Genomic DNA, 57,534 nt, shown 5'->3' on the forward strand with positions numbered 1-57,534 from the left:
TGCGGACAATGTGCGAAGCGTCGGCGAGGCGTACAGCTCCCGTGGGGCGATACGCACCCCGTGCTCCTTGCCGAGCCAGGCGACCATGCGGGCGAAGGCCAGTGAGTCACCGCCGGCCCGGAAGAAGTCCGCGTCCGGCCCGGAGGGCAGCCGCCCCAGCGCGTGGGTCCAGGCGGCGCGGGCCAGTTCGGTGGCGGGGTCGGGGGCGGGAGCCGGGGCGGGCGTGGCGGCGCCCGGCCCGGAGTCCGGGCGCGGCTCCTCGAAGGGCTCGCCGCCCCCCGCGTCACCGGCGTCCTCCTCGTCCAACGGCCGAGCCCCCGCCGCCACGACCGCCGCGTCCACCTTCCCGTTGGCGGTCAGCGGGACCTCGTCCAGCACCGACCACAGCGCCGGGACGCAGTGGCCGGGCAGGGTTCGGGCGAGGCGGGCGGCCAGTTCGGGGAGGAACAGGGTGACCGAGCCGTCGGGTACGACCCCCGCGGCCAGGCGGCGCTCCGAGGCGTCCGCACCGACAGCGACGACCGCCGCGTCGCGTACGCCGGGCAGCGCGGTCAACGCCTGGCGGATCTCGTCCGGTTCCACGCGGAAACCCCGGATCTTCACCTGGCGGTCCGCCCGGCCGAGGAAGCACAGCTGCCCGGCACCGGTCAGCCGGACCAGGTCACCGGTGCGGTAGGCGCGCTCCGAGGCGGCCGGGAGCACACGGAACGCCTCCGCGGTGCGTTCGGGGTCGCCGGCGTAGTCCAGGGCGAGGCCGAGACCGGTGACGTACAACTCGCCCACGCCGCCGGGCGGTACGGGCCGCCCCGCCGTGTCGAGCACCAGCGCGCCGCTGCCCGGTATCGGCGTGCCGATGGGCAGCGGTCCCGTCCCCTCGCAGGGGTCGTCGAAGTGGGCCACGGTGCTGAACGTGGTGTTCTCCGTGGGGCCGTAGCCGTTGGTGACCCGCAGGGCGGGGTAGCGGGTGAGCAGGGCGCGCACCTGCTCGGGGGCCACCACGTCGCCGCCCGCGAGGACATGGCAGGCCCGGGCGAATCCGTGCGGTGCGAAGTCGGCCATGAGCCGGAACAGCCCCGCTGTCAGCCACAGCACGTCGACCTCCCGCTCCAGCAGGAACCGGGCCAGTTCGGCGGGGGCGACCAGACCCGGCGGATGGACCTCGACACAGCCGCCGCCGACGAGCGGGGCGAACACCTCCAGGGTGGAGGCGTCGAAGGCGAGCGGGGCGAGACGCAGCATGCGCCGCCCGGGGCCGCAGGAGACGACCTGACCGGGCGACGGCCAGACCAGCCGGGCCACGGCCCGGTGCGGGACACGCACCGCCTTGGGCACTCCGGTCGAACCGGACGTGAAGGCGACGTACGCGACCCGGTCGCCGCGCGGGGCGGGCGGTTCGACGGCCGGTTGCCGGGTCCGGGAGGCGGCACCGGCGTCGACGGCCGCGACCCGGCGGACCGGCCTCGGGCACGCGGTCTCGACGCGCCCGGCGAAGGCGCTGCCCGCCGGGTCGGCGGTGGCGAGGACGGCCGCCGGCGGCAGGACCGCCAGGAGCGTGCGCAACCGCTCGTCGGGGGTCGCGGGGTCGATGGCGACGTAGTGGGCGCCGAGGGCGAGGACGGCCAGAACGGCGACGATCTCGGACACGCCGCGCTCCACGGCCGGCAGCACCGCGTCGCCGTCCGTGATGCCGGCGTCGGTCAGCGCGGCGGCCTGGGCCGTGACCGCGCACACCAGTTCGGCGTAGGTCAGGGCGGTGTCCCGGTCGCGGACGGCCGGGGCGCCGGGATGCGCCCGGGCGGTGGCCAGCACCAGGGACCACAGGTCGCTGTCGGCGGCCTCCGGGGGCAGCCGGGGGCCTTCGCGCAGCGCGTCCAGGCGGGCCTGCTGGGCCGGGGTTGTGGTTCTGACCTCGGCCAGCGGCGCGGTGGGCCGGCCGGACAGTTCCTCGATGGTGTGCTCGACGGCGTTCAGGAGGTCCAACGCCTCCTCGGGCAGCAGCGCGCCGTGCGCGTATTCGAGGACCAGCCGCGGCTCGTCGCCCGTGCGCTGCACGTACAGGGTGGCGTCGAAGGGCGCGCCGCGGCAGTGCCCTTCGTGCAGATGCAGGGTGACGTCGCCGTGTCGTACGCGGTGCGGTATCAGCTCGTCGTGCACGCCGAGGACGAACTGCACGAGCGGGTTGCGCCGCCGGTCGTGCCGGGCGCCGAGGGCCGGTACGAGGTCCTCCATGGGTACGTCGGAGGCGGCCACGGCGTCGCCGAGCGCGCGGGAGACGGCGACGACGTACTCGGTGACGGTGGCGGTGTCGTCCAGGACGCAGTGCACGGGGACGAGTGGCGAGCAGGGGGCGAGCACATCGCGGGCGGCCGGGTCCTGACGGCCTGCGACGGGCATGCCGACGAGGAGCTCGCCGGCGCCGCTGCGGCGGCCCAGGGCCAGCGCGTAGGCCGCGAGCAGGACGACGGTCGTGGTGGTCCCGGTCGTGCGGGCGAGGTCGCGCCAGGCCCGGGTCGCGGCCGGGCCGAGGGCGGCGGGCAGCCGCTCGCCGACGGCCTCCCAGTGTGCCGGGCGCCGTGCGTCGGTGGGCAGTTCGAGCACCTGGGGCACCTGGCGCAGCCGCTCGGCCCGGTCACGGAGCGTCTCTTGCCGGCCGGGGGCGGCGGTGCGCGCCCGGTGTGCCGCGAGCACGCTCTCCGGGCTCGGCGCGGGCGTCGGCAGGGGCCGGCCGGCGAGGAGGGCGGCCAGTTCGTCGAAGAGCACGCCGAACGACCAGCCGTCCAGCAGCGCGTGGTGCGCCAGGACGGACACCAGCACACGGTCGGCGGCGCCGGACCGGGTGACGGTGGTGACCGTGCAGTGCACCGGGGGGCGTTCGTACGGCCGCAGGAGCGCCTCGCTCGCTCCGGCCAGCTGGGTGTGCACCGTGGTGACCGGGTCCGTGCCGTGGGCCGCCCGCAGCGTCTGGTGCCGGATGACGGGCCTGGCGTGCCGGAGGACCCGGCGGCCGATCCTGCCGGTGTCGGGGTCGGCCGGGACGAAGACGGTGCGCAGCCCCTCGTGCCGCTCGGCCAGGGCGGTCAGCGCGGGGGCCACCGCGGCGGCGGGAGCGCCCTCGACCTCGGCAGTGAACAGCAGGTGGTAGGCGGAGCCGTGGGCGAGATCCGCCACACTCAGCATGCCGGTCTGGCCCGGCAGCGCCGCCCGCACGGCCGTGGGTTCGGCCACCGGGGCCGAAGGCGCGGCGGGCGGCAGCGGGGTGGCGGCGCGCAGCACCGTGCCCACGGGTTCTGGGCCGAGGACCCGGTGCAGGGGCAGGTCGACGCCCGCCCGGGCGGCCTCGCCGACCAGCCGTACGGCCTGCAGGGAGGAACCGCCCAGCGCGGCGAAGGACCTGCGGTCGCCGCGCCCGCGCAGCTCGGCGGGCCGCAGCCCCAGGGCGTCCGCGGCCAGCGGCAGCAGGGTGTCGAGGCCGGTGGTGGCGGGGGTCACCGGGGATTCCCTGCGTCGGCGGCCAGCTGGGTCAGCAGGGCCATCGCCCGCTCCAGCAGCCGCTGTACCGTCTCCTCGGCGTAGTGGTCGGTGCTGTACCGGACGGTCAGCAGCAGCCGGTCGGCGACCACGTCGCCCTCCACGTTCAGCACCCACGGTTCCCGCTGCCGTGCCGAACGGCGGCTGCCGCCCGCCGCGTCGGCGGGGCGCAGCCAGCGGCCCACCCGGTCGTTGACCTGGTTCATTCGGCTGCGGAAGTTCAGCCGGATCCCGCTGCCGCGCGCGGCGCCGGTCAGCCGGCCGTCCCCGGCGTACCGCAGGGCGTCGAAGCCGAACTTGGCCTGCGGTACGGCGGCCAGGTCGTCGAGGGCGTCCTGCGGCCAGGAGCCGGGCGGACCGGCGTGGATCACCACGGGGTAGGTCGCCTGCAGATAGCCGAGCGCGGTGGTGATGTCGTGCCCGCCGGGGACTGTGTCCCGGCCGTGGTGGTAGGTGTCCACGCTCACCGCCGGCAGGTCGAACCGCTCGGCCACGGACCGGGCGACGGCGGCCAGCGCGAGGAGGCCCACGGGGTGGCCGAGGTGCCCGGCCGCGGTCTGCAGCGCGGCGGTGCGCTGCTCGTCCAGGCCGGCCGTGGCGGCGGTGGAGGTCGACAGCGGGCCGGGCCCCGAGCGGTCGGTGGGCACCGGGGGGACGCCGGGCAGGCCGAGGGCGGTCCAGCGCGCCGCGTCCTCGTCGGCCTGCGGGGACGCGAGCCATCCGGCCAGGTCGGTGGCGAGGTCACGGGGCTGGGCGGCGGGATCAGCGGGGTCCCGGCCGGTGAGCGCGTCCTCCAGTTCGTCGGCCAGCATGGTCAGGGAGTAGCCGTCGAGGGTGAGGTGATGCACGGCGATCTGGAGGTAGCGCTGCCGGGGCAGCCAGAGGGCGTTGAAGACCCGGCCCTCGGCGAGCCGGTGGCCCCGCACCGCCTGCTCGAACGCGTCGGCGAGTCCGGCGTCGTCGGTGTCGACGGTGGCGAACAGCCCGTCCGGCGCCTGGGGAAGGACCTCCGCGACCGGGCCGTCGGCTCCGTCCGTCAGGTAGCGGGTGCGCAGCGCCTCGTGCCGGTCGGTGAGGCGGCGCACGGCCGCCTCGATCCAGGGGGCGTCGGCCTTGTCGCCGTCCGGGGTGGTCTCGGGGACCTCGAAGACCCAGACGAAGCCGAAGTGGTCGGGGTCGGTGAAGTCCTGGGAGATCCAGCGCGACTGACAGGGCAGCAGCGGTACGGAGCCGGCCGAGTGCCGGGCAGCCGGCTGGTGCGCCTCGGTGTTGTCGGCGCGCAGGCGGGCGAGGATCCCGGCGAAGGTGCGGCCGTAGAGGAAGTCGGCCGGTCCGGTGGTGACCCCCGCTTTGCGCAACTGGGTGACGCCGCGCACCATCAGCAGCGAGTCTCCCCCGGCGGCGAAGAAGTCGGAGTCGGGGCCGGAGGGCGGCTTGCCCAGGGCCGCTGCCCATACATCGGTGAGCAGCGCGGACAGGGTGTCCGGGCCGAGGTCGGTGGATTCCGTCACGGTGACTGGGTCCTTTCGTCACGGTCTCGGGGAAGGCGATGTGGTCAACTCGCGGGCGGGACCGCGCTGCCGGACGAAGGAGCCGGCTCGGCGGCGGCGTCCGGCCCGGCCGCCGTGCGCACCAGCCGTGCCGACAGAAGGCAGCCGAGGGCGAGCAGTGCGGCCAGGGCGAACCAGGCCAGGTCCGCGTCGGCGGCGATCAGGCCGGTGACCAGGGCCGGGCCGATCGCCTCCTGGGCGGACAGGCTCAGCCCGAACAGCGACAGATAGCGGCCGCGCAGCCGCTCCGGTGCGAGGGTCATGGACACCGTCCACTCGCCGACCGCGCCGAAGAGTTCGGTCAGGGTGTGGGCGAGGACCGCCACGGCCAGCAGGCCGATCGCCACGGCCGTGGCATGGCCGAAGCGGTGGGCCGCCCAGTAGCCCGCCGCGGCCAGGACGAACAGGGCGGCGGCCAGACGGTAGACGCGCGGCGCCCGGTCGAGGGAGTTGCAGCTCCTGGCCGCGCGCATCTGGAGCAGCACGACCAGCACGGTGTTGAAGGTGAACAGCAGGCCGACGAGGGAGGCCGGAGCGCTGGTGTACTCGTACACCCACAGCGGCATGCCGATGGTGAACGTGGTCGAGTACATCAGCACGAGGATGTTGAGCAGGGCGAGGCCGACGTAGCGCCGGTCGGCGAGGACCTGCCGGTAGCCGGCGCGCGGTCCGTCCGCTTCCCGGGGCCGTGCCGACGGGACGGGGCGGATGACGGGGATGGTGAGGACGAGGGCGATGGCGCCGGCGTAGGAGACGGCGTTGACGAGGAGCACCGCGTGGTAGCCGGTGTGCGAGCCGATGGCCAAGACGGCCGCGGTGGCCAGTCCGCCGAGCCCGAACCCGACGTTGAGGACGGCCCGTTGGAAGGCCATGAGGGGCACCTGGTCCTCGGCGTCGGCGATGGTGGTGAGGAACACCTTCCGGGCCGGGTTGACCATGCGGTCGGCCACGTGCGCGACGCTCGCCACGGCGACGAGCCCGCCCCAGCCGTGCACGCCGAGATAGCCGACGTACGCCAGGGCGCCCGCGGCCCAGCAGCAGACCACGACCTTGCGTGCGCCGAACCGGTCGATCAGGGTGCCGGACAGCGGGGTGGCGACGCTCCCGACGAGCCCGGCGATGCCGAGGCCCGCGCCGACGGCGCCGGCGCTCAGGCCGACCACGACGGTGAAGTAGAGGACGGATATCGGCAGGAACATGCCGGTGCCGACGGCGTCCACGACCGCGACCAGGGCCCAGCGCTTCGCCGCGGGCGCGTCGGGCACGCCGGCGCGGCTCAGGGCGGCACGGCGCAGCGCTCCCCACTTGCTCATGGAGTCCTTCCCTGGGTCATGGAGTCGGGGTACGCAGGTCCAGCAGCGTCTGCCACAGCCGGGTGATGTGTGCGGGCAGCGGTTCGTGCTCCGGTTCACCGGTGCGCTCGGCCAGCAGGCCGGCGTACGGGAGCAGGTCGAGACCGATCGCCGTGGACAGGCGGTGCAGGTCCTCGCCGGCGCACAGGGCGGCGTACTCCAGGACGGTGCAGCGGGCGGGGTCGCGCGTGGCGGGGTGCGCCAGCCAGGGCCGGTGCCAGGCGGCCCACTTCTCCAGCGCGGCCTGCCGGTTGCCGGGCCGCCAGGGGCGGTCGCCGGTCCAGCGCAGCATGGAGCGGGCGACCGCGGCCGGATGGCGGACGAGCAGGACCCAGTGGGCGTCGGGCAGCGTGTCGGCGAGCTGATCGAGTTCCAGCAGGTACTCGTTGTACTTGTCGCCGTAGCGGGTGGCGCCCGCGTAGGCCGCCCGGACCAGTTGTCCGCGCAGCGCGGCCGCGTCGGTGACCCTGCCGTCGGCCACCTCGGCGGCGGCGGCGCGCAGGACCTTCTCGACGGTCTCCAGCCACACCTGACTGTGCCTGCCGTAGGGCGGCTTGCGGTGCAGGGCGTGCAGGATCTCGTCCACGCGCAGATGACGGCCGTGCACGTCCGCCTGGGTGCACCAGCGGTGCAGGAGGTAGGGCAGTTTGCCGTTGACGGTGAAGACGCCGCCGGCGTCGGCGAAGGCGTGGTCGAGCACGCCGGCGAGGGCGGTGGTGCCCGAGCGCTGCGCGCCGAGCAGCACGAGGGGGGCGGGCGCCGGACTCATGACGTCTCCAGCGGGAGCTTGTCGCACCAGTCGCGCAGCCGTTGCATGCACTCGACGCTGGCCGCGAAGCCGTCCCGGGAGAAGTCCTCGCCGAAGGGCCGGTCGCGGTTGGCAGGCGACAGGACCCGGCCGTGGCGCCAGTGGGTCTCCAGGCTCAGGAAACCGGTGTAGCCGTCCTCGGCCAGCCGGGCGAGCATCGTCGGCCAGTCCAGGTCCCCGTCGCCCAGCCTGACGTAGCCGTTGGTGCCGTCCGGGTCCTTGACGTGCACGTGCTGGATGAGGTGGCGGCCGAGCAGGTAGTCGGAGGGGTAGCGCACCGGCCCCCAGCCACCGCGGACGGCGTTGGCGGGGTCCCAGAGCACGCCGACGTCGTCGCGGCCCAGCGCGTCCAGGAAGTCCAGGACCTCCCGCATGTGCGGGGTGTTGCTGCGGGACTCGGTCTCCAGGATCAGCGGGATCCCGGGGTCCACGCCCTCCAGCAGGCCGGCGACGACCGTGGCCGCGCGCAGCGGCTCGGGGGCGTGGTCGGTGTCGGCGAAGAAACTGAAGATGCGCGCATGGGGCGCGCCGAGCCGCACCGCACGCCGGCAGGACTCCACGAGCACCTCGCGGGCTTCGGCGAGCTGCTCGTCCGTCGTGGGCAGTGCGCCCTTGAAGACGGGCGGCGCGAAGCCGGCGACGGCCAGCCCGCGTTCGTCCAGGAGGCCGCGCATGCGGGCGACCTGGTCGTCCGTCAGCTCATGGGGAGGTGTTTCGTCGTACGACCGCACTTCGACCCCGGCGAATCCGAGCTGGGCTGCGGTGTCGGCGACCAGCTCGGGGTTCTGGGACAGCTCGTCACCGATGACGGCGAGTTTCATGGGTGTGCGACTCCTGGCTCGGGCTTCATGGATGTGCGGCTCCCGGCTCGGGCGGATACGGCGGGCCGTGGCCTTGCCGGGCCGGCCGGCGCGCTCGGTCGGGCCGGGTGGCTATGCGGCGGGCGAGGCCAGCGCCGCGGCGAGCACGGCGAGATCGGCGTCGGGCGTCCCGGCCCGGGATTCGACGGTGACCGCTCTGAGCGGGCCGAGTTCCAGCAGGTACGACAGGTCGGTGAGGTCGTGCGGGGTGAGCGGGCGGTGCCGGGTGCCCTGCGCGGTGCGCCGGACGCCCTTGACCTGTGCGGCGCGTACGAACGGGGACAGGGCGCGCAGTTGGGCCCGGTGCGCGCCGCCGATCTCGGCCAGGCCGAGCAGGTCGACCAGCACGCCGACACCGGTGCGCTCGGCGAGGTCGATCAGTCCGGCCACGTCGGGGCCGCCGGCGTGGGTCTCCACCCATGGTTCGACGCCGGCCTCGGCGGCGGCGGCGAGTTGCTCGGCGACCAGGGCCGGGTCGGGGCGTTCGGTGCAGAACACCTTGACCGGGTACGGGGCCGGTACCGGCTCCTCGGCGACGGGCCAGTGCGCGGGGTCGCCCAGGCGCCAGCCCACGCCGACGAAGAAGACCTCGGCCCCGGTGCGCCGTATCCGGTCGATACCGGGTTGTACGCCGTCCCGTTCCCAGCCGTGTCCCTTGCCGATGCGCAGGTCGACTCCGGTGCCTTCGGCGTGCAGCACGGCCCGGGCCAGTTCCTCGGGGCCGGCCTGTGGCAGGGTGCCGGAGGAGTAACCGAGGTGCGGGCGGGGTCGGGTCATACGGCTCTGCCTTCTTCCTGGCTCCGCCCGGGCATGCGGACCGTGCTGCTGCTTCAGCATGGGGACGCCGCCCGGGTGGTGCCGACCGGCGTATTCAGCAGGCCGTCGAGCAGCGCGACGACGCCGGTGCTGCGGGACAGCAGGGACAGGTCGGGGGCCGGGCCGCCGCGGAGGGCGCCGGCGAGTTCGCGGTAGACGTCCTGGCGCAGCTCGGCCGCCGGGCGGGCGGGTGCGGTGACGGGCCGGCCGTCGAGTTCGCCGGTGGTCGCGCCCGCGCGGACTTCGGCCCAGTCCTGGTGCCCGAGCACGGTGAGCTGTTCGAAGCGAGCGGCCGCCCGGCAGGTCACGGTGACGGTGAGCCGGGCACCCGAGCGGAAGGTGACGTGGCCGAGCAGCTCGGTGTCGATGCCCGCGGCGGCGTCGGTCCTGGACAGGGGGGTCATCTCGACGGGTTCGCCGAGCAGTTGGCAGGCCAGGTCGAGGTAGTGCGCCCCGAGGTGGACGCTCACCCCGCCGACGGCCGCCTCCGGTTCGGCACGCCAGCCCTCCCGGTAGTGGGCGGCGTTGCGCGGGCGGGAGATGATCAGGTTGGCGACCGCGTCCGCGAACCGCTCCGGCGCCTTGGCCCGCAGTTCCCCGGGCAGGGCGAAGCGGTGCTGGAACATCACCGTGCTGAACAGGCTCGCGTCCGCCGCGGAGTCGAGGATCCCGCGCAGTTCCGCGGGCGACCGCGCCGGCAGCTTCTCCACCACCAGGTGTTTGCCGGCGGCGACGGCGTCCGCGAGGACGGGCGGGCGGTGTCCCGGCGGCAGGCAGACGGCCAGCGCCGCCACCGCCGGGTCGGCCAGCACCTGTGGCAGCGGGCGCACGGGCAGACCCGCCTCGACGGCCCGGCGGGCGGCGGCCGGGTCGGTTTCCACGACGGCGGCGAGCCGCAGGCCGTCCAGCGCGCCGATGGCGGCGACATGCTGCCGGCCCGCGTTGCCGAAGCCGACGACGGCGATCCCCGTCTCGCCCATGTCAGCGGCCGGCCGGGGTCTCGTGGGGCGGACACCACAGGCTCGCGGCGGTCCGGCCGAGGTAGTCCGCCGCGCCGTCGCCCGGGAGGGACCGGGCCACTTCCCGGGCGTAGTCGACGAGTTGGGCGTAGCCGCGGTCGTGGGTGTGCGGGAAGTCGGATCCCCAGACCAGGTGGTCGGCGCCGAAGCACCGGCCCAGCTCGCCCAGCAGGGTCTCGGGGGCGATGCCGTCACCCGTGCTGTACAGGTTCATGGTGGAGACCTTCACGTACAGGTTGTCGTGCGCTCCGACGTCGAACAGCGGCGCCACGGCTCTGCCTTCGGGTCCGTCGGCGAAGTCGACGAATCCGCAGTGGTCGAGGATCAGCCTGACCCCGGGGAACCGCTTGACCAGGTCCGGCAGTTGGGGCAGCTGCTCGGGGGTGACCCGCACCAGGACCGGGATCCCGAGTTCCTCCGCGCACTCCAGCAGGGGGTGGCAGCGCGGGTCGAGTGAGTCCGATCCGGTCGCCAGGTTCAGCCGGACACCGGCCAGCCCCTGGTCCCGGACCAGCCGGCGCAGGGCGGCGCACGAGGCGTCCGGTTCGCCGACGTCCACCACGCCCACGCCGCGCAGCCGGTCGGGGTGGGCCGAGCAGCCGGCGGCGAGACAGCTGTTGTCGCTGCCGTAGACCTGGATCGGCTGGACGAGGATCGTCCATTCGACGCCGCCCTCGTCCATGAGGGCGATCAATTCCTCCGCCGTCACGGGATGGGTTCTGTACCAGGCGGTTTCGTCGCCCTGACGGCTAATCGACGGATAGCGGGATCCGACCTCAGCGACCACATGCACATGCGAATCGACAATCACCGTGTACTGCCCCCGTGGAATCGTGGCGTGCCTGGCCGATTATTTGCTATCACGGCATTTTCGTAGCGTCAACGCAATAATTATTGCGACGATCCTCTCGTTCCGCCCATAACGCCGCCGGTGCGCTCGCGGCCCCGACACAGTTGATCACACCCCTTGACATCGGCTCGCTCACGGCCGGACGATTCCGTGGTGGCTGATTCGCAGAGCAACTCATCCATAGCTCGTGCCCGCGTCGCCGCAGGCGTCCTCTTCTTCGATGAGCAGGGTCGCATCATGCTCGTCGAACCGACGAACAGAGAAGACAAGTTTCTGGGCATTCCAGGCGGTTATGTCCCGCCGGGAGAATCCCCTTACGAAACCGCCGTACGCAAGGTCAAGGAGGAACTCGGCGTCGACTTTCCGGTCGGCCGGCCCCTGGTGGTCGACTGGGCCCCCTCCGGTGACGACGAGAAGATGGTCTTCGTCTTCGAAGGGGCGGTTCTCGGCGCCGAGGACCAGCAGAAGATCAGGCTGAACCCGGATTCCGCGTCCGGTTTCACGTTCTACGAGCCGGAGCGGACGTCGGATCCCGAGATGCTCATGACCAGGCTGATCAAGCGGATCGAGGCGGCGGTGCCGGCGCGTGCCGTGCAGGCGACCGTCTATCTGGAGCACGGCGAACCGCTGGCCTAGCCGAGGTCATCCCATCCCCCACAGCCCCTTGCCCAGGACGGAGAGGCCGCCGGTCAGCGCCAGGGTGAGAATGAGCCGCCGGACCCACTGCTCCGGAGTCCTCGGCGCGGCCGCTCTGCCGATGAGGGCACCCGTCACCAGCGCGACCGCGGTCACCGTCCACGCGGTCCCGCTCAGTCTCGGCACACCGTTGGCGGCGACCGAGAAGACGTTCACCATGATTCCATAAAATTGTGCGTTGGGTACGAATTCCCGTACCGGCCAGCCCGCGTTGACCGCGTACAGGGAATACGGCGGCCCGCCCACACCGGCCGCGGAATTCATGAATCCGCCCACCGCGCCGGCGGTCACCGCTCCTTTGGTTCCGCTCAGCGCGGAAATACGCGCGCCACCGATGACGAATATCACCGCCGCGGTCACCAGAATGCCGACGCCTGCCAGCAGTACGGGTTCGGGCAGCCGGGCCGCGACCCAGGAACCGGCGGGTACCGTACATGCGGAAGCAATGACCAGGGGCACCATTGCGCCGAGCCGCACCTGTCTCCAGCCCGCGGTAAGTCCTACGACGCTGATGACGCCTGCCGCGCAATTCGCGAGTACGACTCCCTGGGCGGGCCCGAGCACCAGAACGAGCGCGGGCACCGCGATGAGCGCGAACCCCATTCCCGTGAGCCACTGCACGGATGCGCCCAACACGACTATGCCGCCCAGCAGCAGCTCTGCCGCCCCAGCGCTCGCCACAGAAGACTCCTCCGGGTAACCGGGATGATCTCCGCCATCCTCCCCACAGAGCACGAGGAAAATCAATGGTCCGGCAGCGTCCGGATCTCCGGATCGGAGATTCGCGACTATGTCGGACCTCGTGCACGAGGATTACCTGAGGAGCTCACCCCGGCATCCGGGCGTCGCGCCGCGTCCTCACCGCTGCCAGCTGGTCGGCGACCGATAGGGCGCCCGGCGTTCGGGGCGCGTCCAGCGCACGGCCGGCGGCAGGCTGCCGGGGCCGGTGCCGGGCGGCTCGGCGGCGGCGAGGCCGGTCCGGGCCAGGAGCACGGTGGTCAGTGCGACCAGTTCCTCCTGGTCCGGGTTGCCGGACTCGATGCGGATGAGCGGGGCCTGGGCGGGTGTGCCGACCGTCATGTACGGGTCTCCTCGTCTTTCGGACGGTTTCTACTGTGGCGGATTGCCGTGCTTGCGCAGCGGCAGTTCGGCGTGTTTCCCACGGAGCATGCGCAGGGCCCGGACGAGCACCGCTCGAGTGTCCGCCGGGTCGATGACGTCGTCGATCAGGCCGCGTTCGGCCGTGTAATAGGGATGCATGAGTTCGGCCCGGTACTCCTTGACCATGCGCTGACGCACGGCCTCCGGGTCGTCGGCCTGCTGGATCCGGCGGCGGAAGATCACGTTCGCCGCGCCTTCCGCGCCCATCACCACGACTTCGTTGGTGGGCCAGGCGTAGGCGAGATCGGCGCCCACGGAGCGGGAGTCCATGACGATGCAGGCGCCGCCGTAGGCCTTGCGCAGGATCAACTGGACACGCGGGACGGTGGCGTTGCAGTACGCGTAGAGCAGTTTCGCCCCGTGCCGGATGATGCCGCCGTGTTCCTGGTCCACCCCGGGCAGGAAGCCCGGCACGTCGAGCAGGGTCACCAGCGGGATGTTGAAGGCGTCGCACGTCTGCACGAAGCGGGCCGCCTTTTCCGAGGCGTCGATGTCAAGGGCGCCGGCCATGGACCGGGGCTGGCTGGCGACGATGCCCACCGTGTTCCCGTCCATGCGCGCGAGGGCGACGATGATGTTGGTCGCCCATCGCTCGTGGACCTCCATGTACTCGCCGTCGTCGGTGATCTCCTCGATGACCCGGTGCATGTCGTAGGAACGGCTGCCGTCTGCGGGCACCAGGTCGGCCAGGGACGGCGCAGCGGCGGTCCGCCGGATCCGCCGTGGCCTGAGCCGAAGGAGACGTCCTGTTGTTGTCCGGGAGCAGGGAGAGCAGGTACCGGACCTCCTCGAGACAGGCCGCCTCGTCGTCGTAGGCGAAGTGGCACACACCCGAGGTCTGAGCGTGCACATCGGCACCGCCCAGCCCGTTCTGGGAGATCTTCTCGCCGGTGACGGCCTCGACGACGTCCGGTCCGGTGATGAACATCTGTGAGGTCTCGCGGACCATGAACACGAAGTCCGTCAGCGCGGGACTGTAGGCGGCCCCGCCGGCGCAGGGACCGAGCATCACACTGATCTGCGGGACGACTCCGCTTGCGCGCGTGTTGCGGACGAAGATCCCGCCGTAGCCCGCCAGCGCGGTCACGCCTTCCTGGATGCGCGCGCCCGCCCCGTCGTTGAGCGAGATCAGCGGGGCACCGGCCGCGATGGCCAGGTCCATCACCTTGTGGATCTTCGCCGCGTGTGCCTCCCCCAGGGCGCCGCCGAAGATCCGGAAGTCGTGGGCGTAGACGAACACGGTACGACCGTGGATCGTGCCCCAGCCGGTGATGACACCGTCGGTGTACGGCTTGCGCCCCTCCAGGCCGAATCCGCTCGCCCGGTGCCTGCGCAGCGCCTCGATCTCCTGGAACGAACCGTCGTCCAGCAGCAGCTCCAGCCGCTCCCGCGCGGTGAGTTTCCCCTTGGCGTGCTGCGCCCGGGTGGCGGCCTCGCCGGGGCCCAGCAGGGCCTCCTGCTTGATGCGGTGCAGCTCCGCCACCCGGGTTCCGGTGGACGGTGCGGCCTCGGTACCGGGGTCGGTGGTCATGTGCGGACTGCTCCTCGTTCAGGCGGAGTTGGTCTGGACGGGTATGAACCGCCGGGCGTCCTGGAGGTACCGGCGGACGGCGAACGCGGTGTACGCCAGGCCGACGAACCAGCCGATCGGAACCGCCCAGATGATGCCGTCCAGGCCCAGCGGTGCCTTCAGCAGCGAGGCGGTGGGGATGCGGACGACCAGGAACGACAGCATCGTGCACACCAGGGGGAAGACGGTCCGGCCGATGCCGTTGAGGAAGCCGTGGACGACCGCCATCGCCGCGTACAGGAGAAAGAACGGGTACGTCATGAGGATGTACGACCCGACGATCCCCCGGACCGACTCGGCCGTGGTGAACGCGGCGGCGATGTCGTGCCGTACCAGGATCACCAGCGCGGACTCCGCGAGGGTCACCCCCAGGCAGATGCGCAGTGCGTCGAGGAGGACCCGGCGGGCCCGTTCGGCCTCCCCGGCACCGGTGGCCTGGGCCACGAACACCGTCACCGCGCCGGACAGGTCCAGATAGAAGCGGCCGGCGAGGGTCTCCAGCCGGGCGGCGATGCTGAACGCGGCGATCGCGGCTGTTCCGAAGGGCGCGATCAGCGAGGTCAGGACCATGGTACCGAGGGAGAGCATGACGTGCTGGATGCCGACGGGGAAGCCCAGCCGCAGTGACTGGCCGGCCTGCCGGGCCAGTTCGGGCAGGGTGCTGCGGTAGCGGTGGATGCCGTGCCGGCGGGCCACGAGCACCAGACCGGCCAGGAAGGCGGCGGAGGCGGCCGTCACCGTGCCCAGGGCCGCCCCGCGCACTCCCCACCCCAGCAGGGCCACGAAGCTCCAGGCGAGGGCGATGTTGAGGAGGCTGCTGAAGACCATGATGTACATGACCGTGCGGGAGTCGCCCAGCCCCCGCAGAAAGCCGCCCAGCGCACCGATGCCGAACACCCCGACGAACCCGAGGGACAGGGTGCGCAGATAGGTCGTGCTGCTGTGCGCGACGGCGCCGTGGATCCCCATGATGTGCAGGAAGAAGCCCGTGGCAGCGAAGACCAGTGTGATGCACAGCGCGGCCCAGACGACGGCGAATGCCGCCAGGCCGATGACCGTGTCCTGTTGGCGCTCGGCACGGCCGGAGCCGGTCATGCGCGCGAACCGTATGGCGAACCCGCTCACCAACCCGAGGAAGACGGCGTTGACCAGGTAGAAGATCGGCTGAGCGGCGCCGACGGCGGCCAGTCCGCCGACGCCGACGTAGTGGCCCACGATGATGCTGTCGGCCACCAGGTAGGACTGCTGGACGTAGTTGGCGACCGACATCGGGAGGCTGAACCCGAGGAGCGACCGCCGTTCGGAGGGCTGTTCGTTCTCGTTCTCTGGTCGGCGTTTCAGTGCGTCTTCGGTCATGTGACCCCACCCATTGCGTGCCCATGGGCCGGACCGGGCCCTTGCGAGCCCGGTCCGGCCGGTGCGATGCCCCACTACACGGGGCTTTCCTCCGCGCTCTCCTGCTGCATCAGCTCGACCGTGTCCGCGACGGCGGAGACGGTGCGCTCCATCAGCAGGTCGGCGGCGTCGAACTCGATCCGCAGGCAGGTGGCGATGTTGGACGCCACGGAGGTGGCCATGAGGGAGTCACCGCCGATGCTGAAGAAGTCGGCGTCGACATCGAGCGTCGGATAGCCCAGGGCATCCGCGAAGCAGCGGGCGACGGTGATCTCCGCGTCGCGGTAGACGCCGTCCGGGCGCCCGGTCAGTTCCACGGTGACCGCGTCGATCTGCTTGCGCTTCTGTTCCGACGCGATGCGCAGACGGTCCCTCAGCTCGCTCTCGGCCTGCTTCATCTTCGTGTTCACGGTGTCACCGAGCACCATGTCGAACGACTTGAAGATGTGCACCAGGTTGCCGTCGTAGTTCACCTCCCCGGCGAACGCACGGCGCCGGCGGGACCGCAGCATCTTGTCGATGATGCCCATGCCGGTGTTGGTGTAGACCGCTTTGAAGGTCGTGTCGAGCTTACTCCCGTAGTCGACGGCCATGCCGACTTCTCGCCAGGCGACCCAGTCGACGGCGACGACATGGCAGTCGTCGTTGCGGCCCATGCGGGCGAGGGTGTCCAGGTAGTAGTTGCCGGCGGCGTAGTCGCCCTGCCCGGAGGACGGGAAGACGACGGCGACCGACGAGAAGTGCAGGATGAAGTCGGGACTCACGTCCGCGGTCGCGCTGCCCAGGACGAACGCGCCGTGGATCTTCGGCCGGACCACGTCGGCGAAGTCCTGCGGATCACGCAGGGAGATCAGGTTCCGGCCCGGGATGCCGGCCGCGTGGACGATGCCGTCGATCCGGCCGAACGTCCGCTGTACGTCCTCGACGACGCCCCTGAGCGCGTCCGGGTCGCCGGCGTCGGCCGCGTGGACGTGGACGCGTGCGCCCATGCCCTCGATCTCGGTCAGCGTGCGGGCCACCCGGGCCGGCTTCCCGTCGGGGTGGTTCGCGATCAACTGCTCCCAGTCCGCCCGGTCGGGGGCGCCCGACCGGCTGACCAGCACCAGGTCGATGTCGGGCTGGAGGGTCGCGAACATCTCGCTGACGGCCAGCCCGATGCCGCCGGTACCGCCGGTGACGAGGTAGGTGCCGCCCGCCTTGAGGTAGTCCTCCTCCTCGCCGGTGCCCAGCTCGGGGAGTTCCTCGAAGACCTCGTGGTACGACTTCCCGTCCCGCAGGAGGTGCAGACCGGGCTCCGGCCGGGTCATCTCGCGCCACAGCAGGCCGGGCGTGACGTGCTCGTCCACGTCCTGGACACGGGTCTTGAGGTAGGGGAACTCGCGCCCGATCACCTTGGCGAGGCCGGCCAGTGCGGAGTTCTCCGGGGCGGCCACGAACGCCCCGTCCGCCAAGGCGCAGGCCTTGCGGGTGAGGGCCACGATCCGGCCCCGTACACCGGCGTTCATCAGGGACTTGCTCAGCAGGAACAGGCTGTAGAGGTTCTTGGTGACCCGGTGGTCCAGGGTCTGGATGTCGGGCGCCTCGGTGTCCTCCAGGGCGAGGGCGTGGACGATGTGGGTGTATCCGCCCTTGAGGATGTGGTCGCAGACCTCCTGGAGGCTCTCGTCCGTGGCGGAGAAGGTGCCCGCCCCGACGTCTGCGCCGTCCGCGACGAGCCGCAGGACGTGGAGTTCCCCGGACGGGGGCGTGCCCAGCAGGGCCTCGGCGTCGGTCGCCGGATCCACGAGGGCCAGCGCCCGCACCCCGCCGGGCCAGTCGGCCGCGAGGGGCTCTTCCAGGAAGACGATGTCGTGGGTGACGGGGTTGTTCTGCTCGCTGGGTCCGGGGCCGAGGGAGGTCCGCTCGGCCCAGTTGTCGGGAAACGGCGACCAGCAGCGGCTCTCGTCGAAGGCGTAGAGCGGGAGCTTGACGATACGTCCGCTCGCGGTGCCCTCGTGCTCGCTCCAGTCGACGTCCTCGCCGCGCACATAGCGGGCGAGCGGCGACTCGTCGGGCTGGGCCGGGCCGGACCAGTCGTCCAGGTTCGAGTGAACGGCCGGCAGATCGTCGTGCCTGCCCTGGGACAACGCCGTGAGCGCGTCCCGGAGTTCGCCGATGCCGGCCACCGCCAGGGCGAGGCGGTGGCGGTGGGCGGAGCGGGAGACGCGCGCGGTGTGGCAGACGTCGCGCAGGCTCAGCCGCTCTGCGGCTTCCGTGCCGAAGAAGCGGGCGTAGGCCTCGACGAGGAGCCGCAGCGAACGTTCGCTGTGGGCGCTGAGTGTGAAGATCTGCGGGCCGTCCACGGCCTGCGGGGCTCTGGCTTCGGCCTGCTGCGGGGCCTCGCCCAGGACGACATGGCAGTTGGTGCCGCCGATACCGAAGGCGCTGACGCCGCAGTGGCGTTCCCCTCCGGCGGGGTTCCAGGGCTCGGCGGTGGTGGGCACGTGGATCGGGCCGTCGGCGAAGTCGATCTTCGGGTTGGGCTTCTCGAAGTTGGCCATGGGCGGCACCGTCTTGTTCTTCACGGTCAGCGCGGCCTTGATCACCCCGATCACCCCGGACCCCTCGAAGAGGTGCCCCACGTTGGCCTTGGCCGTGCCGACGGCGCAGAACTCCTTGTCGTCGGTGTGCCGGCCGAACGCCTGCCGCAGCCCCTCGAATTCGATGGGGTCGCCGATGCGCGTCGCCGTGCCGTGCACCTCCACGTACTCCACGGTGCGCGGGTCGATGCCGGCGTCGGCCCAGGCGTCGGTCAGCAGCCGGGTCTGGGCCGCCTGGTCGGGAGAGGTGATCATCTCCGAGTGGCCGTCGTGGTTGACGGCGCTGCCCTTGATCGTGGCGTAGATCTGGTCGCCTCGTTCGCGGGCCCGGTCGAGCCGGGTCAGTACGATCGCGCCGGAGCCCTCGCCGAAGCCGGTGCCGTCGGCGCGTTCGTCGAACGGCCGGGTCAGACCGTCGGAGGACTCGATGCCGATGTTGCGGTCGGCGCTCTTGAGGGGGGCCATGATGATGCGGGCACCGGCGACGACGGCCAGGTCGCAGTCGCCCGCCAGCAGGGCGTTCTTGGCCTGGTGCAGGGCGACCAGGGTGGCCGAGCAGGCCGAGTTGATGACCATGCTCGGTCCGTGCAGGTCCAGGTGGTAGGAGATCCGGTTGGCCAGCATCGTGCCCATGTTCCCCGTCAGGCTGAGCGGGGTCAGGGACGGGTCGGCGCGGGTCAGGAAGTCGACGTAGGTCTGTCCCGGGTTGACGGAGTAGCCGACGAAGACAGCGGTGTTCTGGTCCTGGATCCGGGGGCCGGTGTATCCCGCGTCCTCGAGGGAGAGGTAGGCGTTCTTCATGAGCATCCGCTGGACCGGGTCGGCCATCGCGCCCTGCCGGGGTGTCATGCCGAAGAACTCGTAGTCGAAGTCCGCGATGTCGTCCAGGAAGTATCCGTCGTGGAATTCGACGGAGGTGTCGGTCGGCGGCTTCACGGCGACGCTGCGCACGTACCGCACATAGTCGATGATGTCCTTCTTCCGGCTTTCCGGGAAGGGCTTGCTCACGCTGCGGCCGGTGACGACCAGATCCCAGAACTCGTCGGTGTTCTTCGCCTCGGGAAGCTCGACCGACATACCGATGATGGCGATATCACGTGTCATTCCTGCTCCTTGTCCGCAGGGGAACGGATCGGTGTGCGGGTGGGGGGACGGATTCAGCGGATCTCGCTGTCGAGTTTGGTCAGGGTGGTGCCGTTCACTTCGCTGAACCCCGTCACCCCGAGTTCCCGCAGGGTCCGGACCGTCCTGACCCACTGCACCGGGGTGCTGATCTGGGTGCTCAGCAGGTCGCGGACGTGCGTGGGGTCGACGATCTCCCCGGTGGTGGACGACACGACCGGTACGTCACCCGGTTTGAAGACGCACTCGGCGAGCGCGTCGTCGAAGCGCAGGCGGGCGGGGTTCATGAGCGGGGTGTGGAAGGGGCCGCTGACGTGGAGGGGGGTGACCTTGGTGGCGCCGCTCTTCGCCGCGGCCTTGCCGAAGGCGCGCACTCCGGCGCGGTCTCCGGCCACCACGATCTGCCGGTCGGAGTTCCAGTTGGCGAGGTAGACGGCCGCGACGCCTTCGGCGAGCAGCAGGGATTCGACCTGTTCCCGGGTGAGACCGATGACGGCCAGCATCGCGCCGTCGGTGATGCCGGCCATCGCCTCGGCCCGCCGCCGGACGAGCTCCAGTCCGTCGATGAGCTCCAGCATTCCGGCCGCGACCAGGGCGTTGTACTCGCCGAGGCTGTGTCCGGCGAAGTAGTCGAATCCGGCGGGCTCACCGCCGTCCCGCAGATGCAGAAGGGCGTTGACGAAGTAGATGGCGGGCTGCGCGTACCGCGTCTGCCGGAGCTTTCCCTCCGGGTCCTCCAGGCACAGTTCGGCCACGGAGTAGCCGAGTAACTCGTCGGCCTGGGCGGTGAGTTCGGGGAATTCCTCGAAGGAGTCCTCCCCCATGCCCCGGCGTTGGGCTCCCTGTCCGGGAAATATCCTTGCGCGCATGTGTTCTCCTCAGTGCGTGGACGGCTCGGGGAAACGCACCGCTTCGGCGCCGGCGTCCTGGAATGTCTCGGCCTCGTGCCTGAGCAGCCGGAGCGCGTTCGTCTCCCGCCGTTTGAGGGCGTGCAGGCCGCGCTTGATCCGGGCGTCCGCGGAGGGCGTTGGTTCGACGTGGCCGAGGGTCGCCTCGTCGAGCACGGCGCACAGGGACTTCATGTTGCGCCGGTAGGTTTCCTTCAGCTGGTCCGAGTGCCGGGTGTGCCGCAGGAAGCGGCAGAACTGGATGCGGGCTCCGGCCAGCATGGAGAGGCAGTTGAGGCCGGGGGCGGCGAAGATCTCCCAGCCCTCGCGTTCCTCGGCGAGCCGGTCGTGCAGGAGGTCGTATATCTCGAACTCGTCCTCCAGGCCGAGGATGTGCTGCGTGTAAGCGGTGCCGAAGTGGCCGGGGCCGACTGCGTCGTCGCCTGTTCCGCGCAGCACCAGGATGTCGGTGAACCACTGCTCGGGGTCGGCCTCCCAGCCTGCCCGCACGGTCTGCCACGGCACGACGAAGTCGGTGAACTCGTGGTTGTCGGTGGCATCGTCCCTGATGAGCAGTTCGGTGACCGGTTCGTTCACCCCGCAGGCGAGAAAGGAGTGCGGGAGGAATCCCGACCGGGGCAGCCCCATACGGTCCAGGTACTCGGCCTGGTACTCGAACTCCGCTCGGGGTGCGAAGAAGGAGACCGGTTCGTCCCGGGCGACCCCCTCCGAGACCAGCTCAAGGAATTCCTCGAGGCCGACGCGGTCCCGGTTCTCGATGGTGAATCCCACATTCCGCAGGTCGTCTCCTTCGGTGTAGGGATAGGGATACGACCAGCGCAATTCCTTCCTGAGGTAGCAGTGCTCGAATACGCGGTGCGAGTCGTAAAGGGAACGGTAATAGAGCAGGTCGACTGCGGATGTCTTGGCCGCCACCAGCGCCAGCGTCTGATGCACCCGGCAATTGAGGTGGACAGCCGGGTCCTGGCTCACGATCCCGCTCAGACTCTTGATGGTGTGCATACCCATCGGATGCGGCATGGAGGTCCAATACTCTGTCCGGCAAGGGAATACGACTGGATCACCTCCGATCCTCAGGGAGCGGATGCGGCTGAGCAAGTGATTTCAACTCACCACAGTCCGTATTTCTTTCCTTTCGGAGCGACCGCCACCCGAACGGCTTTTTATGGGGAACTCTTTGCTCTGCGCGCCGCCCGAGGTCCGTTGCATCCCCTCCTCAGCGGGTTTGATGCATGGCACACTCACCCGCGCGGTGCCGTCGGTGCCCGTCCGAGCAGAGGAGGCCGCAACATGCCAGGTCCCATCCAGTCCCTGTCCCGTGCCGCGGCGGTCCTGCGGCTGTTCGCCACGGGTGAGCGCCAGTACGGCCTGTCCGACACCGCCGCATCCCTCGGGCTTGCGAAGGGCACCGTCCACGGCATCCTGCACACGCTCCGGCAAGAGGGCCTGGTCGAGCACGACCCGGAGTCCGGCACCTATCGGCTGGGCCCCGAACTGGTGCGCCTCGGCGGCGGTTGTCTCCGTACGCACGAGTTACGCGCGCGGGCCCTGGCCTGGGCCGACGACCTGGCCCGGGCCACGGGGGAGGCGGTGCACGTGGGTGTGCCGCACCCTTCGGGTGTGCTGATCGTCCATCACGTCTTCCGGTGCGACGACACGCGGCAGGTGCTGGACACGGGACGCGTGGTGCCCGTCGAGGGGACCGCGCTGGGCACGGTGCTGGCGGCCCACCGCCCCGGGGCGGTCGAGGCTGCGGCGACTGCGCCGGATCTGCTGCGGGCCGCCCGGGAGCAGGGCTGGGCCTGCACACCCGACCCGCTGAGGGAGGGCATGGTGTCCATCGCCGCACCGGTCCGCGACCGGCACCGGGCGACCGTGGCCGCCGTGAGCGTGACCGGGGTCGCCGCACGCGTTGGCGAGAACGCGACGGTGCTCGACCACCTGATCTCCTCGCTCCGGACCTGCGCCCGCGCCATCTCGCAGGACCTGGGCGCCAACCGTCCGTGAGGCGGCCGTGGTTCGTCGGCTCGCCAGCCGGGACGCTGCGGCGCCGGCCGGTCAGGTACGGCGCTCCAGCTGCTCGGCGAATTCCAGCAACCGCTGGGCACAGCCCCGGGCCGCCTGCACGACCGACGCGGTGCGATGTCCGGGCACGGCCTCGACGAACTGCTGGGCCTTGTCCCCCTGGAGCAGCAGCGGAACGCTCAGCATCTGCAGCAGTGCCCGGCCCGATTCCGTCAGCCGCAGCGAGGGATCCTTCCGGAGCTGTGTCACGAGCAGGTCCATGCCCGCGTCCCCGGCCCCGGGCGCGGTCTCCGCTGCCGTCCGCGGCGCGAGGCCACTGGTGTCGGTGGCCGCGTCGGGTCCGCGGAACCGGCGCGGGACGGGGTCCTCGCCTCGCCGTATGCGCTCTCGGACGTCGCGGGCCGTGGCCAGGGCGATACCGGCGTCGACCGCGATCTGCCGCAGCGTGGCGTCGGGCCGTTCGGCCAGCAGCAGCCCGGCCCGTCTGCGGCCCTCGGCCGGGTCCACCGGGCGCAGCCTGCCGTCGCGTCCCCGGCGCGTGTTCGACTGTTCGTCCTGGTCAGTTGAACGCTTCCGCACCGCCGCGACGGTGCCCGCGGTCACCCCGGCCGCCGAGGCGATCAGACGGTCCGACCACTGGGGATGTGTACCGAGTATCCGCTCGACGGCGGCCGCGCGGTCGGCCCGGGTCAGCGGCAGCCCACGGGACGTGTTCAGCCGTACCGCCTCGACGAAGGCGTCCTCGGCGCTGCCCTCGAAATAGCGGACGCCGATCCGGTCGTCCCCGCGGAGCCGGGCCGCGTGCACCCGGTGCACTCCGTCGATGACGCGGAGCGTGGGCCAGTGGACCAGGACGGGTGGCAGTGGCGTGGCGGTCCGGGCGAGCTTGTGCACATGTCCCGCGTCCACGCCTGTGGTCCGTGGCGAGTCGGCCAGCCGCAGGTCCTCGAGCGGCAGCGTCGTCGGCGCGGACCGGCCGTCCGGGCACATCCGTTCCTGGTGCGCAGCCTGGCTCGTGTTGTCCGCCCCTCGAACTAAGCCCACCGACACGACTCTTCCTTCCACTGAAGTGAAGGGGCCGAAAGGTTCCGCTGAAGTGAAGGGACCGAAAGGTCTGTTGCACACCGTGCCCCCGCCGGAAACGACGCTAGACAGCGGACGGCGGAGCGTCAACGTGTCCGCCACAGCGGACGGCCCTGCTCCGGCCACTGCGGCGCGGCGGCTTTCGGGGCATGCGGATCCGGAGGACGGATCGCCACCGCCGACGCCTCCTGCCTGGTCATCGTCCTCGACCGACGCCCCCGAGGGGCAGGGTCCGCATTCCCTTGCGAACGAAATATTCACGACGTCAACTGAGCTGATGTTGTCCTGAATACGCTCACCGCCTGTCCCAAGACGGTCCACACTGAAGGCGGGTGGGCTCCGTCCACTCCAGCGGACACGGCAGCCGGCCCCGGAGCCACGCACGGCCACGGCTTCGTTGCTCGAAAGGCGACCTATGGACAGTGGTGAGTCAGCGCCCGGTGAGACGAGCCGCCCCCTGCTGCACGACCTGGGTGAACGGCTCAGCGGTCTGATCACCGCCCTGTACCCCGACGAGCGCAGGCGCCCCGGCTATGCCCGGCTCGCCCGGATGATCCGGGAGACGACGGGCGGCACGATCTCGGCGACCTATCTGTGGGAGCTCGCGACCGGCCGGAAGCGCAATGTGACGCTGGAACAGCTCGGCGTCCTGGCCGCGTTCTTCGGCGTCCCGCTGGAGTACTTCATCAACGACGAGGTGTCGCGCCGGGTCAACGCACAGCTGGCGCTCGCCGTCGCCCTGCGCGACGCCAAGGTGCGCAGCCTCGCGCTCCGCGCCGAGGGCCTGTCCCCCGCGAGCCTGGACGCCCTGCTCACCATCGTCAACGAAGCCCGCCGCGTGGAGAACCTGGACCGGGTCGGAGAGGAGGCGCACGACACCGGCGAGCAGCCGGACCGCCCCGAAGCCCAGAGATCCTGACCCCCCACCTCGAAGAGACCCCCCACTCGAAGAAAGGCCCCCCACGCGGACACTCATGTCGAACGGATCCCTCAGGCTGCGCCGACGCTGTGAAGCGGTGATCGACCGGCTCGACCTCCCCCACGCCCTGTCCGTCGAGACCCTCTGCCGCCACCTTGCCGACCGCCGCTCACGACCGTTGCGCCTTCATCCGCTACCGCCCGAGGCGGCCGCCCACGGTGCCTGCGGGCTGTGGCTGGCCACCGACGCCGAGGACCACATCTTCTACGAACGCCGCACCGCGCCCCTCCACCAGGAGCACATCGTCCTCCACGAGATCGGGCACCTGCTGTTCAACCACCGCACGATGGCCCTGGACGGTGCGGCCGGCTGGAGCGCCCTGCTGCCCGACCTCGACATGCACACGGTGCAGCGGCTGCTGCGCCGTACGAACTACGCCACGGACGAGGAACAGGAAGCGGAGCTGTTCGCCAGTCTCCTCGGCAGCCGTATCAACAACCCCAACCCTCAGCGTCCGGGCGGCGTCCTCGGCCGGCTGGAAGTGGCCATGGGGGTCGACCGGCCGCACGACACACCGTGACCCACGACGCGGCCGCCCTCGGCACGGGCCTCGAACTGCCCAGTGTGCTGCTGCTGTGGATCGCTGTACTGCTGCGCGGCCCGGCCGGCCTGCGCCCGGGACCCCATCGTGCCGTGTGGCTGGCCGTGGCCACCGCGACCGCGGCCATGACGCTCGGCCTGCCGTCCGTGATCGCCGCGGCCACCCGGCACAGCGAGGCGAACGTGGTCGCCGTGGTCCGCAACGTCCTGGGGGTGCTGTCCGCGGGAGCGGTGCTGTACTTCGTCGCCCAGGCCACCGCCGACGTCCGCCGGCTCAGAACGGCCCTCGCCCTCGCGGTCGGCGCCGTGCTGGCCGTCCTGCTCTCGCTGGACCTCGCGGCCGCACCGCATCTGCGCATCGCCGTCCCCGCCACCGGACCACCAGCCCCCTCCTCGTTCTACTGGCTCGTCCTCATCGGCACGCATCTGGTGGCCAACGCCCTCTGCGTCCTGCTGTGCCTGCGTTACGGCACGACCTCCGGGAGCCGGTCCCTGACCGTGAGCCTGCGTCTGTTCGGCCTCGGTACGGGCCTGGTGGGCGCGTACTGGCTGGGCTGTCTCGTCCGAGTGACCACCGGCGGACGCTGGCCGCTGCCCTGGCTCGCGCTGCTGATGGATCTGCACGGTGTGCTGCGCGCCCTGGCCCTCCTGGTGCCGACCTTCTCCGTGCTCCGGCGCGCCCTGTCGAACATCGCCGTCGCCTGGCGCCTGTGGCCGATGTGGAACGACCTGGTCACCGCCGTACCGCAGGTGGCCCTGGCCAAGCCGCGGCACCGCATCCGGGAGGTCCTGTGGCCCCAGGTCCCCTACAGCGTGCTCTCCTATCGCAGGGTCATCGAGACGAGGGACGCGATTCTGGCCCTCACCGACTATGCCGCCCCGGCCCGCGCGCCCTCGACACCCGGCGGGGCACCGCGGCAGGACGCGGTCGCGGACCTGGACGCCGAGGCCCTGGCCGACCTCGTCAAGGGCGCCCGGAACGCGAAACTCCAGGGCTCCGCCCCCGCGCGGCACCGGGTGAGTCTCAGCTCGTCCGGCAGCAGGGATCTCGCGGGCGAGACGGCCTTTCTGCTGCGGATGGCCAAGGCGTACCGCTCGGCCTCCCCGTGCGCCGGGGCCGAGCGTCGGTGACCTCCCTCGCGCCTTGTGAGTGCCCGCTCTGACCAGGCAGTTCACCGATTCCCTTCCGCCGGACGGAAGAGGTGTAGCGGCCCCATGACGCCCTTTTGGACGATGTCGCCACCACCGACAGACGGGAGCCGCATCCATGCCTCACGTGACCGCGTTCGCCAGGAACCAGTGGTACGTCGCCGCCTACAGCGAGGAGGTCGGACGCGAACTGCTCGGCCGGACGATCCTCGGTGAGCCGCTCGTGTTCTACCGCGCCGAACAGGACGGCACCCCGGTCGCCCTGCACGACCGCTGCGTCCACCGCCGCTACCCGCTCTCCGAGAGCGGTCTGGACGGCGACCGGATCGTGTGCGGGTACCACGGGTTCACCTACGACCGCACCGGCGCCTGCGTGTACGTACCCGGCCAGAAACGCGTGCCGCGCACCGCCCGCGTCGCCTCCTATCCGGTCGTGGAGCAGGACGCGCTGGTCTGGGTGTGGATCGGTGACCCGGCCCTCGCAGACCCGCAGACGATCCCCAGGGCCCGGCACCTCGACGCTCCCGGCTGGGTGACGGTCCGGGGCATGGAGCCGATCGACGCCGACTACGGCCTGCTCGTGGACAACCTCCTCGACCTCTCCCACGAGACCTATCTGCACGGCGGCTACATCGGCACCCCGGAGGTCGCCGAGACGCCCATCACCACCGAGGTCGACGAGGGCGCGGGCGTCGTGCGGGTCAGCCGGCGCATGGACGACGCCGAGTGCCCGCCGTTCTACGCCCGTTCGACCGGTATCCAGGGCCGCATCACGCGCTGGCAGGACATCGAGTACCACGCGCCCTGCCTGTATCTGCTGCACAGCCGCATCGCCCCGGTGGGCGTCGTGCCCGAGCCGGACGGCAGCGACCCGAACGGCTTCCACACCGAGATCACCTACGCGATCACGCCGTCGTCCGACGGCAAGGTGTACGACTTCTGGGCGGTCTCCCGGGACTGGGCCACGGACGACGACGAGGTCACCGCGTTCCTGCGGGGCAACAACCACACCGTGGTGATGCAGGACGTCACCGCGCTCAACCTGCTCCAGCGCACACTCGGCACCGAGCGCACCGGCTACCAGGAGCTGAGCATCAACATCGACACCGGCGGCCTGGCCGCCCGGCGCATCCTGACCCGGCTGGTCGAGGAGGGCGCCAAGCCCGTGGAGCAGGTCCGGTGAGCAGGCCCGCCGACGAGGTCTACCGGATCGACTGGCTGCCGGGCACCGACCTGCTGCACGGGACCTGCCACTGCGGGGCCGAGCACCGCGCGCAGGATCCGGTCCGGATGTGGGAGTGGATGCTCGGGCATCCGGAAGGACACCGGCCAGGGGAGGCGTCCCGATGAGTGTCCACGAGGCAGAACTGGTCGTATCCGTAAGGGAGTTTTCCGCTGACGGAGTCCTCGCGCTCACCCTGCGCCATCCGCTCGGGCAGGAGCTGCCCTCCTGGGAGCCCGGCGCCCATGTGGACCTGCTGCTCGGGCCGGAGCTGGAGCGGCAGTACTCACTGTGCTCGGACCCGGCGGACCGCTCCGCGTGGCGGATCGCGGTGCTGCGGGAGCCGGGTGGGCGCGGAGGATCCGCCTACGTGCACGACGCGTTGGGGGAGGGCGACAAGGTACGGGTGCGCGGGCCGCGCAACCACTTCCGGCTGGAGCCCGCGCCCCGCTACCGCTTCGTCGCGGGCGGCATCGGCATCACGCCGATCCTGCCGATGCTCGCGGCGGCCGAGGCCGCGGGCGCCGACTGGTCCCTGCTGTACGGCGGCCGCAGCCGCAGCTCCCTGGCCTTCACCGGGGAACTGTCCCGCTACGGCGACCGGGTCACCCTCGCCCCGCAGGACGAGACCGGGCTCCTGGACCTGGGCCCGGTCCTGGACGAGGTCCCCGACGGCACCCTGGTCTACTGCTGCGGACCGGCGCCCTTGCTGGACGCGGTCGAGGAGCGCTGCCCGGCCGGGGTGCTGCGGGTCGAGCGGTTCCGGCCGAAGACCCGACACGGCTCGGACGACCGGGAGTTCGAACTGGTGCTGGCGCGCAGCGGCCGCAGCCTCACCGTCCCGCCGGACGTCTCCGTACTCGATACGGTCCGGGCCGCGGGGGTCGAGGTGCTGTACTCCTGCACCGAGGGCACGTGCGGCACCTGTGAGACGGACGTGGTCGAAGGCGCCCCGGATCACCGGGACTCGGTCCTCACCGAGGAGGAGCGGGCAGCGGGCGACACGATGATGATCTGCGTGTCCCGCTGCCGGGGCGCCCGGCTGGTGCTGGATCTGTGAGTGCGTACGGGTGGCCCGGCCCCGTCGGCGACCTGAACGCCGACGGAGCCGGGTCAGTCCTCGGGCGCCGGGACGACCGTCAGATGCGCCCCCGTGCCGCGCGGTCGGCGCGGGCGGCGGGCGGCCGGGGCCGGGCGGCGGGCGTCGCGCAGGACCATGGTCAGGCGCGTGCAGCCGATCTCCTCCAGGGTGCGGGTCGTCTCGTCGACGATCCGGCACTCGGTCGGCCCCCGGCGCGGGTCGGGGTGGAGCAGGAGGCGTACGGCGCCGTCGAGCTGCGTCGCGGCCTCGCCGACGGCGTGGATCCAGTGCGGCAGGCCCTGCCGGTAGGCGGCCTCCATGATCGGGTCCTGGGCGACGTCCCGGCGGATCGCCTGGAGTTCGTGGTCGTGGCCGTAGCGCTCCAGGGCGGTCCTGAGGTGAGCCAGCATCGGCAGGCACCAGGCCGCCTCGTGCTCGCCGAGGACGTCGCCGGCATCCGGGTGGAACAGGACGAACCGGAGGAAGTTGTCCCCGGGCATGGCCGTCGGGTGGGGGCGCACGCCGCGGAAGAGCGTCTCGAACGCGCCGTTGACCATGACCACGTTCCAGCGGTGGTCGACGACCAGGGACGGGAAGGGGACGGCCTCCAGCAGCGTGGCGTAGTCCTGGAGATACGCCTGGGCCTCGCAGCCCGCGGCGACGAGCCGCGGCGCCGGCCGCTGCCCTCCTGCCTGATGTGCCATCGGGGGGTCCCCTCTTGCCTCTGCGGCCTTCACGCGGCGATGCGATCCTGCTGCCCCGACAAGAGCGATGTCAACTATCGTGGCATTCCACGCCGGTTGACGGCTGAAATTCGCCACAGTTGTGGCGAGACCTGGATGTGAGTTCGAAGCACCCGATACGCTCCGGGAAGTTCACGACAACCGCTGTGAGAAGCACGGACACACCTGAAGCCCTCGAGAGACGTAGGAGTTCTGTCGGTGACGGATGGCTACGAGGATCCGGGCGCCACGGAGACCGCTCAGCTGCCGGCCGTCGTCGCCCGCGTCACCGGGCTCGCCGACCGGCTCGGTGTGCCGCACTCCGAGGTCTTCGACGTCGGGCGGCTCTCCGTCGCCTGCGGGGTCCCGGAGCCGGTGGTCAAGGCCCTGCTCAGCGGCCGCCCGGCGGGCGAGCCGGATGTCCAGGCGCGCTTCCTGCAGCGCCTGGACCTGCTGCGCCGCACCCGGCTGAAACCGAACGGCCGCAAGTACACCCAGCAGGAGATCGCCGACGGCGCGGGCATGTCCCGGCAGCAGGCAGGCGCGCTCATCAACGGCGACCGGCGGCCCACCATGGAGCACTGCGACGCGCTGCAGCGGTTCTTCCGCGTGCACGCCGGCTTCCTCACTGCCAAGGACCCCGAGGCGCTGGCGGGCGCGCTGCAGCGCACCGAGCAGGAGCTGCTGCAGAAGCTCGCCGACCGGGAGCGGGCCGCGGCCGCGGTCGCGGACGATCCGCTGGAGCGGCTGCTGCAGGACCACGGGGTGCGCGGGATCGCCTGGCGGGCCGCACAACTGCCCACGGACCAGCACCGGGACAAGGTCGCGGAGTGGCTCGACATGCTCCTGGAGAGCGTCAAGCGGCCCGAGTCGTGAGCCGGGGGAGGACAGTGGGCATCGGCAGGGACATGCGGCGGCTGTGCACCGAGCTGGTCGGGGAACTCGCCCTGCCCGGACCGGTCCCGCCGCAGGAGCTGTACCGCGCGCTGTGCGCGACGATGAGCCGCCGCCGCGGCCGCCCCGTGCACTTCCGTACGGCGGTCTTCCCGCCCGGTACGGCCAGCGGGCTGTGGCTGGACCTGACCGACCGCGACCTGGTCGTCGTCGAGGAACGCACCGCGCCGGACCACCAGTTGGTGATCCTCGGTCACGAGCTGTGGCACATGCAGGCCGGGCACTGCGGTCACCCCGCCGACGGGGCCGGCGTCGGCGTCGCCACGCGGCTGCTGAGCGAGGCCGCCGACCCGGCCGCGCTCGCGGCGGCGGTGCACCGGGTCGCCGCCCGCACCCGCTTCGAGCAGTCCGAGGAGCGCGAGGCCGAGACGTTCGGACTGCTGCTCGCCAGCAAGTGCCGTACCTGGCTGGCCGGTTCAGCCCTGCGCGGCCCGGTCCAGCGGGACCACGTGGCGGGCCGCATCGAGGCGTCGCTCGGATACCTGGGTCCGCAGGGCTGAACGAGGGCTGACCGGGCCCCCTCGATCGGTGTCGAGGGCGGGAGAGCAACGGCGTTGTCAGTGCTGGACGGCAAGCTGGATACGTGCGCCGCAGGGCGCCTGAACGTGACGCCGAACCGGGGAGAGCCGACCGATGCCCACCGCCGTACTGACCGACCGCGAGCGCACCGCCGTACAGGCCTACCTCCGGCTGCTGCACACCGTGCGCGCCGCCTTCGACAGAGCGCCGGACGGCGGCCGTCCCGTGGTCGTGCCGCCCGCCGTGCTCGCCGAGGCGGAACAGGCCCTGACGCGGGCGGGACTGGCGGGCAACGAGGAGGAGTTCTTCCGGCTGGTGCGCCACTGGTGCCCGCAGGAGTGAGCGGGCACCCGGTGACCGTTCCGCAGGCCCGTTCAGTGGTGCGGGACGGTCACCGCCGTCAGCACCAGCCCGTCCTCGGCCAGCCAGCGGCCCTCGAACCCGCTCAGGCGGGTGCCGCCCACCAGGGGGCCGGGGACGAGGAGCCGGGCGTGGAAGCGTCCGCGGGTGTCCCGGCCCGGTGCGGTGAGCAGCTCGATGTCGGCCTCGGCGAAGTCGAGCCAGGCACGGGTGAGGGGGAACCACGCCTTGTAGACGGACTCCTTGGCGCTGAACAGCAGCCGGTCCCAGTGGACGGCGGGCCGGGCGGCGCACAGCTCGCGGTGCCGGTCCTGTTCGGCGGGCAGCGAGATGGCCTCGAAGACACCCTCCGGCACCGGTCCGTGCGGTTCGGCGTCGATGCCGAGGGAGGCCAGGTCCGTGTCGCGGACCAGGGCGGCGGCGCGGTAGCCGTCGCAGTGGGTCATGCTGCCGGCCAGCCCTTCGGGCCACACCGGGGCGCCACGCTCGCCGGTCAGGACGGGCTGCGGTGGCACGCCGAGCTTCTCCATGGCGCGCCGGGCGCAGACCCGCACGGACGTGAACTCGCGGCGGCGCTTGTCCACCGCCCGCGCCACGATCTGCTGTTCCTCGGGATACAGCGGAGTGTCCTGGGCCCCTTCGTCACCGTACGCTTCCACGGCCACCACCGACTCCGGGAGCAGCTCCTCGATCACCGGGTCCGACCTCCATCGGCAGGATGCGGCGCAGCCGTCCCGGGGGTACCGGACGCTTGCGCCATTCGCGGGGGTATCCCACGGACACCTCTTCGAAGCGGACGCCCTCGTGCCAGGTGGTCCGCGGGATGTGCAGATGACCGTAGACCATGGTCTGGACGCGGAAGCGGCGGTGCCAGTCGGCGGTGAGCTCGGTGCCGCACCACATCGCGAACTCCGGGTGCCACAGCACGTCCATCGGATGCCGGTCCAGCGGATAGTGGTTGGCGAGGACGGTGGGCAGGTCCTCGGGCAGCTCGGCCAGTCTGCGCGCCGTCTCGGCGACCCGGGCGCGGCACCAGGCCTCGCGGGTCGGGTAGGGGTCGGGGTGCAGCAGGTACTCGTCGTTGCAGACGACGCCGGTGCTCTTCGCGTAGGCCAGGCCCTGCGCCTTGGTGACACAGCCGGCCGGCAGGAACGAGTAGTCGTACAGCAGGAACAGCGGGGCGACGACGACCGGTCCGCCGGGGCCGTGCCACACCGGGTAAGGGTCCTCGGGCGTGGTCACGCCCAGGTCGCGGCAGAGGGCGACGAGATGCTCGTAGCGGGCGACGCCGCGCAGGTCGACGGTGTCCTTCGGGTGGGTCCACAGCTCGTGGTTGCCCGGCGACCACAGGACCTTGCGGAAGCGGTCCGTGAGCGTGGCGAGGGTCCAGCGGATGTCCTCCACGGTCTCCGCGATGTCCCCGGCGACGATCAGCCAGTCGTCCGGCGTGTGGGGGCGCAGCTGCTCGACCAGCGCGCGGTTCTCCGGATAGCTGATGTGCAGGTCGCTGATGGCCAGCAGCTGTCCGGCCCCGGCCGTCGACTCCACCCCGCACCCCTTCCGATCATGCCGTAGGGACCACGACAACATATTCACCGGCCGGACACAAGGGGATCCGGGCGCGGCGCTCCCGGACAGCGCCGGGGAATCCGTAACACTCGCGTTGCACGCGCGGCCTCTTGAAAGCCGTATGATCGCCCCAACACCAACGCCCCTAACCTCCCTTCGCACAGGGCCGTTTGGTGTCCCTTCCTTCCTCCTGCCCGGGCACGGGCCGCTGAGCCCTGCCCGAAAACCCCGAAAGGCGGCCTGCATGCTCTCTCGCGTACGCGTCTGGCTCAACCGCACGTACGCGGAGAACGTGTTCTTCATGGATCAGCTGCGGAGAAATCCCAGCGACCGGGCGGTCGAGATCCATGCCACGCACGGCGACGCCGACTCCCCCGTGCTGGCCGCCGCCGACACCGCCGACCTGGAGCCGGAGGGCCTGTCCCCGGCCGGGTACGTCGAGTACGCCCTGGACCAGTGCGTGCGGCGCGGAATCGACGTGTTCGTGCCCCGGCTGCACCAGAGGGCGATCGTGGCGCACCGCGCCGAGTTCGCGGCGGCCGGCACGGCGCTGCTGGCGCCGACGCCCGAGGCGTTGGCCGTGTTCGAGGACAAGGCGACCGCGTACGAGGCGGTCCGCTCGGTCGGCGTGCCGGTGCCGCCGTGGTGGCGGGTGCGCACGGCGGACGAACTGGTCGCCGCGGTCGAGGAGTTGGAGGCGGGCGGACACAAGGCGTGCTTCAAGCCCGCGGCGGGCGCGGGCGGGGTCGGCTTCCGTGTGATCACCCGCACACCCTTCTCGCTGATGCACTTGAACGGCTTTCCCGGGCCCCACGTCCAGCTGGACCTGGTCGTCGAGGCGCTGGAGCGGGCCGAGGAGCCGGTGGACTGGCTGGTGATGCCGCGCCTGGAGCAGCCGGAGGTGTCCGTGGACTGCCTGACCGGGCCGGACAACCACGTCCGGCTGGCCGTGGGCCGCACCAAGAACGGCCGCCGCCGGGGCTTCACCCTGCACGAGCAGTGGCTGGAGCCGGCCCGGCTGATCGCGGAGGGCTTCGGACTGCACTACCTGTCCAACATCCAGTTCCGGATGCTCGGTGACCGCCCGGTCCTGCTCGACGTCAACACGCGCCCTGCGGGCGGCCTGCACCAGCTGTCGCTCTGCGGGGTGAACGTCCCCTGGGCGGCCGTGCAGCTGGCGCTGGGCGAGGACCCCGGTGTGATCGAGCCGCCGTTCCTGGGCCAGGACTACACGGTGGTGTCGGGGCCGCGCCCGTTGCGGCCGGTGTCGCTGCCGCAGCAGCGGGTGGAGGAGGCGGAGGTGTTGCTGCCGGCGGTGGCGGTGCCTGTGCAGGCGGCTTCGGCGGCTTCGGCGGCTGAGGTATTGCCGCTTTAGGTTGTCGGCCGGGTGCGGGTTCGTTGTGGTTGCTCGCGCAGTTCCCCGCGCCCCTTCGGGGCGCGCTTCGACTCACCGGTATGGACCAATTCCGGCATGACTCCTTGACACTTGGATTGGTCCATACCAACTTTGATGGCGCAGCTTTCCGCACTCCCCAACACCCCCGTCCCCACAGGGAGATCGCGTGCGCCACATATCCGGGCGTCCCAGACGCCGGCTCCTCGCTCTGCTCGGTTCCGCCGCCCTCGCGCTCGGCGGGGCCGTCGCGCTGCCGGGCACGGCCGAGGCGGCCAACCTCCTCACCAACCCCGGCTTCGAGTCGGGCGGCCTCTCCCCCTGGACCTGCACCGGCAACCTCGGCTCGGTCGTCTCCTCCCCCGTGCACGGCGGCTCCAAGGCCCTGCAGGGCGCGGCGACCTCCAGCGACAACGCGCAGTGCAGCCAGACGGTCGCAGTCCAGCCGAACACGACGTACACCCTCGGCGGCTGGGTCCGCGGCTCGTACGTCTATCTCGGCGTGGACGGCGGCGCCTCCACCTGGACGACGTCCCCGTCCGCGTACAGCAGGCTCAGCGTCTCCTTCACCACCGGCGCCTCGCAGACCAGCGCCACCATCTATGTGCACGGCTGGTACGCGCAGGGTGCGTACGACGCCGACGACATCAGCCTGGACGGCCCGGGCGGCGGCGGAGGCGGCGACACCCAGGCGCCGACCGCGCCCGGCGGACTCACCTCGACCGGCAAGACCTCCTCGAGCGTGTCGCTGAAGTGGAACGCCTCGACGGACGACGTGGGCGTTACGGCGTACGACATCTACAGCGGATCGAGTCAGGTCCTCAGCGTCTCCGGTACGTCCGCCACGGTCGGCGGGCTGTCGCCGAGCACGTCGTACACCTTCAGTGTGAAGGCGCGGGACGCGGCCGGGAACGTGTCGGCGGCCTCCGCCCCGGTCTCCGTGACGACGGACGCGGGCAGCGGCGGCGGCAGCGGGTTCAAGCAGGCGGCGCCGTATCTGTACGAGGGCTGGGGCGACCCGCCGAACCCGTCCACGGTGATGAGCGCGACCGGCGTCAAGTGGTTCACCATGGCGTTCGTGCTGGACTCGGGCGGCTGCACGCCCGCCTGGGACGGCAGCCGGCCGCTGACCGGCGGTGTCGACCAGAGTGCCGTCAACCAGATCCGCTCGGCGGGCGGTGACATCGTTCCGTCGTTCGGCGGCTGGCAGGGCAGCAAGCTCGGCGCCAACTGCTCCTCCGCCGGCGCGCTCGCCGGGGCGATCCAGAAGGTGATCGACGCCTACTCGCTCAAGGCGATCGACATGGACATCGAGAACACGGACGAGTTCGAGAACGAGGCCGTGCAGGCGAGGATCCTCACCGCCCTGAAGACGGTCAAGGCCGACAACCCCGGCCTGAAGACCATCGTCACCTTCGGCACCTCGACCACCGGCCCGACCTACTACGGCAACCGGCTCATCGAGCAGGCGCAGTCGCTCGGCGCCGGCATCGACGTCTTCACGATCATGCCGTTCGACTTCGGCGGCGGCTCCGACATGTACGGCACCACAGTGGGCGCGGCCGAGGGCCTGAAGAACAAGCTCAAGTCCACCTTCGGCTGGGACGACGCGACCGCCTACTCCCACATCGGCATCTCCGGCATGAACGGCCTGTCCGACCAGCAGGAGACCACCACCCCGGCGATCTGGACCCAGATCCGTGACTGGGCCGACTCCCACCACATCGCCCGGCTCGCCTTCTGGTCGGTCAACCGTGACCGGCCCTGCCCGGGCGGCGGAGTCGCCGAGAACTGCTCCGGCATCAGCCAGAACAACTGGCAGTTCACCTCCATCACGGCCGGCTTCACCGGCTGAGCACGGCACCGGCACGACCGAGATCCCCCCGGCTCCCGGGCCGGGGGGATTTTTTTCCGCCCGGGTGTATCAGGGGACGGCCAGGACGCTCTCCCTATCAGGAACACGGAACAACGGGGGAACTACGGGGGAAGCACAACGGGGGAAGCACCAACGGGGGCACGGGGGATCGGGTCGGTCGGTCGCGGTCACGGGGAGCGACCGGCCGACCCGAAGTGCTGAACCAGGGTTGTACGGCGACGGGTCAGCTCACCCCGGCGCGCCGCAGTCGCAGAGTCAGGATCTGGAAGGGCCGCAGTGCCACGCGGACCGTGCCGTCGGCCGCCGCGTCCGCGTCCTGGAGCGGCCGTTCCAGCAGATCGGTGATCTGGGCGCCGGCGAGGAGGAATCCGGCGCGCAGCACACCGCCGGCCCGGCCGCCCCGGGACTCGTAGAGCCGTACGACGACGTCGCCGGAGCGGTCGTCGGCGAGCTTGACCGCCTCGACGGTCACCCCCTCGCCGTCCACCGAGACCACCGGCTCGGGCGCGCCCGCCGCCCGGGTCACCCGCAGCGGGAGGTTCAGCGCGTAGCCCTCGGCGACCGCGTCCGCGATGTCCGCGCCGGGCAGCAGGGAGTAGGTGAAGCGGTGCCTGCCCTGGTCGGCGCCCGGGTCCGGGACGCGCGGGGCGCGCACCAGGCTCAGGCGGACGGTGGTGGTCGTACCGCCGTCCTCGCGGACCGTGCGGGAGACGTCGTGCCCGTACGTCGAGTCGTTGAGGACCGCGACGCCGTAGCCGGGCTCGCCGATGTGCACCCAGCGGTGGCCGGAGACCTCGAAGCGGGCCGCCTCCCAGCTGGTGTTGGTGTGGGTGGGGCGCTGGACGTGGCCGAACTGGATCTCGGCCGAGGAGTGCGGGGCGCGGATGTCCACCGGGAAGGCGGCCTTGAGGATCTTCTCGGCCTCGTGCCAGTCGATGTCCGTCTCGATGTCGATGCGGGGACTGCCCGCGCGGACGGTGATCGTCTGGGTGATCTGCGAGCCCTTGCCGAAGGAGCGCGTGACGCGGATCGCGCCGACGAGCGGATCCTCTTCGACGACGGTGACGGACTCGGCGTCCAGGAGGTCCGTGTAGCGGTTCTTGTAGTGCTTGTCGATGTCCCAGGCGTCCCAGCAGTTGGGGAGGTCGGTGTGGAGGCGGAGGAGGTTGCCGGGCTCGGCGAGGACTTCGCGGTCCGCCCGCAGATCGTATACGGACGACAGTGTGCCGTCTTCTGCCACCTGTACCCGGACCAGGCCGTTGTCCAGCACCCGCCCGTCGACCGTCACCGGCTGCGACGGCTCGGCGTCCGTCAGCGGCGCGCTGCCGCTCGCGGGCACCTCGACGTAGGCCGGTGCGCCGCCGGCGGTGCGGACCACCTCCGCGCGGTCGAAGGGGCTCGTGTTGAACACCCGCGTTCCGCCGGAGCCGAGCGCGGCCACCGCCTCGGCGGTCAGCTCCTCCAACTCCTGTGCCACGCAGGCGTATTCGGCCTCCGCCTCGCGGTGCACCCACGCGATGGACGAGCCGGGCAGGATGTCGTGGAACTGGTGCAGAAGGACCGTCTTCCACAGGCGGTCGAGCTTGTCGTACGGGTAGGCGTAGCCCGGCGCGTGCAGCGCGGCCGTCGTCGCCCACAACTCGGCCTCGCGCAGCCGGTGTTCGCTGCGCCGGTTGCCCTGCTTGGTGCGGGCCTGGGAGGTGTAGGTGGCGCGGTGCAGCTCCAGGTAGAGCTCGCCGACCCAGACCGGGGCGTCGGGGTACTCGGCGCGGGCCTTCGCGAAGAACGCGTCGGGATGTTCGATCTCGACCTTCGGGGAGCCCTCCAGGTTCCTCAGCCGCCGCGCCCGCTCCATGATCTCGCGGGTCGGGCCGCCACCGCCGTCGCCCCAGCCGAAGGGGGCCAGCGAGCGCGTGGCGCCGCCCTTCTCGCTGTAGTTGCGGACCGCGCGGGACATCTCCACGCCACTGAAGCGGGCGTTGTAGGTGTCGATGGGCGGGAAGTGGGTGAAGATGCGGGTGCCGTCGATGCCCTCCCACCAGAAGGTGTGGTGGGGGAACTTGTTGGTCTGGTTCCAGGAGATCTTCTGGGTGAGGAACCAGTCGTTGCCGGCGAGCTTGGCGAGCTGCGGGTAGGCGGCGGTGTAGCCGAAGGAGTCGGGCAGCCAGACGCCCTTGGTCTCGATGCCGAAGTGCTCGATGAAGAACCGCTTGCCGTGGATGAGCTGGCGGGCCAGGGCCTCGCCGCCGGGCAGGTTGCCGTCGGCCTCCACCCACATGCCGCCGACCGGCGCCCACTGGCCCTTGCGCACGGACTCCTGGATGCGGGCCCACACGTGCGGGTAGGTGTCGCGCACCCACTCGTACTGCTGGGCCTGCGAGCAGGCGAAAACGAACTCCTCGTACTCGTCGGCCAGGGACGTGACGTTGGAGAAGGTGCGGGAGGTCTTGCGCTTGGTCTCGCGGATCGGCCACAGCCAGGCCGAGTCGATGTGCGCGTGGCCGACGCCGGAGAGGCGGTGCGCGCTGGCGTGCGCGGGCTTGGCCAGCACCGGCTTCAGGGCCTCGCGCACGGCGGCCGCCGAGCCGGAGATGTCGTCCAGGTCGAGGAGGTCCATGGCCCGGTCGAGGGCGTGCATGATCTCGTGCCGGCGCGGGTCGTGCTCGCCGAGCTCCAGCATCAGCTCGCGCAGTACCTGGACGTCGAGGTCGAGATGCCAGACGTTCTCGTCGAGGACGGCGATGTCGGCACTGCGGAATGTATACAGTGGACGGTCGCCTGCCGTCAGTACATCGCCGAGCGGTGTCGGTTCCGCGAAGCCGTTCGCCAGGATGTCCGGGTTCGAGGCCGCCTCGACCAGGTAGTCGACCGGCTCGCCGCCCTCGGCCGGGTGGGCGATCGGGACGTACTGGTTGAGCGGGTTGACGGCCTTCAGCGGCGTCCCGTCGGTCAGGTGCACCAGCGCCTCGGCCTGGTTGCCGGGCCAGTCCCCCACGAAGCCGAGGTCGATGACGGCCTCGACGCGCCGGCCCGCGAAGGAGGCCGGCACCTGTCCGCGCATCCGGAACCAGGTCGTGCCCCACGGCGGCCCCCACGGGGTGCCCATCGCGAACGGCTCGTACGGCGCGGCCGCGGCCTCCTCGAAGGACACCGGCTCCGCCGGGGCCTGCCAGAACTCGACCTCGAAGGGGACGGTGGCCGCGTGGATCGCGGGCTTGATGCGCTGGGTGTGGAGGCGCTCTACGCGCTCCTCGATCCGGCGGCGTTCGTCGTGCATGAGAGGTCTCCCAAGAGGGCGGAGCGAAGCGAGGGACGGCGGGGCGGACCCGAGAGGGAAAGCGCTTTCCGCCGGGAGCTTACTTCAGGTACCCGAGGCCGGGATGAACGGCCGTGTACCCCTCGACCAGGCGCCGGGCCACGTTGACCGAGTCCACCAGCGGGTGCAGCGCGAAGGCCTTCACGGCCGTCGTGCGCGAACCGGACTCGGCGGCGGCGAGCACCTCGCGCTCGACGGCCTTGACCGCGCACACCAGGCCGGTGGCGTGGCCGGGCAGCGGAGCGACCGCGACGGGGTGGGCGCCGTTGGCGTCGACCAGGCACGGGACCTCGATGACGGCGTCCGTGTCGAGGACCGACAGGGTGCCCTGGTTGCGCACGTTGAGGATGAGGGTGGTGCGCTCGTCCCGGGCGATGGCCCGCATCAGCGCGAGGGCGACCTTCTCGTAGCCGCCGGAGAGGTCGTCGGCGTCGCGTTCGCCGGCGCCGGCCGTCTCGCGGTTGTCGGCCATGTAGGTCGCCTCGCGCTCGGCGCGGGTGCGGTCCCAGACGTCGAGGGCGGAGAGGTCGGTACGCCGGGCCTCCTCGTAGAACCGCGCCTGCTGGTCGCGCAGGAAGGCGCCTCGGGTCTTCTCGGCCTGCTCGTAGGCGCGTACGGCCTCGCGGTTGAAGTAGTAGTAGTGCAGGTACTCGTTGGGGATCGCGCCGAGGGACTGGAGCCAGTCGGCCCCGAACAACTTGCCCTCCTCGAAGGAGCCGAGCAGGCCTGGGTCGGCGAGCAGGCGCGGGAGTTCGTCGCGGCCCGCGATGCGCAGGCCGCGCACCCAGCCGAGGTGGTTGAGGCCGACGTAGTCGATCCACGCCTCCTTCGGGTTCGCGCCGAGCACCCGGGCGATCCGGCGGCCGAGGCCGACCGGTGAGTCGCAGATGCCGATGACGCGGTCGCCGAGGTGGCGGGACATGGCCTCGGTGACGAGGCCCGCGGGGTTGGTGAAGTTGATGACCCAGGCGTCGGGGGCGAGGCGGGCCACCCGCTGGGCGATGTCGACGGCGACCGGGACGGTCCGCAGACCGTATGCGATCCCGCCCGCGCCGACCGTCTCCTGGCCGAGGACGCCCTCCGCCAGGGCCACCCGCTCGTCGTTCGCCCTGCCCTCCAGGCCGCCGACGCGGATCGCGGAGAAGACGAAGTCGGCGCCGCGCAGGGCCTCGTCCAGGTCGGTCGTGGCGGTCACGCGGGGGGCGTCGTCCACGGTCGACGCCTGTTCGGCCAGTACACGGGAGACCGCATACAGCCGACTGTCGTCCAGATCGTGCAGGACCACCTCCGTGACCCGCCCCTCGGCGCGGTCCGTCAGCAGCGCCCCGTACACCAGCGGCACCCGGAACCCGCCGCCGCCCAGAATCGTCAGCTTCACGCCTGCACCTTTCCCGCCAGGACCACCTCGACGCCCGCCTCCTGCCGTGCGGAGCAGGTCACCGGGTCGACCGGCGCGTTCGTGACCCACCACGGCCAGGTCCCCGGAACCGCAGACCTTCGCCGTACCCGCACCGTTCCTGAGGCTGTCGGCCGGTGTTGACCGACTCACCATAAGCCGGACCTGCGGTCCGGTGGCCCTCCGAGCGGTCTTGAGGGCCGGGCCGGTATCGATATGCGGCTCCGCCCCTCGGCAGGGATACGGCCTGGCCGGAGCTCTGCGCGCCACCATTCTCCGGTGGTGGCCGGTGACACCGATCCCGTCGAACACAGCCGCCACCACGGATGGTGTGTTCCAAGCGCCCGCACGGTCACGGGAAACGGGCCCCGTTCACCCGTACGAGGTATCGGCTGACCAGCCACGCCGACAGCAGCGGCACGCTCGCCGACCACTGGGCGGCCATCGAGTCAACGCCGGGTCTTCAGGGCGGCTTCATCTGGGAGTTCTGATCCCACGGAATTCTGCAGCGCGTGAGCGATGGAAGACCGGCCGGGCGCGCGGGCGCCGGGCTGTGTGACAACGGTGTCGCCGCGCCCGGCCGTCGCCGGGCGTGCGGCGGCGACTTCGGCGAGCCCCTCCACGACGGTGCCTTCATCGCCGACGGGGTCGTCTTCCCGGACCGCACGCCCGAGCCCGTGATGGACGAGCACCGGGAGCCCGCGGCTCCGGTCCGCATCCGGTGCTACCGGCACGAGGGGATCGTCCTCGCCAACCACCAGCACTTCCGGGGTCTGACCTGGCTGGCAGCCTTCTGGGAGCTGTCCCTGGCCGACGGCCGTACCCTGACCGCTCCCGCCGAGCTGCCCGATCTGCGGCCCGGCGAGACGGCCGCCGTGCCGCTGCCCTTCGCGGTGCCCGGCGACGGCGGCGAGGCGTGGCTGACGCTGCGGGTGACCACCGCCGAGGACGAGCCGTGGGCGCCGCGCGGTACGGAGGTGTGCGCGCCGCGGGTGCGGCTGCGGGCGGCCGCCGTACCGGAACCCCGGCCGGCCGTGGCCGGGCGGCCGGTGGCGGTGGACGACGACGGGCTGCTGGTGCATCCGCTGCTGACGGCCGCGCCGGTGCTGTCCCTGTGGCGGGCGCCCACCGACGACGACGAGCTGGACAGCATCGTACGGCGCCGGCGCACCTGGGGCCTGGACGCCCTGGTCCGCAAGGTCGTCTCGGTGCACCGGGAGGGCGCGGCGGTGACCGTGTGCGCCGAGTACGCGGGGACCGCCGGTGTCGTACGGCACCGGCAGGAGTTCACGCCGGTCGAGGGCGGCATCCGGGTGGCCGAATCCGCCGAACTGCCCGCGGAGTTCGCCGATGTGGCCCGGGTCGGCTCGGTGTTCGAGACGGTGCCGGGGCTCGATCTGCCGGAGTGGTTCGGGCAGGGGCCCGGGGAGGCGTACCCGGACCGCTCGACGGGCGCGCCGGCCGGCCATGACGCGCTGCCCGTGAACGAGCTGTTCACGCCGTACCTGCGGCCGCAGGAGAGCGGCAGCCGGCACGGGGTGCGGCGGTTCACGCTGTCGGCGCCGGACGCCACCGGGCTCGCGGTCGAGCTGGACGAGCCGCGGCAGGTGTCCGTGGCCCTCCCCCGGCCCCTGAGCGAGGCCGCCCACCACGTCGAGCCGGTGCCGCGTGCGGGCTGCGTGGTGCACCTCGACGCCGCGCACCGGGGCCTGGGCACCGCGTCCCGCGGCCCCGGCACCGCCCCCTCCCGCCTCGTCCCCGCCGGGGTCCACCGCTGGAGCTGGACCCTGCGCGTTCTCTGAACTCCCCCCACGCTTCCTCTCCCCTTCACCTCTCACGGAGCGCACGTGTGTACGTCGCATGACCACCCCCAGGGCGAGGCCGCGCAGGCCGGAGCCGCACGACGCAGTTTCCTCAGGGCCACGGCGCTGCTCGGCGCCGCCGCCACGGCCGGGGTCGCGCTGCCGGCCGTCGCCGAGGCGGCGCCCAGGAGCAGTGGGCGGCCCGACCCGGAAAGCCGCCGCTTCACGATCGCGGTGATGCCCGACACCCAGTACCTCTTCGACGGCCCCAGCATCGACAAGGCGCCCGTCGAGGCTTCGCTGCGCTACCTGCTGGAGCACGGCCGGGACGAGAACATCGTCTTCCTGTCCCACCTCGGCGACCTCACCCAGAACGGCGCGAAGGACGAGTTCGCCGCGATCGGCGAGGCGTTCGGGATCCTCGACCACCGGGGCGTCGGCTACAGCGTCCTCGCCGGCAACCACGACGTGCGGTCCTCGACGGACGACCAGCGCGGCTCGACGGCGTACCTGGACGCGTTCGGGCCGCAGCGCTTCCGGGGCAAGCCGACCTTCGGCGGTGCCTCCCCGGACGGGTACAACACCTTCCACCTGTTCCGGGCGGCCGGGCGGGAGTGGATGGTGCTCGCGCTGGACTGGCGGCTGTCGGCGAAGGGGTACGCCTGGGCCAGGGACGTGCTCGCGCAGCACCCGAAGACGCCGGTCGTCCTCACGACCCACGAGCTGGTCGTGGAGGACGACTCCCTGTCGTCGTACGGGCAGCAGCTGTGGGACCGGCTGATCGCGGACCACGACCAGATCTTCCTCACCCTCAACGGCCACTACTGGCCGGCCGGCCGGGCGACCCGCAAGAACGCGGCGGGCAACGAGGTGCACCTGCACCTGACCAACTACCAGAACCGGTACTTCGGCGGCGCGGCGATGATCCGCCTGTACCGCTTCGACCTGGACCGCAACGTCATCGACGTGGAGACGGTCTCCCCGTGGATCCTGGGCCGGGCCGCGAAGGGGATCAACGAGCTGGAGCGCCAGGAGATCGAGCTGAGCGGGGACACGGACCGGTTCTCCGTCGGCATCGACTTCGCCGCGCGCTTCTCCGGCTTCGACCCGGTCCCCGTGCGTCCGGCGCGCCCCGCGTCCAGGATGCTGGTCCCCGGCACGGTCGCGTACTGGCGCTTCGACGGACACGGCGACGGTACGGCGGTGAGCGGGACGGTCCGTGACCTGTCCGGGCGCGGCAACGACCTCACGCTCGTCACGGTGGGCGGCGGCACGCTGAACTGGTCGGCGGACCACCACCCCGACCAGCCGGGCCACGGCAGCCTGGAGTTCCAGGGCTTCACATCACCGCTGAAGGGGGCGTACCTGCGCACGGTCGACGGTGCTCCTCTCAACTCGGCGACGTTCAGGGCGGGTTACACCATCGAGGCGTTCTACCGCCTCCCCGCCGACTGGGACCCCTCGCACCACGCCTGGTCCGGCGTCGTCAGCCGCACCGGCACGGGCGGCGCGGCGGGGAAGACCGGCGACGACCCCGACGAGCCGCTCGCCACACTGTCCCTGTCGAACGACCGGGAGCCGCAGTGGGCGATGCGCCCGCTCAACCAGGAGGGCATCGCCACCAACTGGGGGCAGGAGACGCCGCTGGAGACCTGGTGGCATGTGGCGGTCGTCAACGACGGCAGGCACACCACCCTCTACGTCGAGGGCTGCCCGGTCGTCCGCAACCCCAAGGCAGTCGCCGTCGGCATCACCTCCGTCGGCCTGCCGTGGCTGCTCGGCGGCTACGAGTACGCGGGGAAGATCGACCAGATCCTGCACGGCCGCCTCGGCGACGTCCGCATCGTGGAACGGGCGCTGCCCGTCACCTCCTTCATGAACCGCTGACTTCCTCCGAGGATCACCATGACCGAGCAGCAGCTGCCCGCCTGGGCCGACCCGTCCGTCTCTCCCGCCGCCCTCGACGCCCAGGGCGTGTCGAGACGCGGACTCCTGTGCCGCGCCGGCCTGTTCGGCGCCGCGTTCGCCCTCGGCTCGGCCGCCGCGCCCGCCTCCGCCTCCGCCTCCGCCTCCGGCAAGCAGGGCTTCGGCGGCGACGACCCGCGCCTGGCCTACCTGGTCGGCGACCACCACGTGCATTCCGTCTACAGCCACGACGCCAAGTACACGTTCTCCCAGCAGGCCCAGGCCGCAGCCAGGTTCGGCCTGGACTGGATGGTCTTCAACGAGCACTCCAACTTCGGGCACGCCCGTTACGGCGCCCAGCTGGAGCACCAGGAGATCCTCAAGGCCCGCGCCGAGAACCCGCGCCAGCTGATCTTCCAGGGCCTGGAGTGGTACATCCCGGCCGCCGAGCACTGCACGGTCTTCGCGGCCCCCGGCCCGCACGAGGTCGACCTGCTCACCCGGTTCGAGCTCGCCTACGACGGCAAGCTGCTCGGCTACACCGACGGTGCCCCGGACAACCCGAACACCGCCCGCAACGAGGCCCATGCGGTCAAGGCCGTCCAGTGGCTCGCCGAGCAGCGCCGCACGGGCTACGTGGACGACGTCCTCGTCCTCGCCAACCACCCGCTGCGCCTCGGCATCGACTCCCCGCACGAGATGCGCAACTGGCGTGACGCGGCCCCCGAGATCGTGATCGGCATGGAGGGCGCGCCCGGCGCCCAGGGCGCGGCCATCCCCGGCTGGCGCGGCGCGACGTCGATCCGCGGCGAGTACGAGAACAAGCCGTCCGCCAACTCCTTCGCCGGGTACCCGGCGGACGCCTACCTCACCTACGGCGGTTTCGACTGGGCGACCGCGACGGTCGGCGGCCTGTGGGACTCGATGCTCGCCGAGGGCAGGCTGTTCTCGGTCACCACCAACTCCGACAACCACCGGACCGTCTTCGACACCTGGACGAACGGCGACTGGGCGCCCGGCCAGAACTTCGACAACACCGGGAAGCTGCCCGACCCGGTCGACACCGGCACCCCGCAGCCCGGCAGCGACTTCTGGCCCGGCGAGTTCAGCCGGACCCACGTCGGCGTGACCCGCTACGGCTACCGCGCCGTGATGGCGGGCCTGCGCGCGGGCCGGATCTGGCTGGACCACGGGCATCTGCTCGACGGGCTCGACGTGCGGCTGAAGCGGGACTGCGACTTCGGGCGGGGGGTCACGCTGGGCGGCCGGCTCCGCGTGCGCAAGGGCGAGAAGATCACGCTGTACGTGACGGTGACCACCGCCTCCCGGGCCAACCCGCAGGGAATCCTGCCCAAGTTGGCGCACGTCGACGTGATCCGGGGCGCGGTCCGCGGCCCGGTCGCCGACCGCGACAGCTGGCAGGCGCCGGACACCAAGGTCGTCGAGACCAGGGACGTCAGCGGCCGCACCGGCACGTACACCCTGCGCATCCCGCTGACCGCCGGGGACGAGTCGTTCTACGTACGCCTGCGCGGCAGCGACGGCAACCGGCACGGCGCCGGCTACCTCGGCGCCGCGATCGACCCGCACGGGCCGATCGCCCACGAGCCCGGAAACGGTGACCCGTGGGCCGACACGTGGTTCTACTCCAACCCCGTCTTCGTCGACGTGCAGCGGTGACCGCTCACGCGTAGAAGCGGGAGAGACTCTGCAGGACGGCGGCGGGCTTCCCGCCGCCGTCGATCTCTATCGTGCCGTCGACCGCGATCTGCACCCCGCCCGGCACCTCCTCGACGGAAGCGAGCCGCGCGGCGAGCCGGATGCGCGAGCCCACCTTCACCGGGGAGGGGAAACGCACCTTGTTCAGCCCGTAGTTGACCTTCGTGGTCACGCCCTGGACGTCCAGCAGCTCGGTGAAGAGCGGGATGAACAGGGAGAGGGTGAGGTAGCCGTGGGCGATCGGGGCGCCGAAGGGGCCCTCCTTGGCGCGTTCGGGGTCCACGTGGATCCACTGGTGGTCGCCGGTGGCGTCGGCGAAGGTGTCGATGCGCTCCTGGGTGACCTCGATCCATTCGCTGGTGCCCAGGTCGCTGCCCGCGAGCTTCTTCAGTTCGTCGATGCCGTTGACGGTGACGCTCATGTGGCTTTCCTTCGCTAGGAGTGGTTGCCGTAGCGCTTGCGCACGCGGGACTTGAGGAGTTTCCCGGAGGCGGTGCGCGGGAGTTCGTCCGCGAGGACCACCGACTTCGGGATCTTGTACTTGGCGAGGCGTCCGGCCAGCGAGGCCAGCACCTCGTCGGGGTCGACCGAGGCACCCTCGCGGGGCACCACGACCGCGCGCGGCACCTCGCCCCACTTGTCGTCCGGCACGCCGATGACCGCGCACTCGACGATGTCGGGGTGGGAGAGCAGCAGGTCCTCGATCTCGGCCGGGTAGATGTTCTCGCCGCCGGAAATGATCATGTCCTTGATGCGGTCGACGATATGGACGTACCCGTCCTCGTCGACCTGGGCCGCGTCCCCGCTGCGGAACCAGCCGTCCGCGAACGAGGCGGCCGTCTCCTCGGGCAGCCCCCAATAGCCGGGCATGACATGCGGACCACGGACCACAACCTCGCCGGTCTCACCGACGTCGACCGGCGTGAAGTCCGGCCGCACGACGCGTACGTCGCTGAAGAAGTGCTGGACTCCGGCCGACCCGGCCTTGCCGACCGCGTGTTCCGCGTCCAGGAAGAGCGTGCCGGGGGACGCCTCCGTCATGCCGTAGCCCTGGAGGAAGGTGAGCCCGCGCTCCTGGTAGGCGGCGATGAGCGGGGTCGAGACCGGGGAGCCGCCGCAGGTCAGGATCCTCAGCGACGACAGGTCGGCGTCCGGCCAGCGCGGGTGCCGGGCCACCTGCTCGAACATCGTCGGCACCCCGAACATGAAGGTGATCCGGTGCTCTTCGATCAGGTCGAAGGTGACGTCGGGGTCGAAGGCCTCGACCAGGACGCAGGTGCCGCCCTTCAGCAGCACGGGCAGCGTCAGCATGTTCAGGCCGGCTGTGTGGAACAACGGCGCGGAGACCAGGGCGCGTTCGTCGGCGATCAGGTCGGTGTCGACGAGGACGTTGATCGCGTTCCAGGTCAGGTTGCCATGGGTGAGCATCGCGCCCTTGGGGCGGCCGGTCGTCCCCGAGGTGTACATGATGATGCAGGTGTCGTCGGGGGTGACCGGCTCGTCGATGGGGTCGGTCGCCGCGGAGGTGATCGCCTCCTCGTACTCGGCGCCCACCTCGACGTACGCACGCACGTCGGTGTCGCCCGGCAGTCCGGCGACCAGGCCCGCGTGCGAGGGGCCGTAGACGAGTGCCTTCGCGCCCGAGTCGGCGAGCTGGAAGGCGATCTCCGGGCCCGCCAGGCGGGTGTTGAGCGGGACGAAGACCGCGCCGAGCGTGCCGGCCGCGAAGAGGGTCTCCAGGTAGGAGGGGTGGTTGGGGCCGAGGTAGGCGATGCGGTCGCCGCGCCGGACACCCCGGGAGCGCAGGGCGTGGGCGAGGCGGGTGGTGCGGTCGTACAGCTGCGCGTACGTGAGCGAGGTGCCGCCGTGGATCAGGGCGGTACGGTGCGGGGTCTTGCGGGCCCGGCGTGCGGGCCACGACCCCAGTCCCTCGTTGCGCATCCGGCACCCCTTACGGTTTCGTCAGCCCGAGCAGGCGGGCGGCGTTCTCCTTGAGGATCTTCGGCCGCACCTCGTCCTTGACGGACAGCTTCGCGAAGTCGGCGAGCCAGCGGTCCGGGGTGAGGACGGGGAAGTCGGAGCCGAAGAGGACCTTGTCCTTCAGCAGCGTGTTGGCGTACTGCACCAGCTGCGGCGGGAAGTACTTCGGCGACCAGCCGGACAGGTCGATGTGCACGCCCGGCTTGTGCGTGGCGACGGCCAGCGCCTCGTCCTGCCAGGGGAACGACGGATGCGCCAGGATGATCTTCAGCTGCGGGAAGTCGGCGGCGACGTCGTCCACGTGCAGGGGGTTGGAGTACTTCAGGCGGATGCCGCCCCCGCCGGGCACGCCCGCGCCGATGCCGGTCTGGCCGGTGTGGAACAGGGCGATCGTCCCCGTCTCCTCGATCACCTCGTACAACGCGTACGCCACCGCGCGGTCGTTGGGGAAGAAGCCCTGGATGCTGGGGTGGAACTTGAAGCCCTTCACGCCGTACTCCTCGACCAGCCGCCGGGCCTGTCGCACGCCGGCCTTCCCGCGGAAGGGGTCGATGGAGGCGAACGGGATCAGGACGTCCGCGTGGGCGGCGGCCGCCTCGGCGACCTCCTCGTTCGGGACGGGTGCGGTGCCGGTGGCGGACTCGGCGTCCACCGTGAAGATCACCGCGGCCATCCTCCGCTCGCGGTAGTAGGCGGCCGTCTCCTCGAGGGTGGGCTTCCGCTTGCCCTCGACCTTGAAGTAGGCGGAGGAGGCGTCGTGCAGGTCTTCGTCCAGAGAGGAGTGGCCCTTGGAGGACACCTCCGCGTGGGTGTGGACGTCGATCGCGACCAGGTCCTCGATGTCCATCACGCCTCCGGGATCGTCGGGGCGGGGATGCCGACCGTCTGCGGTGCGGCGCCGACCGACGTGTGCCAGGCGTCGGCCAGCGCCTCGGGGCTCCAGCCGCCGTCCGCGTACGCCGCGCGGATCTCCTGCGGATGCGACCAGAGTGCCACCTTGTCGCCGCCGATGCCGATGGCCTGGCCGGTGATGCCGCGCGCCGCCTCGGAGGCGAGGAAGGGCACGAGGACCGCGCAGTCTTCGGGGGTGCCGAAGCCCTCGCCCTTGCGCAGGAAGTCCGGCAGCGGCGCGCCGCCCCGCATCGCCTCGACGTACGGGGCGAAGGCCGGGATGGTCTCGGTCATCGCGGTCGCCGCGACCGGCACGATCGCGTTGACGGTGATGTGCGCGCGGGCCAGCTCCATCGACCAGGTACGGGCCATGGCGGCGATGCCGGCCTTGGCGGCGGCGTAGTTGGTCTGCCCGAAGTTGCCGCGCTGCCCGGCCGGGGAGCCGACCAGGATCAGGGTGCCGCCCTCGCCCTGCTCGCGCAGGCGGACCGCGGCGGCTCGGGCGCAGGTGAAGGTGCCCCTGAGGTGGGTGGTGACCACGGCGTCGAAGTCGTCGTCGGTCATCTTCCACAGCACCTTGTCGCGCAGGATGCCGGCGTTGGTGACCAGGACGTCGAGCCGCCCGAACTCCCGGACCGCGCGGCCGACCAGCCGGTCGGCGGCCTCGGCGGTGCCGACCGGCACGACCTCGGCGACGGCGGTGCCGCCGGCCTCGGTGATGGACCTGACGGCCTGCTCGGCCACGGCCGCGTCGATGTCGTTGACGACCACCGAGGCGCCGTGGGCGGCGAGGGCATGGGCGTAGGCGAGGCCGAGGCCCCGGCCGCTGCCGGTGACGACGGCGGCCTTGCCGGTGAGATCGATGGGGGGCACGTGCGGATCCCTTCGGACGCAGAACAGCTCGGGAGACGGCTCGTCGGCACGGACGGGCACCGCCGAGATCGAAGCTAAGAGCAATAATTGTTGTCGTCAATAGTTGTTGCCGACCTTCGGATGCGGCATGCTGGGGTCCACCCAGCCGAGGAGACCGAGACCAGGGGGCCCGCCATCAGCAGCCGGCACACGAAGAACCCGAGCCCGATCGACGGGGACGAGCCGTGGATGCGCGGGCTGCACGCGGACACGGGCTATCTGCTCTACCGCCTCGGCCTGCGCTCCGGGCAGATGTTCAACACCTTCCTCCAGGAGTCCGGCGTGCGGCTGCGCCACTACGCGGTGCTGCGCTTCCTCGCCACCTGCGACGGCACGCTCCAGCGCGAGCTGAGCACCCGGCTCGGCTACGACCCGAGCGCGATCGTGGGCCTGGTCGACGACCTGGAGAAGCTGGGCTTCGCCGAGCGCCGCCCCTCCCCCGACGACCGGCGCAGCAGGATCGTCGTCCTGACCGAGGGCGGCCGCACCTTCCTGCGCGACACCGACGAGGCGGGCCTGAGGGTGACGAACGACCTGCTGGCCCCGCTCGACGCGGCGGAGCGCGACACGCTGCACGCCCTGCTCCTGAGGGTCGCCGACCGGCCATGACCTCAGGGGGCACCCCCACCGCACACGAGCGGCTGCTGGCCGTGCTCGCCGCGTTCGACCACGCCCATCCGGCGCTGAGCCTGACGGACATCAGCCGCCGGGCCGGGCTCAGCCTGACCACCGCGCACCGCCTCGTGCACGCGCTCACCGCCTGGGGCGCCCTGGAGCGGGACGACGACGGCGTCTACCACGTGGGACTGCGCCTGTGGGAGCTGGCCGCGCTCGCCCCGCGCGGCCTCGCACTGCGGCAGATCGCGCTGCCCTACCTGGAGGACCTGTACGAGGCGACCCACGAGAACGTGCAGTTGGCGGTGCGCGACGGCGCGGAGGTCGTCTACATCGAGTGGCTGTCGGGGCGTTCGGCGATCGGCGTGCACATCCGCGTCGGCGCGCGCTGGCCCCTGCACGCCACCGGGGTCGGTCTCGCCCTCCTCGCGCACGGCGCCCCCGGCTTCCAGGAGGAGTACTGCACCTGGCCGCTCGCCTCCTTCACGCCGTACACCATCACCGACCCGGCACGGCTGCGCCGGACGCTGGCCGAAGTACGGCGTACCGGCGTGGCGGTGAGTGACCGTCAGGTCACCGACGACGCCGTGTCGGTGGCGTCCGCGGTGCGCGGAGCGGGCGGTGACGTGGTCGCGGCCGTCTCCGTCGTGGTGCCCCAGGCGGGCGCCCGGGTACCGGTGTTGATACCAGCGGTGCGGCTGGCCGCGCGGGGGATCTCACGGGCGCTCGGCTGGCAGCCCGAGCGGCCGGACGTGTGAGGTCCCCGCGCCGTGGGGTTCCGGCGCGGGGACCTCTGCGGTGCACGGGTCAGCAGTTCCCGGTGTCCGCCTTGCCGTCGAACCGGTCGCCGAGCCAGTGCACCACGTCGCCGACCGCCTGGGCGTCACCGGTGAGGTGGTCGCCCACGTACGGCGCCCAGCGAGTGGTGATGCCGGCATCGCAGTAGGCGCGGCGGGTGGCGCTCGCCATCTGCGCGGGGATCACCTCGTCCAGCAGACCACGGTACTGGAACACCGGGAAGCCGATCTCGTAGCGGGCACCGGATCCGGGGGTGCCGACCCCGACGCCCAGCTTGTTGGCCTCGACGGCGTCGCCCCAGGTGGTGCCGTCGGAGCCGCGCAGGGCGTAGATCCGGTCGAGCGTCAGCCCGTCCTTGGTGTACTGCTCGATCCGTGCGAGCGGGAAGCGGCTCACGGTGCCGAGCGCGCACAGCGACTCGGCGTCCTTGACGGCCTTGCGGCCGCTGTCGTTGAGGAGGTCGTCGAACGGCATGTCCGGATGGGTGACGGACAGACCGATGAACGCGTCCACCAGGAACCCGGCGAAGAACTGACCGTCGAGGTTGCTCGCCACCTGCTTGAGGTCGGCGGGGATCCCGCCGGAGGCGGCGCCGACGACCTTCAGCCCGGGGGCGTACGACCGGGCCAGCTGGGCCGCCCACAGGCTGCCCGAGCCGCCCTCCGAGTAGCCCCAGATCCCGACCCGGGCGTCGGGGCTCACCCCGGTGCCGGGCACCCGGGAGGCCGCGCGGGCCATGTCCAGGGCGGCGTGACCGGCCTCGGCCCCGGAGGCGTACGGGTGGACCTGGCCGTCCATGTAGCCCTGACCGTCCGTCGCGGCGAGGGCGTAACCGGCGTTGAGCAGCGCCGCGATGTTCGGGCCCTCGTAGGCGTCCTGGTACTGGCCCGCGAGTTGTCTGGAGAACGCGCACTGCCCGCCGATACCGAGGGTGCCGGGCACGAACGCGACCAACGGCCGCTCGCCCGGTCCGGTCCACGGCTTCTGCGGTACGACGACGGTGCCGACGACGGAGACCGGCCGGCCCCGCCCGTCGGTGGAGCCGTACTGCACCTTCCAGGCGTTCAGCGCGGGGCCGCCGATCACCATGGGCAGCGAGTCGACCTTGCGGCAGGCGACGACGGCGCCCGGTGCGGCGGTGGCGCGGTCCGGGGGCCGGTAGATGTCGGCGTCCGCGGCGGAGCACGCCTCGGGCGTCCCGGCCGCCGCGGTCACCGCCGGCGCCGCCAGCAGTCCACCGAGCAGACCCGCGGCGGCGAGCAGTGCGGCTCTCCTCGGCAGCGGCTTCCTCGACCTGTGGGAGATCACCACTTCAGAGCGTCCCTTCTGTGGGGTGAAGAGGTACGTGAAGCTGAGCAGACGGCGAGGTTACGGAACCGTAGGTAAGCGCTGATAGTTAAAGGACGACGAACCGGCGGGGGGAGGGCTGTGTGCCGGTGACTAGCGTGGCGTGGCAACCGGATCGGGGCCCGGCGTCGTCCTCCCGATCACCATGCCCACCACAAACCCGGCCGGTCCCCCGGCCTCCCCCGTCGGCCAGCTGCTCGATTTCACCTGGACACAGACCCGGGCCTGCGCCTTCGCCATCGCCCTGCTGTCCGGGGTGGCGGTGTCCCGCCTGCTGCCCCCGCTGCCGGTGGCCCGCTACGACCTGCTCGTCGGCTACGGCGTGCTCCTCACGCTGCTCTTCTGGCGGCGCGGCTGGGAGAGCGGACGCGATGTCGCCGTCATCGCCGCCTGCCATGTCATCGGTCTCGCCTTCGAGCTGGTGAAGGTCTCGCTCGGCTCGTGGAGCTACCCGGAACCGGCCGTGCTGAAGTTCGCGGGCGTCCCCTTGTACGGGGGCTTCCTCTATGCGGCCGTCGGCAGCTACGTCTGCCGGGCCTGGCACCTGTTCGACCTGGAGCTGACCCGCTACCGGCCGCGGGCGACGGCCCTGGTGGCGGCCGCCGTCTACGTCAACTTCTTCAGCCACCACTGGCTGCCCGACGCCCGCTGGCCGCTGGCGGCCCTCCTCCTGGCCGTCACCGCGGGCACCTGGGTGCGCTTCACGGTGCGCGGGGTCCGGTGGCGCATGCCGCTCGCGCTGGCCTTCGCCCTGATCGGGTTCTTCCTGTGGCTGGCGGAGAACCTGGCCACCTACGTGGGCGCGTGGCGCTACCCGTACCAGCTGCACGGCTGGCAGCCCGTCGACGTCGGCAAGTTCGGCGCATGGGCCCTGCTCATCAGCGTCACCTTCGTGCTCGCAGCGCTCGGCAGAGGCAATCCGGACTCCCCGCCCGAGCCACCGCCCTCCTGCTGACCGGCGGCCCGTCCTCACCGGAATCCCAGACAGCACCCCACGGATTCAAAGAGTTGCCCCGGACAAGTGGCGCACGATGCCCGGACACCGACGGACAACTCAGGAAGGCGTGTCGTGGGCGTCCCGCAGATATCGAACCGGTCCGGACAGCAGGCGCGCAGCTGGTCGCGGCGGGGCCTGCTCGCCGCCCTCGGCGCCGCGCCCGCGACGGCGGCCCTGGCAGGGTGCGGCTCCTCGGCGGACGCCTCGGCCTCCGCCGGCGGCACGGGCACCGGCGCCTCGTCGTCCGCGCGGGGTGCGACGACGAAGAAGGCGACCATCGCCGTCACGCCCGCGGCCGGCACGAAAAAGGCCGGCTTCACCAGCCCCGTCGAGGTCACCGTCACCGACGGCACGCTCGCCTCCGTCCAGGTCACGGGCAACGACGGCTCCACCCTGGCGGGCACCCTCGACTCGGCGAGGACGAAGTGGACTTCGGTCCGCAACCCCTGCTCGGGCACGAAGTACACCGTGACGGCCAAGGCGGAGGGTGCCGCCGAGGCGTCGGTGACGACCTTCACCACCCGGTCGCCCGGCGCCACGTTCGCCGGCTGCTTCACCCCCGAGGCGGACTCCACCTCCGGGGTCGGCATGCCGGTGTCGGTCAACTTCACGCACGCCGTCACCGACCGGGCCGCCGTCCAGAAGGCGATCACGGTGACCGCCGAACCGGCCGTGGAGGTGGTGGGGCACCGGTACAGCGCCACCCGGCTGGACTTCCGGCCCCGGACCTACTGGGCGCCCGGCACGAAGTACACCGTGACGGCCAACGCGGAGGGTGCCGCCGAGGCGTCGGTGACGACCTTCACCACCCGGTCGCCCGGCGCCACGTTCGCCGGCTGCTTCACCCCCGAGGCGGACTCCACCTCCGGGGTCGGCATGCCGGTGTCGGTCAACTTCACGCACGCCGTCACCGACCGGGCCGCCGTCCAGAAGGCGATCACGGTGACCGCCGAGCCGGCCGTGGAGGTGGTGGGGCACCGGTTCAGCGCCACCCGGCTGGACTTCCGGCCCCGGACCTGTTGGGCGCCCGGCACGAAGATCACCCTGAGCCTGCGGCTGAAGGACGTCGAGGGCGCGGACGGTGTGTTCGGCATCCAGCACAAGGACGTCGGTTTCACATCGGCCGCGAGCAGATCAGCACGGTCGACCTCGCCACGAAGACGATGACGGTGCGCCGGGACGGCAAGGTGGCCGCCGCCACCCGGTCACCGGCGGCGCCTTCGGCCACACCACCTGGTCCGGGATCATGGTGATCAGCGAGCGGTTCAAGCAGACCCGGATGGAGTCGTCCACGGTGGGCCTCGGCGACGAGTACGACATCCCGGACGTGCCGCACGCCCAGCGACTGACGGCTTCCGGCACCTTCGTGCACGGCAACTACCGGGCTTCCACCGCGGTGTTCGGACACCAGAACACCAGTCACGGCTGCATCGGCCTGCACGACACCAAGGGCGCGGGCGACAGCTCCGTGGCCGGCTGCACGTTCTACGAGTCCTCGATGCCCGGCGACGTGGTGATCGTCAGGAACTCCGGCGAGACGACCGTCGACCCGGCCAACGGGCTCAACGGGTGGAACCTGTCGTGGCCGAGTGGAAGGCAGGGAGCGCGCTCTGACGCGCAGGCGGCTTCACCGGGTGAACTCCACCGGGAAACAAGGACTTTCTTTGTTTCAACTCTTGACGACCTCGGTGCCGGAGAGCACATTGGGCCCACTTTGAGAGCGCTCTCACACCAACCCGCGCACCTACTCCGTACCCGAGAGGCACCCCCCATGAGTGACACCTCCGGCATACCCGGACGGCGGCGAGCCGTCGTCGCCGTCCTCGCCACGCTCGGCCTGGCGGTCACCGCCGCCACGGCCGCCACCCTCCCCGCGAGCGCCTCCGCGCCCACACCCCCGTCGGGCTGGACACAGGTCTTCCTGGACGACTTCAACGGCTCCGCGGGCTCCGGCGTCAACACGTCCAACTGGCAGTACGACACCGGGACTTCGTATCCTGGCGGCCCCGCCGACTGGGGCACCGGCGAGGTCGAGACGATGACGTCCGGCACGAACAACGTCTCGCTCGACGGCAACGGCAACCTGCACATCACCCCGCTGCGCGACTCGGCCGGCAACTGGACCTCGGGCCGCATCGAGACCACCCGCACCGACTTCCAGCCCCCGGCCGGCGGCAAGCTGCGCGTCGAGGCGCGGCTCCAGATGCCGAACGTCACCGGCACCGCCGCCGAGGGCTACTGGCCGGCGTTCTGGATGCTGGGCGCGCCCTACCGCGGCAACTACCAGAACTGGCCGGGCGTCGGCGAGCTGGACGTCATGGAGAACGTCCAGGGCCTGAACAAGGTCTGGGCGACGATGCACTGCGGCACGAACCCGGGCGGCCCCTGCAACGAGACCACCGGCATCGGCAACTCCACCGCGTGCCCCGGCACCACCTGCCAGTCCGGCTTCCACACCTACACCATGGAGTGGGACCGCTCGGTGAGCCCCGAGGCGATCCGCTTCTACGTCGACGGCGTCAACTACCACACGGTCACGGCCGGTCAGGTCGACGCAGCCACCTGGGCCAACGCCACCAGCCACGGCTTCTTCGTCATCCTGAACGTGGCGATGGGTGGCGCCTTCCCGGCCGCGTTCGGCGGCGGCCCGACCGGCGCCACCGAGTCCGGCCACCCGATGGTCGTCGACTACGTCCAGGTCCTCCAGTCGAGTGGGAGCGGTACCACTCCCCCGCCCTCCGGCAACCGGGACGCCTACAGCGCCATCCAGGCCGAGTCCTACGACAGCCAGTCCGGCGTGAGCACCGAGTCCACCACGGACACCGGCGGCGGCCAGGACCTCGGCTCTCTCGCGAACGGTGACTGGGCGCTGTACAAGGGCGTCGACTTCGGCTCCACGGCGGCCACCCAGTTCCACGCGCGGGTGGCGAGCGGTGCCGCGGGCGGCGTGAGCGGGCTGGTCGAGGTGCGTCTGGACAGCCGCAGCAACGCCCCCGTCGGCAGCTTCGCTCTGGCCGACACCGGGGGCTGGCAGACCTGGAAGACGATCCCGGCGAACATCAGCCCGGTGACCGGCACCCACGATGTGTACCTGACCTTCACCAGCGGCCAGCCGGCCGACTTCGTGAACGTGAACTGGTTCGACTTCGGCCACTGAGCACCAGGCCGGGCCGCTTCTAACGGAGTTCCGCCCGGAACCCCACCGGCGTCTGACCGGTGTGCAGATGGAAGAACTTGGAGAAGTTCGCCGCGTCGGGGAAGCCCACGGCCGCCCCGACGCGGCCGATCGGCATGTCCGTATGGGCGAGGAGGCGCTTGGCCTCCAGGATCACCCGCTTGTCGATGAATCCCTTCGGTGTCTCGCCGGTGGCCGCACGGACGGCGCGGACGAGGGTACGGCGGGAGTAACCGAGCGCGTCGGCGTACGCGCTGACGCTGTGGTTGGCGGCGAAGCCCTGCTCCACCGCGTCCCGGAAGAGGGTGAAGGTGGTGTCCTGCTGCCGGGAGGCCTCCGCCGAGCTGGCCGCGAGATGGGCGAGGCGCAGCAGGAACGCGGTCAGGGTGTGCCGCAGGACGGCCGTGTGCAGGCTCAGCGGGAGGGTCGCGGTGTCCTCGTACTCGCGCCGCAGCTGTTCGAGGGCGGCCCGGAGTGCGGTGAGTTGGGCCGGGTCGGGGTGCAGGAGCGGCGGCAGGTCGTAGCGGTACAGGCCGGTGGCCTCGACGGTGGCACGGGGCAGGAAGCCGGGCTGCATGGTCAGGACGGTTCCGCGGTACTCGCTCGTGCGTGAGAACCGGTGGACCTGCCCGGGGCGGATCCACAGCAGGTCGCCGGCCGTGGCCCGGTACTCGGCGAAGTCGATCATGTGCCGGACGGGGCCGCCGGTGAAGAGCATGACCACATGGAAGTCGATGCGGTGGACGCGGTGCAGCGGGGCGTCGGAGTGCCAGGTGCGGTCGCTCCCCATGGGGCCGATCTGCATGCCGACGCCGCCGACGGCCAGCTCGGCCGGGAAGGGGAAGGTCCTGATCCCGTCGCCGTCCATGCCGTCGCCACCGGCTTGGGATGTTCTGTCCGCCATGTTCTTTTCGTGCCGTCCCTGTCGCGCGCTCGCTGTCCCAGATTCACCACAGGCTGACACACCCCGACCTTCCCCCGAAAAAGTCAGACTT

The 57,534-nt window shown here is 71.6% G+C and carries 46 protein-coding genes and 4 pseudogenes; 22 read left to right on the forward strand and 28 right to left on the reverse strand.

From position 1 onward, the window contains the following. The 8 genes from AQI88_RS02005 to AQI88_RS02040 all read right to left on the reverse strand — a co-directional run. On the reverse strand, positions 1–3,489 hold a 3,489-nt coding region (locus AQI88_RS02005; RefSeq protein WP_079057347.1), incomplete at its 3' end, for a non-ribosomal peptide synthetase. Then, positions 3,486–5,039, reverse strand: coding sequence for a condensation domain-containing protein (locus AQI88_RS02010; protein ID WP_066990716.1), 1,554 nt, complete (start codon positions 5,037–5,039; stop codon positions 3,486–3,488). The genes AQI88_RS02010 and AQI88_RS02005, both read right to left, overlap by 4 nt. Before the next feature lie 44 nt (positions 5,040–5,083). Beyond that, positions 5,084–6,391 carry an MFS transporter gene (locus AQI88_RS02015; RefSeq protein ID WP_066990719.1) on the reverse strand — a complete coding sequence of 436 codons (1,308 nt, stop codon included), beginning with the start codon at positions 6,389–6,391 and terminating at the stop codon, positions 5,084–5,086. A 16-nt stretch (positions 6,392–6,407) separates the two neighbouring features. Next, positions 6,408–7,199 (reverse strand): sulfotransferase, encoded by a 792-nt coding sequence (locus AQI88_RS02020; protein WP_066990722.1) that lies wholly within the window; start codon positions 7,197–7,199, stop codon positions 6,408–6,410. Beyond that, positions 7,196–8,059 carry a sugar phosphate isomerase/epimerase family protein gene (locus AQI88_RS02025; protein WP_066990724.1) on the reverse strand — a complete coding sequence of 288 codons (864 nt, stop codon included), beginning with the start codon at positions 8,057–8,059 and terminating at the stop codon, positions 7,196–7,198. The genes AQI88_RS02020 and AQI88_RS02025 overlap by 4 nt, the downstream gene beginning before the upstream one ends. Positions 8,060–8,170: 111 nt before the next feature. Further along, positions 8,171–8,875, reverse strand: coding sequence for a hypothetical protein (locus AQI88_RS02030; RefSeq protein ID WP_066990726.1), 705 nt, complete (start codon positions 8,873–8,875; stop codon positions 8,171–8,173). Positions 8,876–8,928: 53 nt separating this feature from the next. Then, a complete protein-coding gene (locus tag AQI88_RS02035) occupies positions 8,929–9,894 on the reverse strand; it encodes a Gfo/Idh/MocA family protein (RefSeq protein ID WP_066990729.1) in 966 nt (321 codons plus the stop codon). A 1-nt stretch (position 9,895) separates the two neighbouring features. Then, complete coding sequence (locus AQI88_RS02040) at positions 9,896–10,744, reverse strand: amidohydrolase family protein (protein ID WP_159050282.1); 849 nt, start codon at positions 10,742–10,744, stop codon at positions 9,896–9,898. A gap of 189 nt (positions 10,745–10,933) precedes the next feature. Here AQI88_RS02040 and AQI88_RS02045 point away from each other — a divergent pair, with 189 nt between their 5' ends. Next, entirely contained in the window at positions 10,934–11,419 is a 486-nt protein-coding gene (locus AQI88_RS02045; RefSeq protein ID WP_244184010.1) for an NUDIX domain-containing protein, read from the forward strand. Between the two features lie 6 nt (positions 11,420–11,425). Here AQI88_RS02045 and AQI88_RS02050 read toward each other — a convergent pair whose 3' ends face one another. The 7 genes and pseudogenes from AQI88_RS02050 to AQI88_RS02080 form a co-directional block, all read right to left on the reverse strand. Further along, positions 11,426–12,160, reverse strand: a complete 735-nt coding sequence (locus AQI88_RS02050) for a sulfite exporter TauE/SafE family protein (RefSeq protein WP_066990738.1) — start codon at positions 12,158–12,160, stop codon at positions 11,426–11,428. 177 nt (positions 12,161–12,337) lie between these two features. Next, positions 12,338–12,559: an acyl-CoA carboxylase subunit epsilon gene (locus tag AQI88_RS02055; RefSeq protein ID WP_066990741.1), complete on the reverse strand. Its 222-nt coding sequence runs from the start codon at positions 12,557–12,559 to the stop codon at positions 12,338–12,340. Between the two features lie 30 nt (positions 12,560–12,589). Next, positions 12,590–14,171, reverse strand: a pseudogene (locus AQI88_RS02060) (acyl-CoA carboxylase subunit beta). Between the two features lie 18 nt (positions 14,172–14,189). Continuing rightward, on the reverse strand, positions 14,190–15,566 hold the full coding sequence (locus tag AQI88_RS02065; protein ID WP_066990744.1) for an MATE family efflux transporter: 1,377 nt from the start codon (positions 15,564–15,566) through the stop codon (positions 14,190–14,192). Positions 15,567–15,640: 74 nt separating this feature from the next. Then, a complete protein-coding gene (locus AQI88_RS02070; protein ID WP_066990747.1) occupies positions 15,641–19,288 on the reverse strand; it encodes an SDR family NAD(P)-dependent oxidoreductase in 3,648 nt (1,215 codons plus the stop codon). 53 nt (positions 19,289–19,341) lie between these two features. After that, positions 19,342–20,175: an ACP S-malonyltransferase gene (locus AQI88_RS02075; protein ID WP_079057350.1), complete on the reverse strand. Its 834-nt coding sequence runs from the start codon at positions 20,173–20,175 to the stop codon at positions 19,342–19,344. A gap of 9 nt (positions 20,176–20,184) precedes the next feature. Beyond that, the gene (locus AQI88_RS02080) at positions 20,185–21,234 is read right to left on the reverse strand and encodes a hypothetical protein (RefSeq protein ID WP_208615695.1); all 1,050 of its coding nucleotides are present in this window, start codon (positions 21,232–21,234) and stop codon (positions 20,185–20,187) included. 270 nt (positions 21,235–21,504) lie between these two features. Here AQI88_RS02080 and AQI88_RS02085 point away from each other — a divergent pair, with 270 nt between their 5' ends. Continuing rightward, entirely contained in the window at positions 21,505–22,221 is a 717-nt protein-coding gene (locus AQI88_RS02085; RefSeq protein WP_066990755.1) for an IclR family transcriptional regulator, read from the forward strand. 51 nt (positions 22,222–22,272) lie between these two features. Here the strand turns inward: AQI88_RS02085 and AQI88_RS45720 are convergent, their stop codons facing one another. Further along, entirely contained in the window at positions 22,273–23,289 is a 1,017-nt protein-coding gene (locus tag AQI88_RS45720; protein ID WP_159050284.1) for a hypothetical protein, read from the reverse strand. A 448-nt stretch (positions 23,290–23,737) separates the two neighbouring features. Between AQI88_RS45720 and AQI88_RS02095 the strand changes: the two genes are divergently transcribed. From AQI88_RS02095 to AQI88_RS02115, 6 genes are all read left to right on the forward strand, one after another. Then, positions 23,738–24,241, forward strand: a complete 504-nt coding sequence (locus AQI88_RS02095; protein WP_208615696.1) for a hypothetical protein — start codon at positions 23,738–23,740, stop codon at positions 24,239–24,241. 55 nt (positions 24,242–24,296) lie between these two features. After that, positions 24,297–24,821 (forward strand): hypothetical protein, encoded by a 525-nt coding sequence (locus AQI88_RS44725; RefSeq protein WP_066990761.1) that lies wholly within the window; start codon positions 24,297–24,299, stop codon positions 24,819–24,821. Next, complete coding sequence (locus AQI88_RS02105; RefSeq protein WP_066990764.1) at positions 24,818–25,972, forward strand: MAB_1171c family putative transporter; 1,155 nt, start codon at positions 24,818–24,820, stop codon at positions 25,970–25,972. Before AQI88_RS44725 ends, AQI88_RS02105 begins: the two co-directional genes overlap by 4 nt. 136 nt (positions 25,973–26,108) lie before the next feature. Continuing rightward, complete coding sequence (locus AQI88_RS02110; protein ID WP_079057354.1) at positions 26,109–27,173, forward strand: aromatic ring-hydroxylating oxygenase subunit alpha; 1,065 nt, start codon at positions 26,109–26,111, stop codon at positions 27,171–27,173. Further along, a complete protein-coding gene (locus tag AQI88_RS46495; RefSeq protein ID WP_167357437.1) occupies positions 27,170–27,340 on the forward strand; it encodes a hypothetical protein in 171 nt (56 codons plus the stop codon). The genes AQI88_RS02110 and AQI88_RS46495 overlap by 4 nt, the downstream gene beginning before the upstream one ends. Further along, positions 27,337–28,272 (forward strand): PDR/VanB family oxidoreductase, encoded by a 936-nt coding sequence (locus AQI88_RS02115; RefSeq protein WP_066990770.1) that lies wholly within the window; start codon positions 27,337–27,339, stop codon positions 28,270–28,272. The genes AQI88_RS46495 and AQI88_RS02115 overlap by 4 nt, the downstream gene beginning before the upstream one ends. A 53-nt stretch (positions 28,273–28,325) precedes the next feature. Here AQI88_RS02115 and AQI88_RS02120 read toward each other — a convergent pair whose 3' ends face one another. Beyond that, the gene (locus tag AQI88_RS02120) at positions 28,326–28,997 is read right to left on the reverse strand and encodes an MmyB family transcriptional regulator (RefSeq protein WP_066990773.1); all 672 of its coding nucleotides are present in this window, start codon (positions 28,995–28,997) and stop codon (positions 28,326–28,328) included. A 237-nt stretch (positions 28,998–29,234) separates the two neighbouring features. On the opposite strand from AQI88_RS02120, the gene AQI88_RS02125 reads away from it, so the two are divergent. From AQI88_RS02125 to AQI88_RS02135, 3 genes are all read left to right on the forward strand, one after another. Continuing rightward, positions 29,235–29,891 (forward strand): helix-turn-helix domain-containing protein, encoded by a 657-nt coding sequence (locus AQI88_RS02125; RefSeq protein WP_066990774.1) that lies wholly within the window; start codon positions 29,235–29,237, stop codon positions 29,889–29,891. Between the two features lie 32 nt (positions 29,892–29,923). After that, positions 29,924–30,469: a toxin-antitoxin system, toxin component gene (locus AQI88_RS02130; RefSeq protein WP_066991601.1), complete on the forward strand. Its 546-nt coding sequence runs from the start codon at positions 29,924–29,926 to the stop codon at positions 30,467–30,469. A 133-nt stretch (positions 30,470–30,602) separates the two neighbouring features. Next, positions 30,603–30,830 carry a hypothetical protein gene (locus tag AQI88_RS02135; RefSeq protein WP_066990776.1) on the forward strand — a complete coding sequence of 76 codons (228 nt, stop codon included), beginning with the start codon at positions 30,603–30,605 and terminating at the stop codon, positions 30,828–30,830. Between the two features lie 32 nt (positions 30,831–30,862). Here AQI88_RS02135 and AQI88_RS02140 read toward each other — a convergent pair whose 3' ends face one another. Further along, positions 30,863–31,543: a 4'-phosphopantetheinyl transferase family protein gene (locus AQI88_RS02140; protein WP_066990779.1), complete on the reverse strand. Its 681-nt coding sequence runs from the start codon at positions 31,541–31,543 to the stop codon at positions 30,863–30,865. Further along, a complete protein-coding gene (locus tag AQI88_RS02145; RefSeq protein ID WP_066990782.1) occupies positions 31,491–32,396 on the reverse strand; it encodes a metallophosphoesterase family protein in 906 nt (301 codons plus the stop codon). The genes AQI88_RS02140 and AQI88_RS02145 overlap by 53 nt, the downstream gene beginning before the upstream one ends. Positions 32,397–32,661: 265 nt before the next feature. Here AQI88_RS02145 and AQI88_RS02150 point away from each other — a divergent pair, with 265 nt between their 5' ends. Continuing rightward, entirely contained in the window at positions 32,662–33,792 is a 1,131-nt protein-coding gene (locus AQI88_RS02150; protein ID WP_066990785.1) for an ATP-grasp domain-containing protein, read from the forward strand. A 187-nt stretch (positions 33,793–33,979) separates the two neighbouring features. Continuing rightward, positions 33,980–35,665, forward strand: a complete 1,686-nt coding sequence (locus AQI88_RS02155) for a carbohydrate binding domain-containing protein (protein WP_066990788.1) — start codon at positions 33,980–33,982, stop codon at positions 35,663–35,665. Positions 35,666–35,909: 244 nt separating this feature from the next. On the opposite strand, the gene AQI88_RS02160 is transcribed toward AQI88_RS02155, so the two are convergent. The 3 genes and pseudogenes from AQI88_RS02160 to AQI88_RS47390 all read right to left on the reverse strand — a co-directional run. Further along, entirely contained in the window at positions 35,910–38,963 is a 3,054-nt protein-coding gene (locus AQI88_RS02160) for an alpha-mannosidase (protein WP_066990791.1), read from the reverse strand. A 79-nt stretch (positions 38,964–39,042) separates the two neighbouring features. Then, positions 39,043–40,380: a 6-phospho-beta-glucosidase gene (locus AQI88_RS02165; protein WP_066990794.1), complete on the reverse strand. Its 1,338-nt coding sequence runs from the start codon at positions 40,378–40,380 to the stop codon at positions 39,043–39,045. Further along, a pseudogene (locus AQI88_RS47390) lies at positions 40,377–40,515 on the reverse strand (ArsR family transcriptional regulator); the annotation flags it as partial. The gene AQI88_RS02165 and the pseudogene AQI88_RS47390, both read right to left, overlap by 4 nt. A gap of 281 nt (positions 40,516–40,796) precedes the next feature. On the opposite strand from AQI88_RS47390, the pseudogene AQI88_RS02170 reads away from it, so the two are divergent. From AQI88_RS02170 to AQI88_RS02180, 3 genes and pseudogenes are all read left to right on the forward strand, one after another. After that, positions 40,797–42,200 (forward strand): annotated as a pseudogene (locus tag AQI88_RS02170) (beta-galactosidase small subunit-related protein); the annotation flags it as partial. 45 nt (positions 42,201–42,245) lie between these two features. Continuing rightward, on the forward strand, positions 42,246–44,087 hold the full coding sequence (locus tag AQI88_RS02175; RefSeq protein WP_066990798.1) for a LamG-like jellyroll fold domain-containing protein: 1,842 nt from the start codon (positions 42,246–42,248) through the stop codon (positions 44,085–44,087). An 18-nt stretch (positions 44,088–44,105) separates the two neighbouring features. Further along, positions 44,106–45,785 carry a PHP domain-containing protein gene (locus tag AQI88_RS02180; RefSeq protein WP_066990801.1) on the forward strand — a complete coding sequence of 560 codons (1,680 nt, stop codon included), beginning with the start codon at positions 44,106–44,108 and terminating at the stop codon, positions 45,783–45,785. A gap of 4 nt (positions 45,786–45,789) precedes the next feature. Here AQI88_RS02180 and AQI88_RS02185 read toward each other — a convergent pair whose 3' ends face one another. From AQI88_RS02185 to AQI88_RS02200, 4 genes are read right to left on the reverse strand one after another with little or no spacing between them, the layout of a single operon-like run. Beyond that, positions 45,790–46,245 (reverse strand): MaoC family dehydratase, encoded by a 456-nt coding sequence (locus AQI88_RS02185; RefSeq protein ID WP_066990804.1) that lies wholly within the window; start codon positions 46,243–46,245, stop codon positions 45,790–45,792. Between the two features lie 14 nt (positions 46,246–46,259). Beyond that, on the reverse strand, positions 46,260–47,765 hold the full coding sequence (locus AQI88_RS02190) for an acyl-CoA synthetase (protein WP_066990808.1): 1,506 nt from the start codon (positions 47,763–47,765) through the stop codon (positions 46,260–46,262). Between the two features lie 10 nt (positions 47,766–47,775). Continuing rightward, positions 47,776–48,651 carry an amidohydrolase family protein gene (locus AQI88_RS02195; RefSeq protein WP_066990813.1) on the reverse strand — a complete coding sequence of 292 codons (876 nt, stop codon included), beginning with the start codon at positions 48,649–48,651 and terminating at the stop codon, positions 47,776–47,778. Further along, entirely contained in the window at positions 48,651–49,568 is a 918-nt protein-coding gene (locus tag AQI88_RS02200) for an SDR family NAD(P)-dependent oxidoreductase (RefSeq protein WP_066990817.1), read from the reverse strand. Before AQI88_RS02200 ends, AQI88_RS02195 begins: the two co-directional genes overlap by 1 nt. Before the next feature lie 228 nt (positions 49,569–49,796). Here AQI88_RS02200 and AQI88_RS02205 point away from each other — a divergent pair, with 228 nt between their 5' ends. Beyond that, a complete protein-coding gene (locus AQI88_RS02205; protein ID WP_066991605.1) occupies positions 49,797–50,216 on the forward strand; it encodes a MarR family winged helix-turn-helix transcriptional regulator in 420 nt (139 codons plus the stop codon). Continuing rightward, a complete protein-coding gene (locus AQI88_RS02210; RefSeq protein ID WP_066990819.1) occupies positions 50,213–50,980 on the forward strand; it encodes an IclR family transcriptional regulator in 768 nt (255 codons plus the stop codon). Before AQI88_RS02205 ends, AQI88_RS02210 begins: the two co-directional genes overlap by 4 nt. A 49-nt stretch (positions 50,981–51,029) precedes the next feature. Here the strand turns inward: AQI88_RS02210 and AQI88_RS02215 are convergent, their stop codons facing one another. Then, positions 51,030–52,331, reverse strand: coding sequence for a lipase family protein (locus AQI88_RS02215; protein ID WP_244184011.1), 1,302 nt, complete (start codon positions 52,329–52,331; stop codon positions 51,030–51,032). A gap of 181 nt (positions 52,332–52,512) precedes the next feature. Here AQI88_RS02215 and AQI88_RS02220 point away from each other — a divergent pair, with 181 nt between their 5' ends. The 4 genes and pseudogenes from AQI88_RS02220 (at position 52,513) to AQI88_RS02230 (ending at position 56,521) form a co-directional block, all read left to right on the forward strand. Beyond that, positions 52,513–53,322 (forward strand): DUF817 domain-containing protein, encoded by an 810-nt coding sequence (locus tag AQI88_RS02220; protein ID WP_066991612.1) that lies wholly within the window; start codon positions 52,513–52,515, stop codon positions 53,320–53,322. A 114-nt stretch (positions 53,323–53,436) separates the two neighbouring features. Beyond that, entirely contained in the window at positions 53,437–54,531 is a 1,095-nt protein-coding gene (locus tag AQI88_RS02225) for an Ig-like domain-containing protein (protein WP_244184012.1), read from the forward strand. A 79-nt stretch (positions 54,532–54,610) separates the two neighbouring features. Continuing rightward, positions 54,611–54,748, forward strand: a pseudogene (locus AQI88_RS48745) (hypothetical protein); the annotation flags it as partial. 387 nt (positions 54,749–55,135) lie between these two features. Continuing rightward, the gene (locus tag AQI88_RS02230) at positions 55,136–56,521 is read left to right on the forward strand and encodes a glycoside hydrolase family 16 protein (protein WP_066991615.1); all 1,386 of its coding nucleotides are present in this window, start codon (positions 55,136–55,138) and stop codon (positions 56,519–56,521) included. 19 nt (positions 56,522–56,540) lie between these two features. Here the strand turns inward: AQI88_RS02230 and AQI88_RS02235 are convergent, their stop codons facing one another. Then, on the reverse strand, positions 56,541–57,443 hold the full coding sequence (locus tag AQI88_RS02235) for a helix-turn-helix domain-containing protein (protein ID WP_066990823.1): 903 nt from the start codon (positions 57,441–57,443) through the stop codon (positions 56,541–56,543). Positions 57,444–57,534 lie beyond the last annotated feature (91 nt).

Source organism: Streptomyces cellostaticus (assembly GCF_001513965.1).
In the GTDB taxonomy this organism is placed as follows: Bacteria; Actinomycetota; Actinomycetes; order Streptomycetales; family Streptomycetaceae; genus Streptomyces; species Streptomyces cellostaticus.

Bases quoted from the DNA above. Each gene is read 5' to 3' on its own strand.
- AQI88_RS02160 (WP_066990791.1), bottom strand. From the start codon at position 38,963: ATGCACGACGAACGCCGCCGGATCGAGGAGCGCGTAGAGCGCCTCCAC.
- AQI88_RS02070 (WP_066990747.1), bottom strand. From the start codon at position 19,288: ATGACACGTGATATCGCCATCATCGGTATGTCGGTCGAGCTTCCCGAG.
- AQI88_RS02025 (WP_066990724.1), bottom strand. From the start codon at position 8,059: ATGAAACTCGCCGTCATCGGTGACGAGCTGTCCCAGAACCCCGAGCTG.
- AQI88_RS02020 (WP_066990722.1), bottom strand. From the start codon at position 7,199: ATGAGTCCGGCGCCCGCCCCCCTCGTGCTGCTCGGCGCGCAGCGCTCG.
- AQI88_RS02035 (WP_066990729.1), bottom strand. From the start codon at position 9,894: ATGGGCGAGACGGGGATCGCCGTCGTCGGCTTCGGCAACGCGGGCCGG.
- AQI88_RS02080 (WP_208615695.1), bottom strand. From the start codon at position 21,234: ATGCCGCATCCGATGGGTATGCACACCATCAAGAGTCTGAGCGGGATC.
- AQI88_RS02030 (WP_066990726.1), bottom strand. From the start codon at position 8,875: ATGACCCGACCCCGCCCGCACCTCGGTTACTCCTCCGGCACCCTGCCA.
- AQI88_RS02135 (WP_066990776.1), top strand. From the start codon at position 30,603: ATGCCCACCGCCGTACTGACCGACCGCGAGCGCACCGCCGTACAGGCC.
- AQI88_RS02190 (WP_066990808.1), bottom strand. From the start codon at position 47,765: ATGCGCAACGAGGGACTGGGGTCGTGGCCCGCACGCCGGGCCCGCAAG.
- AQI88_RS02220 (WP_066991612.1), top strand. From the start codon at position 52,513: ATGCCCACCACAAACCCGGCCGGTCCCCCGGCCTCCCCCGTCGGCCAG.
- AQI88_RS02015 (WP_066990719.1), bottom strand. From the start codon at position 6,391: ATGAGCAAGTGGGGAGCGCTGCGCCGTGCCGCCCTGAGCCGCGCCGGC.
- AQI88_RS02115 (WP_066990770.1), top strand. From the start codon at position 27,337: ATGAGTGTCCACGAGGCAGAACTGGTCGTATCCGTAAGGGAGTTTTCC.
- AQI88_RS02150 (WP_066990785.1), top strand. From the start codon at position 32,662: ATGCTCTCTCGCGTACGCGTCTGGCTCAACCGCACGTACGCGGAGAAC.
- AQI88_RS02085 (WP_066990755.1), top strand. From the start codon at position 21,505: ATGCCAGGTCCCATCCAGTCCCTGTCCCGTGCCGCGGCGGTCCTGCGG.
- AQI88_RS02185 (WP_066990804.1), bottom strand. From the start codon at position 46,245: ATGAGCGTCACCGTCAACGGCATCGACGAACTGAAGAAGCTCGCGGGC.
- AQI88_RS44725 (WP_066990761.1), top strand. From the start codon at position 24,297: ATGTCGAACGGATCCCTCAGGCTGCGCCGACGCTGTGAAGCGGTGATC.
- AQI88_RS02180 (WP_066990801.1), top strand. From the start codon at position 44,106: ATGACCGAGCAGCAGCTGCCCGCCTGGGCCGACCCGTCCGTCTCTCCC.
- AQI88_RS02065 (WP_066990744.1), bottom strand. From the start codon at position 15,566: ATGACCGAAGACGCACTGAAACGCCGACCAGAGAACGAGAACGAACAG.
- AQI88_RS02205 (WP_066991605.1), top strand. From the start codon at position 49,797: ATGCGCGGGCTGCACGCGGACACGGGCTATCTGCTCTACCGCCTCGGC.
- AQI88_RS02095 (WP_208615696.1), top strand. From the start codon at position 23,738: ATGGACAGTGGTGAGTCAGCGCCCGGTGAGACGAGCCGCCCCCTGCTG.
- AQI88_RS02235 (WP_066990823.1), bottom strand. From the start codon at position 57,443: ATGGCGGACAGAACATCCCAAGCCGGTGGCGACGGCATGGACGGCGAC.
- AQI88_RS02120 (WP_066990773.1), bottom strand. From the start codon at position 28,997: ATGGCACATCAGGCAGGAGGGCAGCGGCCGGCGCCGCGGCTCGTCGCC.
- AQI88_RS02075 (WP_079057350.1), bottom strand. From the start codon at position 20,175: ATGCGCGCAAGGATATTTCCCGGACAGGGAGCCCAACGCCGGGGCATG.
- AQI88_RS02195 (WP_066990813.1), bottom strand. From the start codon at position 48,651: ATGGACATCGAGGACCTGGTCGCGATCGACGTCCACACCCACGCGGAG.
- AQI88_RS02110 (WP_079057354.1), top strand. From the start codon at position 26,109: ATGCCTCACGTGACCGCGTTCGCCAGGAACCAGTGGTACGTCGCCGCC.
- AQI88_RS02230 (WP_066991615.1), top strand. From the start codon at position 55,136: ATGAGTGACACCTCCGGCATACCCGGACGGCGGCGAGCCGTCGTCGCC.
- AQI88_RS02055 (WP_066990741.1), bottom strand. From the start codon at position 12,559: ATGACGGTCGGCACACCCGCCCAGGCCCCGCTCATCCGCATCGAGTCC.
- AQI88_RS02210 (WP_066990819.1), top strand. From the start codon at position 50,213: ATGACCTCAGGGGGCACCCCCACCGCACACGAGCGGCTGCTGGCCGTG.
- AQI88_RS02130 (WP_066991601.1), top strand. From the start codon at position 29,924: ATGCGGCGGCTGTGCACCGAGCTGGTCGGGGAACTCGCCCTGCCCGGA.